The 56,503-nt window shown below is 58.8% G+C and carries 59 protein-coding genes (1 of these 59 cut by a window edge); 23 read left to right on the top strand and 36 right to left on the bottom strand.

All coding sequences use genetic code 11. The features are described 5' to 3' along the window. Window positions 1–219 carry the 3' portion of a DUF2200 domain-containing protein gene (locus Q0X21_RS02860; RefSeq protein WP_259851578.1) on the top strand. 144 nt of this gene lie to the left of the window's left edge, so only the last 219 of its 363 coding nucleotides appear in the window; its start codon lies off the left edge, out of view; its stop codon occupies window positions 217–219. On the opposite strand, the gene Q0X21_RS02855 is transcribed toward Q0X21_RS02860, so the two are convergent. Further along, window positions 216–749: an NADPH-dependent FMN reductase gene (locus Q0X21_RS02855; protein WP_259851577.1), complete on the bottom strand. Its 534-nt coding sequence runs from the start codon at window positions 747–749 to the stop codon at window positions 216–218. The two genes, Q0X21_RS02860 and Q0X21_RS02855, sit on opposite strands and share 4 nt — an antisense overlap. A 140-nt stretch (window positions 750–889) precedes the next feature. On the opposite strand from Q0X21_RS02855, the gene Q0X21_RS02850 reads away from it, so the two are divergent. Beyond that, window positions 890–1,774 (top strand): NAD(P)/FAD-dependent oxidoreductase, encoded by an 885-nt coding sequence (locus Q0X21_RS02850; RefSeq protein ID WP_297850230.1) that lies wholly within the window; start codon window positions 890–892, stop codon window positions 1,772–1,774. A 59-nt stretch (window positions 1,775–1,833) separates the two neighbouring features. Further along, window positions 1,834–3,477, top strand: coding sequence for a peptide chain release factor 3 (locus tag Q0X21_RS02845; RefSeq protein WP_297850229.1), 1,644 nt, complete (start codon window positions 1,834–1,836; stop codon window positions 3,475–3,477). A gap of 12 nt (window positions 3,478–3,489) precedes the next feature. Here Q0X21_RS02845 and Q0X21_RS02840 read toward each other — a convergent pair whose 3' ends face one another. The 5 genes from Q0X21_RS02840 to Q0X21_RS02820 all read right to left on the bottom strand — a co-directional run bounded on the left by Q0X21_RS02840 (window position 3,490) and on the right by Q0X21_RS02820 (window position 7,417). After that, window positions 3,490–3,624 (bottom strand): hypothetical protein, encoded by a 135-nt coding sequence (locus tag Q0X21_RS02840; protein WP_297850228.1) that lies wholly within the window; start codon window positions 3,622–3,624, stop codon window positions 3,490–3,492. Between the two features lie 98 nt (window positions 3,625–3,722). Then, window positions 3,723–4,250, bottom strand: coding sequence for an LppP/LprE family lipoprotein (locus Q0X21_RS02835; RefSeq protein ID WP_297850227.1), 528 nt, complete (start codon window positions 4,248–4,250; stop codon window positions 3,723–3,725). A gap of 241 nt (window positions 4,251–4,491) precedes the next feature. Continuing rightward, complete coding sequence (locus Q0X21_RS02830; protein ID WP_297850226.1) at window positions 4,492–5,361, bottom strand: patatin family protein; 870 nt, start codon at window positions 5,359–5,361, stop codon at window positions 4,492–4,494. 27 nt (window positions 5,362–5,388) lie between these two features. Then, a complete protein-coding gene (locus tag Q0X21_RS02825; RefSeq protein WP_297850225.1) occupies window positions 5,389–6,255 on the bottom strand; it encodes a patatin family protein in 867 nt (288 codons plus the stop codon). Window positions 6,256–6,280: 25 nt separating this feature from the next. Continuing rightward, entirely contained in the window at window positions 6,281–7,417 is a 1,137-nt protein-coding gene (locus tag Q0X21_RS02820) for a YihY/virulence factor BrkB family protein (protein WP_297850224.1), read from the bottom strand. Between the two features lie 49 nt (window positions 7,418–7,466). Here Q0X21_RS02820 and Q0X21_RS02815 point away from each other — a divergent pair, with 49 nt between their 5' ends. Further along, window positions 7,467–7,925, top strand: coding sequence for a hypothetical protein (locus Q0X21_RS02815; RefSeq protein WP_297850223.1), 459 nt, complete (start codon window positions 7,467–7,469; stop codon window positions 7,923–7,925). Here the strand turns inward: Q0X21_RS02815 and Q0X21_RS02810 are convergent. After that, window positions 7,922–9,115, bottom strand: a complete 1,194-nt coding sequence (locus Q0X21_RS02810) for an MFS transporter (RefSeq protein ID WP_297850222.1) — start codon at window positions 9,113–9,115, stop codon at window positions 7,922–7,924. The two genes, Q0X21_RS02815 and Q0X21_RS02810, sit on opposite strands and share 4 nt — an antisense overlap. A gap of 73 nt (window positions 9,116–9,188) precedes the next feature. On the opposite strand from Q0X21_RS02810, the gene Q0X21_RS02805 reads away from it, so the two are divergent. Beyond that, window positions 9,189–10,412 (top strand): D-serine ammonia-lyase, encoded by a 1,224-nt coding sequence (locus Q0X21_RS02805; RefSeq protein ID WP_297850221.1) that lies wholly within the window; start codon window positions 9,189–9,191, stop codon window positions 10,410–10,412. Between the two features lie 11 nt (window positions 10,413–10,423). Here the strand turns inward: Q0X21_RS02805 and Q0X21_RS02800 are convergent, their stop codons facing one another. Then, entirely contained in the window at window positions 10,424–12,085 is a 1,662-nt protein-coding gene (locus tag Q0X21_RS02800; RefSeq protein ID WP_297850220.1) for an FAD-binding dehydrogenase, read from the bottom strand. A gap of 113 nt (window positions 12,086–12,198) precedes the next feature. Here Q0X21_RS02800 and Q0X21_RS02795 point away from each other — a divergent pair, with 113 nt between their 5' ends. Further along, the gene (locus Q0X21_RS02795; protein ID WP_297850219.1) at window positions 12,199–13,389 is read left to right on the top strand and encodes an NAD-dependent epimerase/dehydratase family protein; all 1,191 of its coding nucleotides are present in this window, start codon (window positions 12,199–12,201) and stop codon (window positions 13,387–13,389) included. 1 nt (window position 13,390) lies between these two features. Next, entirely contained in the window at window positions 13,391–14,545 is a 1,155-nt protein-coding gene (locus Q0X21_RS02790) for a glycosyltransferase family 1 protein (RefSeq protein WP_297850218.1), read from the top strand. Here Q0X21_RS02790 and manA read toward each other — a convergent pair. The 3 genes from manA to Q0X21_RS02775 all read right to left on the bottom strand — a co-directional run bounded on the left by manA (window position 14,514) and on the right by Q0X21_RS02775 (window position 18,198). Continuing rightward, window positions 14,514–15,662 (bottom strand): mannose-6-phosphate isomerase, class I, encoded by a 1,149-nt coding sequence (gene manA / locus Q0X21_RS02785; protein WP_297850217.1) that lies wholly within the window; start codon window positions 15,660–15,662, stop codon window positions 14,514–14,516. The two genes, Q0X21_RS02790 and manA, sit on opposite strands and share 32 nt — an antisense overlap. A gap of 14 nt (window positions 15,663–15,676) precedes the next feature. Further along, window positions 15,677–17,116, bottom strand: coding sequence for a glyceraldehyde-3-phosphate dehydrogenase (locus Q0X21_RS02780; RefSeq protein WP_297850252.1), 1,440 nt, complete (start codon window positions 17,114–17,116; stop codon window positions 15,677–15,679). A gap of 83 nt (window positions 17,117–17,199) precedes the next feature. Next, window positions 17,200–18,198, bottom strand: a complete 999-nt coding sequence (locus Q0X21_RS02775; protein ID WP_297850216.1) for a 3-hydroxyisobutyryl-CoA hydrolase — start codon at window positions 18,196–18,198, stop codon at window positions 17,200–17,202. 34 nt (window positions 18,199–18,232) lie between these two features. Between Q0X21_RS02775 and Q0X21_RS02770 the strand changes: the two genes are divergently transcribed. Beyond that, window positions 18,233–19,039: an HAD family hydrolase gene (locus Q0X21_RS02770; RefSeq protein WP_297850215.1), complete on the top strand. Its 807-nt coding sequence runs from the start codon at window positions 18,233–18,235 to the stop codon at window positions 19,037–19,039. Between the two features lie 163 nt (window positions 19,040–19,202). After that, on the top strand, window positions 19,203–19,868 hold the full coding sequence (locus Q0X21_RS02765; RefSeq protein WP_297850214.1) for a heme oxygenase (biliverdin-producing): 666 nt from the start codon (window positions 19,203–19,205) through the stop codon (window positions 19,866–19,868). Here Q0X21_RS02765 and Q0X21_RS02760 read toward each other — a convergent pair. Further along, entirely contained in the window at window positions 19,865–20,320 is a 456-nt protein-coding gene (locus Q0X21_RS02760) for a hypothetical protein (RefSeq protein WP_297850213.1), read from the bottom strand. The two genes, Q0X21_RS02765 and Q0X21_RS02760, sit on opposite strands and share 4 nt — an antisense overlap. A gap of 92 nt (window positions 20,321–20,412) precedes the next feature. On the opposite strand from Q0X21_RS02760, the gene Q0X21_RS02755 reads away from it, so the two are divergent. The 7 genes from Q0X21_RS02755 (at window position 20,413) to Q0X21_RS02725 (ending at window position 27,911) form a co-directional block, all read left to right on the top strand. Next, the gene (locus tag Q0X21_RS02755; RefSeq protein ID WP_297850212.1) at window positions 20,413–22,389 is read left to right on the top strand and encodes an HtaA domain-containing protein; all 1,977 of its coding nucleotides are present in this window, start codon (window positions 20,413–20,415) and stop codon (window positions 22,387–22,389) included. A 63-nt stretch (window positions 22,390–22,452) separates the two neighbouring features. Next, window positions 22,453–23,481, top strand: a complete 1,029-nt coding sequence (locus tag Q0X21_RS02750; protein ID WP_297850251.1) for a hemin ABC transporter substrate-binding protein — start codon at window positions 22,453–22,455, stop codon at window positions 23,479–23,481. Next, window positions 23,481–24,545: an iron ABC transporter permease gene (locus Q0X21_RS02745; RefSeq protein WP_297850211.1), complete on the top strand. Its 1,065-nt coding sequence runs from the start codon at window positions 23,481–23,483 to the stop codon at window positions 24,543–24,545. Before Q0X21_RS02750 ends, Q0X21_RS02745 begins: the two co-directional genes overlap by 1 nt. Continuing rightward, window positions 24,542–25,351, top strand: a complete 810-nt coding sequence (locus Q0X21_RS02740; protein WP_297850210.1) for a heme ABC transporter ATP-binding protein — start codon at window positions 24,542–24,544, stop codon at window positions 25,349–25,351. The genes Q0X21_RS02745 and Q0X21_RS02740 overlap by 4 nt, the downstream gene beginning before the upstream one ends. 109 nt (window positions 25,352–25,460) lie before the next feature. Further along, a complete protein-coding gene (locus Q0X21_RS02735) occupies window positions 25,461–26,249 on the top strand; it encodes an HtaA domain-containing protein (protein WP_297850209.1) in 789 nt (262 codons plus the stop codon). A gap of 98 nt (window positions 26,250–26,347) precedes the next feature. After that, window positions 26,348–27,241, top strand: coding sequence for an HtaA domain-containing protein (locus Q0X21_RS02730; RefSeq protein ID WP_297850208.1), 894 nt, complete (start codon window positions 26,348–26,350; stop codon window positions 27,239–27,241). Window positions 27,242–27,353: 112 nt separating this feature from the next. Next, window positions 27,354–27,911 carry a DNA-3-methyladenine glycosylase gene (locus Q0X21_RS02725; RefSeq protein WP_297850207.1) on the top strand — a complete coding sequence of 186 codons (558 nt, stop codon included), beginning with the start codon at window positions 27,354–27,356 and terminating at the stop codon, window positions 27,909–27,911. Window positions 27,912–27,914: 3 nt separating this feature from the next. On the opposite strand, the gene ppk2 is transcribed toward Q0X21_RS02725, so the two are convergent. The 10 genes from ppk2 to Q0X21_RS02680 form a co-directional block, all read right to left on the bottom strand. After that, window positions 27,915–28,781, bottom strand: a complete 867-nt coding sequence (gene ppk2 / locus Q0X21_RS02720; RefSeq protein WP_297850206.1) for a polyphosphate kinase 2 — start codon at window positions 28,779–28,781, stop codon at window positions 27,915–27,917. Window positions 28,782–28,803: 22 nt separating this feature from the next. After that, a complete protein-coding gene (locus tag Q0X21_RS02715) occupies window positions 28,804–29,127 on the bottom strand; it encodes a putative quinol monooxygenase (protein ID WP_297850204.1) in 324 nt (107 codons plus the stop codon). A 28-nt stretch (window positions 29,128–29,155) separates the two neighbouring features. Continuing rightward, on the bottom strand, window positions 29,156–31,174 hold the full coding sequence (locus Q0X21_RS02710) for a neutral/alkaline non-lysosomal ceramidase N-terminal domain-containing protein (protein ID WP_297850202.1): 2,019 nt from the start codon (window positions 31,172–31,174) through the stop codon (window positions 29,156–29,158). A 74-nt stretch (window positions 31,175–31,248) separates the two neighbouring features. Next, window positions 31,249–33,048, bottom strand: coding sequence for an ABC-F family ATP-binding cassette domain-containing protein (locus tag Q0X21_RS02705; protein WP_297850201.1), 1,800 nt, complete (start codon window positions 33,046–33,048; stop codon window positions 31,249–31,251). A gap of 12 nt (window positions 33,049–33,060) precedes the next feature. Then, on the bottom strand, window positions 33,061–33,414 hold the full coding sequence (locus tag Q0X21_RS10340) for a type II toxin-antitoxin system PemK/MazF family toxin (RefSeq protein WP_367172658.1): 354 nt from the start codon (window positions 33,412–33,414) through the stop codon (window positions 33,061–33,063). Beyond that, on the bottom strand, window positions 33,411–33,641 hold the full coding sequence (locus Q0X21_RS02700; RefSeq protein ID WP_297850199.1) for a hypothetical protein: 231 nt from the start codon (window positions 33,639–33,641) through the stop codon (window positions 33,411–33,413). The genes Q0X21_RS10340 and Q0X21_RS02700 overlap by 4 nt, the downstream gene beginning before the upstream one ends. 39 nt (window positions 33,642–33,680) lie before the next feature. Then, window positions 33,681–34,616 carry a 4-(cytidine 5'-diphospho)-2-C-methyl-D-erythritol kinase gene (locus Q0X21_RS02695; RefSeq protein WP_297850197.1) on the bottom strand — a complete coding sequence of 312 codons (936 nt, stop codon included), beginning with the start codon at window positions 34,614–34,616 and terminating at the stop codon, window positions 33,681–33,683. Beyond that, entirely contained in the window at window positions 34,613–35,470 is an 858-nt protein-coding gene (rsmA, locus tag Q0X21_RS02690) for a 16S rRNA (adenine(1518)-N(6)/adenine(1519)-N(6))-dimethyltransferase RsmA (protein WP_297850195.1), read from the bottom strand. The genes Q0X21_RS02695 and rsmA overlap by 4 nt, the downstream gene beginning before the upstream one ends. Window positions 35,471–35,481: 11 nt before the next feature. Continuing rightward, entirely contained in the window at window positions 35,482–36,606 is a 1,125-nt protein-coding gene (locus Q0X21_RS02685) for a resuscitation-promoting factor (protein WP_297850193.1), read from the bottom strand. Window positions 36,607–36,783: 177 nt separating this feature from the next. After that, a complete protein-coding gene (locus tag Q0X21_RS02680) occupies window positions 36,784–37,620 on the bottom strand; it encodes a TatD family hydrolase (protein ID WP_297850191.1) in 837 nt (278 codons plus the stop codon). 24 nt (window positions 37,621–37,644) lie between these two features. Here Q0X21_RS02680 and Q0X21_RS02675 point away from each other — a divergent pair, with 24 nt between their 5' ends. Beyond that, complete coding sequence (locus tag Q0X21_RS02675; protein WP_297850190.1) at window positions 37,645–38,037, top strand: DUF3806 domain-containing protein; 393 nt, start codon at window positions 37,645–37,647, stop codon at window positions 38,035–38,037. A gap of 206 nt (window positions 38,038–38,243) precedes the next feature. Beyond that, window positions 38,244–39,608, top strand: coding sequence for an HNH endonuclease signature motif containing protein (locus Q0X21_RS02670; RefSeq protein ID WP_297850188.1), 1,365 nt, complete (start codon window positions 38,244–38,246; stop codon window positions 39,606–39,608). On the opposite strand, the gene metG is transcribed toward Q0X21_RS02670, so the two are convergent. The 3 genes from metG to rsmI all read right to left on the bottom strand — a co-directional run bounded on the left by metG (window position 39,602) and on the right by rsmI (window position 44,200). Continuing rightward, on the bottom strand, window positions 39,602–41,455 hold the full coding sequence (gene metG / locus Q0X21_RS02665; RefSeq protein WP_297850186.1) for a methionine--tRNA ligase: 1,854 nt from the start codon (window positions 41,453–41,455) through the stop codon (window positions 39,602–39,604). The genes Q0X21_RS02670 and metG overlap by 7 nt on opposite strands. Window positions 41,456–41,473: 18 nt before the next feature. Continuing rightward, a complete protein-coding gene (locus tag Q0X21_RS02660; RefSeq protein WP_297850250.1) occupies window positions 41,474–43,153 on the bottom strand; it encodes a BCCT family transporter in 1,680 nt (559 codons plus the stop codon). A gap of 201 nt (window positions 43,154–43,354) precedes the next feature. Beyond that, entirely contained in the window at window positions 43,355–44,200 is an 846-nt protein-coding gene (gene rsmI, locus Q0X21_RS02655) for a 16S rRNA (cytidine(1402)-2'-O)-methyltransferase (protein WP_297850184.1), read from the bottom strand. A gap of 51 nt (window positions 44,201–44,251) precedes the next feature. On the opposite strand from rsmI, the gene Q0X21_RS02650 reads away from it, so the two are divergent. Further along, window positions 44,252–45,772: a dolichyl-phosphate-mannose--protein mannosyltransferase gene (locus Q0X21_RS02650; RefSeq protein WP_297850248.1), complete on the top strand. Its 1,521-nt coding sequence runs from the start codon at window positions 44,252–44,254 to the stop codon at window positions 45,770–45,772. Here Q0X21_RS02650 and Q0X21_RS02645 read toward each other — a convergent pair whose 3' ends face one another. Continuing rightward, the gene (locus Q0X21_RS02645; protein WP_297850182.1) at window positions 45,773–46,387 is read right to left on the bottom strand and encodes a zf-HC2 domain-containing protein; all 615 of its coding nucleotides are present in this window, start codon (window positions 46,385–46,387) and stop codon (window positions 45,773–45,775) included. It lies immediately after the preceding gene. After that, the gene (locus Q0X21_RS02640; protein WP_297850180.1) at window positions 46,380–46,787 is read right to left on the bottom strand and encodes a DoxX family protein; all 408 of its coding nucleotides are present in this window, start codon (window positions 46,785–46,787) and stop codon (window positions 46,380–46,382) included. Before Q0X21_RS02640 ends, Q0X21_RS02645 begins: the two co-directional genes overlap by 8 nt. 34 nt (window positions 46,788–46,821) lie before the next feature. On the opposite strand from Q0X21_RS02640, the gene Q0X21_RS02635 reads away from it, so the two are divergent. Beyond that, window positions 46,822–47,289, top strand: a complete 468-nt coding sequence (locus Q0X21_RS02635) for a DNA-3-methyladenine glycosylase I (protein ID WP_297850179.1) — start codon at window positions 46,822–46,824, stop codon at window positions 47,287–47,289. Here Q0X21_RS02635 and Q0X21_RS02630 read toward each other — a convergent pair. From Q0X21_RS02630 to Q0X21_RS02610, 5 genes are all read right to left on the bottom strand, one after another. Next, window positions 47,270–47,785, bottom strand: coding sequence for a hotdog fold domain-containing protein (locus tag Q0X21_RS02630; RefSeq protein ID WP_297850177.1), 516 nt, complete (start codon window positions 47,783–47,785; stop codon window positions 47,270–47,272). The two genes, Q0X21_RS02635 and Q0X21_RS02630, sit on opposite strands and share 20 nt — an antisense overlap. 46 nt (window positions 47,786–47,831) lie before the next feature. Next, a complete protein-coding gene (gene glpR / locus Q0X21_RS02625) occupies window positions 47,832–48,881 on the bottom strand; it encodes a gephyrin-like molybdotransferase receptor GlpR (RefSeq protein WP_297850175.1) in 1,050 nt (349 codons plus the stop codon). A 102-nt stretch (window positions 48,882–48,983) separates the two neighbouring features. Continuing rightward, window positions 48,984–49,637, bottom strand: coding sequence for a GNAT family N-acetyltransferase (locus Q0X21_RS02620; protein WP_297850174.1), 654 nt, complete (start codon window positions 49,635–49,637; stop codon window positions 48,984–48,986). Between the two features lie 2 nt (window positions 49,638–49,639). Further along, complete coding sequence (gene glp / locus Q0X21_RS02615) at window positions 49,640–50,899, bottom strand: gephyrin-like molybdotransferase Glp (protein WP_297850172.1); 1,260 nt, start codon at window positions 50,897–50,899, stop codon at window positions 49,640–49,642. 9 nt (window positions 50,900–50,908) lie between these two features. Then, window positions 50,909–51,859, bottom strand: coding sequence for a UTP--glucose-1-phosphate uridylyltransferase (locus Q0X21_RS02610; RefSeq protein ID WP_297850170.1), 951 nt, complete (start codon window positions 51,857–51,859; stop codon window positions 50,909–50,911). A 28-nt stretch (window positions 51,860–51,887) separates the two neighbouring features. On the opposite strand from Q0X21_RS02610, the gene Q0X21_RS02605 reads away from it, so the two are divergent. The 3 genes from Q0X21_RS02605 (at window position 51,888) to mscL (ending at window position 53,670) form a co-directional block, all read left to right on the top strand. Further along, on the top strand, window positions 51,888–52,478 hold the full coding sequence (locus tag Q0X21_RS02605) for a 5-formyltetrahydrofolate cyclo-ligase (RefSeq protein WP_297850169.1): 591 nt from the start codon (window positions 51,888–51,890) through the stop codon (window positions 52,476–52,478). Window positions 52,479–52,494: 16 nt separating this feature from the next. Further along, complete coding sequence (locus tag Q0X21_RS02600) at window positions 52,495–53,130, top strand: SAF domain-containing protein (RefSeq protein WP_297850167.1); 636 nt, start codon at window positions 52,495–52,497, stop codon at window positions 53,128–53,130. 126 nt (window positions 53,131–53,256) lie between these two features. Further along, complete coding sequence (mscL, locus tag Q0X21_RS02595) at window positions 53,257–53,670, top strand: large-conductance mechanosensitive channel protein MscL (RefSeq protein WP_297850165.1); 414 nt, start codon at window positions 53,257–53,259, stop codon at window positions 53,668–53,670. Here the strand turns inward: mscL and Q0X21_RS02590 are convergent. The 4 genes from Q0X21_RS02590 to Q0X21_RS02575 all read right to left on the bottom strand — a co-directional run. Then, entirely contained in the window at window positions 53,667–53,864 is a 198-nt protein-coding gene (locus tag Q0X21_RS02590; RefSeq protein ID WP_297850163.1) for a hypothetical protein, read from the bottom strand. The genes mscL and Q0X21_RS02590 overlap by 4 nt on opposite strands. Window positions 53,865–53,869: 5 nt before the next feature. Continuing rightward, window positions 53,870–54,436 carry a molybdenum cofactor biosynthesis protein B gene (locus Q0X21_RS02585; protein WP_297850161.1) on the bottom strand — a complete coding sequence of 189 codons (567 nt, stop codon included), beginning with the start codon at window positions 54,434–54,436 and terminating at the stop codon, window positions 53,870–53,872. 52 nt (window positions 54,437–54,488) lie between these two features. Beyond that, window positions 54,489–55,682 carry a S1C family serine protease gene (locus Q0X21_RS02580; protein WP_297850159.1) on the bottom strand — a complete coding sequence of 398 codons (1,194 nt, stop codon included), beginning with the start codon at window positions 55,680–55,682 and terminating at the stop codon, window positions 54,489–54,491. Between the two features lie 89 nt (window positions 55,683–55,771). Then, the coding region (locus Q0X21_RS02575; protein ID WP_297850157.1) for a sensor histidine kinase KdpD at window positions 55,772–56,503 on the bottom strand (732 nt) is incomplete at its 5' end.

Here is a 56,503-nt window from a genome sequence, read left to right as displayed (position 1 = left end):
GACGAGCTCCATGCCCAGGCGGAATCAGGTGCCACGCTGCGCGATTTCTTTGAGCACGTCACGCTCGACCCCGGCGCGGAGCTCATCACCGGCAGCGTGTGCGGTGTGCGGGTCGAGGACGTCGAGGACCCGCTCATGCAAAAGATCCGCATGATGGACAAGATCGTCGACGAGCTGGCACGCGGCAAGGCCGTCGACAAAATCATCCGCAGTAATTAGCGGGCGGCAGCCTCGAGGCGGTCGCACATCGCGGCGAGCTCCTTGGCGCGGTTCGGCATCGGATTGAAGCCGTCTCGCATCTCCATCGCCTGGATGAAGCCGAGCTGCTCGCGGATGTCGTGCATGTGGAAATTCGCGGCGATCTGGCGCCAGTGCTCGATCGCGCGGATCGCTCCGACACCGCCGTAGCCGACGAATGCGATGGGCTTGCCCACCCACTCCGGGCCGAGGGTGTCCACCGCGTTCTTCAACGCAGCCGGCACCGAGTGGTTGTACTCGGGCGTGATGAAGATAAACGCATCGCACGCGTCGATCGCCTTCGACCAGCGGGTGACCTCATCATTGTCGTACTGCTTATTCATGAGCATGGGCAGCCCGGCGCCGTCGTAAAGCGGAAGGTCGTAATCCGCGAGGTCGATGAACTCGTACTCGGCTCCCTCCCGCTCGCCGATATTCTCCTTCATCCAGTCAGCCACCTTTATTGCGGTGCGGCTCTTGCGGATGGAACCGACGATCACGCCGATCTTCATTGTGTCTCCTCTCGTTTGCGTACAAGTCACCTATCTCGGCCCCACTCTAACGAAGGCCAACAGGGCCTCCCGCGACGGAGCTCGAGCAACTAGTGTCTTCAACGCGAGAACCGGTTGAAAGAATTCCAGGGGGCTAGAACATGGATGTCACGATCATCGGCGGAGGCTTCGCCGGAACCGCCGCGGCGATCAACTTGGCGCGGGCGAATCGTTCCGTCTGCTTGATTGACGAGGGCCGTCCGCGCAACCGATTCAGCGAGCACGCCCACGGCATCTTGGGAATGGACGGAGTCAAGCCAACCGAACTGTTGGAAAAGGGCCACGCTGAATTCGAGTCGTTCGGCGGCACGATCGTGAGGGACCGCGCAGAGAATCTAACGAGAGTGGATGACCAGTGGTCTGTGACTCTCGGCAGCGGCAAGGCCATTGAGTCACCGCATCTCCTCGTCGCCACCGGAATCACCGACGTCTTGCCCGACGTGGACGGATTGCCTGCGCTGTGGGGAACGCGGGTCTTCCACTGCCCCTACTGCCACGGATATGAGGTGAACGGAACTGACCTCGCGGTCATCGGCGGGGAGAACCCCGGCTTCACGTTCCACATTTCCAAGCTGCTCACCAAGTGGGCGAAGACCGTCACGTTCTTGCCGAACGGCCTCGAGCTTCCCGACGAGGAGAGGGCTCTTTTCGAATCGCTCGGCATCACGATCATCGACGAACCCGTCTTGGAAGTAGGCCCAGCAGAGGGCGACCGAGTTGCGGTTCGCTCGACAGGCCACCAATTCGTGTTCGAATCCTGCTTCACTGGCCCGCGTTTCGAACCGAACGACGCGCTGTTGCGCGAGGCCGGATGCGACGTCGTCGATGGATGGGTCCGCACAGAACGCGGCCTGACCTCGCAGCCGGGCCTGTGGGCAGCGGGAAATGTGGTCAGCTCCCCTGACCAGGTGTCGCAGGCGGCAGGCGCGGGTGCAGCCGTCGGGATCGCTATCGACCAGGCACTTTTCTTCGAAACGCTGCCCTGATTGTGCTGCATGGCGCTGGTTAGCCCTGACCTTGCTGTAGCGACTACCCTCTACAGGTCATGAGCACCGTTTCCGAGGCCGCCCGCCGCCGCACATTCGCCGTCATCGCACACCCGGACGCTGGTAAGTCGACGTTGACGGAGGCATTGGCACTGCACGCGCACGTCATTTCGGAGGCCGGCGCGGTGCATGGCAAGGGCAACCGTAAGTCGACGGTGTCTGACTGGATGGACATGGAAAAAGACCGTGGCATCTCAATCGCGTCGTCGGCGCTGCAGTTCGAGTACGCGCCGGAGGGCCACGACGGCGAGCCGTACGTGATCAACCTGGTGGACACCCCGGGCCACGCGGATTTCTCTGAGGATACCTACCGCGTGCTCTCCGCCGTTGATGCTGCAGTCATGCTTATCGACGCCGCCAAGGGCCTCGAGCCGCAGACCCTCAAGCTCTTCCGCGTCTGCAAGGCCCGTGGCCTGCCTATCGTCACGGTGATCAACAAGTGGGACCGTGTCGGACGTGAGCCCCTTGAGCTTGTCGACGAGATCGTCACCGAAATCGACCTCCAGCCCACTCCCCTGTACTGGCCCGTAGGCGAGGCTGGTGACTTCCGTGGTCTCGCGCACGTCAACGACGACGGCGAGGCTGATAAATACATCCACTTCATCCGTACCGCTGGTGGTTCCACCATCGCACCGGAAGAGGAATACACCCCGGACCAGGCACTTGAACGCGAAGAAGACGCCTGGGAGACCGCCGTTGAGGAAGCCGAGCTGCTCGCTGCTGACGGCGCTGTGCACAACCAGGAACTCTTCGAGCAGTGCGTGACTTCGCCTTTGATCTTCGCCTCCGCGATGCTGAACTTCGGTGTGCACCAGATTCTGGACACCCTCTGCGCCATCGCACCTGCACCGGAGGGCCGCGAGTCTGATCCGAAGGCTATCGAACAGGCAGAATCCGGCGGTGGTCAGGCCATCGATCCTGAGCGTGAGGTTGGCGATGAATTCTCCGGCGTGGTGTTCAAGGTCCAGGCCGGTATGGATAAGAATCACCGCGATACCCTCGCATTCATGCGCGTGGTCTCCGGCGAATTCGACCGTGGTATGCAGGTCACGCACGCCCAATCGGGCCGCAGCTTCTCCACCAAGTACGCACTGACAGTTTTCGGTCGTAACCGCGACACCGTCGAAACAGCATTCCCCGGCGACATCATCGGCCTGGTCAATGCCGGCGCTCTTGCTCCGGGAGATACGATCTACGCTGGCAAGAAGGTCCAGTTCCCGCCGATGCCACAGTTCGCGCCGGAACACTTCCGCACCCTGCGCGCCAAATCGCTGGGTAAGTACAAGCAGTTCCGCAAGGCACTTGAGCAGCTGGATGCCGAGGGTGTCGTGCAGATTCTGCGTAACGACGCCCGCGGCGATGCTGCCCCCGTCATGGCCGCCGTCGGCCCCATGCAGTTCGAGGTCATGCAGGCCCGCATGGAAAACGAGTACAACGTCGAGACCGTCACCGAGCCGATTCCCTACTCCGTTGCCCGCCGCACTGACGAAGAATCAGCACCGGAATTGGGCCGCCAGCGCGGCGTGGAAATCTTCACCCGCACCGACGGCGAACTCATCGCCCTCTTCGGTGACAAATGGAAGCTCGCGTTCATTGAGAAGGAGCACCCGGAGCTCACCATGGAGCCACTCGTCGCCGACTAGAGCCCTCGCGCTCTAGAGGTTCGTGTTCGGAATCCGGCCCTCGTGCGCGACCTTGCTTCCGTCCCAGTAATAGGTCACCGTGCTGTGGGACAGCGCAGCGAGAATTCTCTTTGCAGTTGACCACGACAATCGACGGTGCTGAGACATTGGTACCTTCCAATTCCTTTTAGAGGTCTACGCCTAAGATACGCAAGAACCGCCACTGCGAGGTGTGCAATGGCGGTTAGCGTCCGCGGCGGGGTTGTTTAGAACTCCGGAAGCGACTCGTTCGGAATCGTGCCGTGGTGGCCGACCTTGTCGCCATCCCAGAAGTAGGTCACCTCCGAAACAAATTTGTCGGCATCAGCATTCGGTGCGCCAGCTTCCATCTGTGCTTCGGTGTCACGGTAGACAACCGTGAACGTGCCGTCGTCGTTTGGTGTGATGCGCTCGATGGTCTGCGGGTGGTTCGAGTCAATGCCGATGTACTGGCCCTTGTGGAACAACAACAGAACATTGGTCTCTGCACCATTGCCCTGGCCACCCTGCTTAGTGATGGCGTAGCTCAGATCAGCACACGGGCTGAAATTAGAGCCACCGGCATACGTCCACCCACCGCGATCAGTCTGGTGTTCGCGGTTGAGTTGGGCGTTCGCCTCAGAGATTTCGTGGGCGCTCGGATTCGGCGCGCACTCATTGGCCGGGGTTGTTTCTGCAGTCGCAGTGGCTGGCAATGTCAACAATGCGGCGAAAGCGACTGTCGCGGTTGCGGTTGCTCGTTTCTGGATCTGCATGGGTATCACACGCTTTCTGTCTTCAAAAAAGACTTCGTGAGATTTCAAACTCTTCGAGATTTTCGATTGAGATTTTCGATTGGACTACCGCGGTGGAACTCACGCTACGCCGGATAAACACGAGCACAAGACCTGAACTCATCCAAACCGGAAGGTTCAACATTCCCTGAACTTATAACCTGCGCTTTCATCGGAAAATGCTTCTACCTCAAAATTGCATAGGCATCCGGTCACAGGCGGATCACCCAGCGAGAAACTCCATCCAGTCATCCCACTCGTTATCCATCTGCACCTTGCCTAGCAGGTAATTCGCGTTGAGCTTGGTCACGTTGCGCTCGGAAGCATCAACGGTCATGTGCTCAGGGAAGAAGACCTTGGCACGACCTTGTTTTTCAAACTCGAGGATCTTCTCCTTCGACGCGTTGTATCGCGGCGGTCGCGCAATCAACGCTTCAGCGACCGCTGGGTGTTTAGGGAACAGCCGGCGCGTCGCCGTAGGACGGTTATTGTCCGGACGGACATAGTCACGAGGTTTCGTGGCCAGGACGAGGAATTTCTTAAAACCGGCGGCCTCGGCTGCGTCGATAAGCAAGCCTCCTGAAACCCCGAGCGCACCGTCGACATACGGGACACCGTCGATGGTGCCCATAGGCATGACTTTCGGCAATGTTGAGGAAGCACGCGTGACTTGCCCGATCATCTCTATTGAAGACAGATTTTCACGGTTCCACGTCACCGTATGTCCGGTGTCCGCGCGAACCGCTTCGATGTGAACCTGGGTTTCGCGCGTCGAATCGAAGGTCTCCAAATCAAAAGGCAGAACATCATTCGAACCCTCGTAAATGAATTCTGCGTTGAAATATCCGGTGCCACGCGCCAGTGAGACCCACCCACCGAATTTCTCGTGTCCGACGAAATTGGTGAAGGATTCCCGCGCACGATACGCATCCCGCGATGCATAATTCACCGCATGCACAGAACCTGCTGAGACCCCTCCCACCCAGCCAAAACGCACATCTTCCTTGATGAATCGGGCGATCGCGGGCGCGGTATAGGAATTGCGCATTCCGCCACCTTCAATAACTAAGGCAGTGTCGGTGGCATCAATCATGCGCACGATTCTAAAACGAATTCGCGGCTATTTCTCCAGGAATTCCTTAATCGCATCCCACTCGCGGTCGAACTGTTCCTTGCCGGCTGCGAAATTCTTCTGCAGTTTAGGCACCTTGAATTCTGCGTTTTCTACCATCATCTTTTCCGGGTAGAAGACGTAAGCATTGCCCTGGGCCGCCATTTCGTCGATACGCGCCTTGGCATTGTTGTACTCATCCGGACGGTCGATGGTGCGACGCGCGACCTCGGGGTACTTCGGGAACATGCGACGAATCATTCCCGGGCGGTTCACTGGCTCGCGCACATAGTCCCGCGGCTTGGTGGCCAGAACGAGCAGCTTGCTGAATCCGGCGCGCTCAGCTGCGCCCACGAGCAGACCACCGTCGTCACCGAGTGCGCCATCAACGTGTGGGACCCCATCAATGTGCGCCATCGGCATCAGCATCGGCATGGTGGAGGAAGCACGCATGACCAGGTTGATCGTGTCCTCATCCTGCAGGTCCGCATTGTTCCACGCGACGGATTCACCAGTATCTGCACGCACTGCCTCAATGTGGATCGGCGTCTCATTCGCCAAAAATGCGTCCAGGTTGAATGGCAGTTCCCCACCGCGATCCTGGAACATGAACTCGGCATTCATCAGCCCACGGCCAAGCGCGAGCGAGCGCAATCCTCCGATTTTCGGGTGGCCCATAAAGGTCGTGAAAGCTTCCTCAGTGCGCTCCGCATCCCCGGAGAGGAAATTGATAGCGTGAATAGCCCCGGCGGAAACACCGCCCACCCAGCCGAATTGCACATCTTCTTCGATGAGTTTCATGATCGCTGGGGCTGTGTAAGAGTTGCGGGTTCCTCCGCCCTCAATCACCAAGGCAGTATCGCGTGCATCAATCATGGTTCAACAGTGTAGGTGCCAGAAACTATTCGTGGTGCTTCAACGCTGATTCTTCTTTGACGTCTTGTGCGAGACGGTTCAACCACCGGTGCACCTTGTACTGCCACAGCACGCCATCGTGGGAGCGTGGCGGCGATTGGATGAGCATCTCCGAGTCATACCCAGCCTGCAGTTCTTTAGCGCGGAGGATCTCTGCATCAAGCTTCACACCGATCAGCAGCACGATATTCATGCCCCACACCGCGACCAGCACAGCGAGCACAGTTCCGAAAGCACCGTATGCGCTACGCACGCCGAAGGTGGAGAGGTACCAGCCGAACAGTGCCCATTCCGCACCGATGACGAGCATCGCGAACACAGCGCCGACGGTGAGCAACCGATAGCGCCCGGGGCGGATATTCGGCGCGAAATAGTACAGACACGAAACCAGAACGATCGCCGCGATGACTACGGCTGGGTACCGCGCCCACTCCCACACCGGCAGCAAGATGTGGTTGAGATAGTTCAGCGCCCCGGTCAGCCCAAGTGGCTCGGCGATGGGACCCAGAAGTGCGTTGATGATGGATTCACGCAATACCAATGCGGCAACAACCACGATGAGCCCGAGGACGAGCAAGAACGTGATGCCCCACATGGTGAGCCAAGTTCTGGGAAGTCCACGTCCTTCGGTGCGGCCGTAGATCGCATTCGTCGAGCGCGAAAAAGCCCGCACATATGCCGAAGCGGACAACAGCGAGACCGCAATAGATATGACCAGCGCGATCGTGCTTTGTGCAGGAGTACCAACGACTGTCAGGAACAATTCGAAAGCCTGGGCCCGCAATGCTTCAGGCACCGTCTGATCAATCAGCCCACCGACCATGTCATGCAGCGCAGTCTCATCAGTGGGAAACAGCAAAGTCACGGTGGAATAGAACGCCAGCAGCATCGGCGCGAAGGCCGTCACACTGAAGTAAGTCATGGTCGCGCCACGGTCAGTGATTGCCAGCGGCCCTAAATCCATTACCGTGCGCGCAAGAACAAGCTTCCAAGCCTTCCAGGACAACCAGTTTCCGCGTCGCAGGGGCTCTTGGTGTGCGTAGCCAGGTTCGAGGATCTTGATCTCGCCGGGCCCGTAGGGTTGCACGAATTCAGCTGCGTGCGCGACGGGTTCCTGACTCATGTATCACACATTATCTGGCCTCCTCCCCTTCCCGTTGTAGGGTTGGGCCATGTCATGGGCACAAAATACTGATCTCGGTTTTGCTACGAGCATCTGGGAGCCGATCCTCATCCTCGTGATCATCTTCATGTTGATCGCTATCCCCGCGATCGTGATCGCTTTGAGCATTGCACGCAAGCGAAACCGCATCACGGTCTATCATGCAGACACCCTCGAGGTGCACACCGCGAATGTGAGCCCAGATTCTGATGACATCATCGTGATCATCACCCTCGACCAAGGCGCATTCCAGCATCTTTCGCTTATCGACGCACCGTTACGCCTCTCTACCCCCAACTCCCGTCCCGTAACCTTCCAACCAGGTCCTGGTGGTGCCCCAGTCCTCGATCCGAATGAAGGCTGGATCATCCCCATCTCGAAGGAAACACGGGCGGAATTGCGTGGCCTACCAGCAGGCAACGAGCACGAGCTGACCACAACAAATGTGGCCATCATCGTAAAAAACTAGCCGCGGCGCAGGTATCCGGAGCGAATCTGCGCCGTACGGATAAGTGCGGAGCACAGCGCGAGCGCAGCCAAGACCCAGTACGGCCAGGACGGTCCGACAAATCCAGACAGCCATTCGATCAGCGGCGGGTAACCAAAGCCGATATAAGTGGCCACGTAGTAGACACCAATAACAGCACCGCGTTTTTCAGGCGGGCTGAAAGTCTCCACATCGAGCAGGCCTTCGCGCAAGCACAGGCCGTACGCGAGCCCAAGGAACACGGAGGCCACGACGAACATGAGCATCGACGGTGCTGCCCCGCCGATCGCCGCAAGCGTCATACCAACGGCCGAGCACACCGCCCCCACCACGCCAGATACGGGACCAAATTCAAAGCGGCGACCAAGTGCCTGAATGACCAGGCCGGAACCAAAGGCCGTGACCGCAGCAACACCTGGCAGGAAAGCACTGGATTCGAAGTGCTGGCCCACGCGCCCGGAGAGCACCACGATCGCACTCGTCATCGACGCGAATACCCACAGCCCCATCGGGAATGCAGTGACCAAAGCCTTCTTCGCTGAGCGCTCAGAAACGACAACAGTCTCGTTGGGCCGCTCCTTCTCCACAATCACTTCACGTGTATTCGGGGCATCCCCCACTATGAAGGAGAATGCCACCGCAGCGAAAGACAGAATGATCGAGGCGATGTATGGGATATAGATCGCATTATGCACGCTGACCAGGTGCGCGATGATGCCGGAGGCGATCGGACCCAGCATGAAACCAGACGTCAAGAAAATACCGGCGAGTGTCGTACCCGCTGCCCCGCGGAGGCGTCCTGCCCACGCCGTACCGGCACTGACCACCAGCCCGACGCCGAGACCGATCACGAATCGCGCAATCAGCAGAACTGCGGGAATTTCCTGCCAGAACATCAAGGCGATATTGCCCAATGCGGCGACCACAGAACCTACGATCACTGCGGGCCGTGACCCGAATCTGTCAGCGACAAGACCACCGGCGATCAGGCATGGAAACAGGCCGAGTGCGTAAATGCCATAAGCACTATTGACCAAAAGCGTGGACATATCCTGGTGTTCACGCAGCACCACGAGCACGGAGGCAAAGTGGTTCGCTGACCAACCAGCAGTAATCAGGAAGGCGACTACGCTTGCGAAAATCAGCTGCGGTTGAGACTGTTTCGTACTCATCTTATGTCTCCCTCCTTGCATACGATGTGACCCACGTAACTGTACACCCGAGCGTTCCTTACAATGGGCAATCATGATCATGCCTTGGGATCGCCCAGCTCAGCCCGCACCGTCACAGCCGCAACCGCTCTCGCTAATCGACGGGCTCACCCACACCCAGGAGATCTCCTGGGCTCGCACCCCGGATACCGCTGAGTTCGATCCGGATATTTCCGCTGCTATCGAAGAAGCCGCCGCACGCTTCGGGCGCTTCGCCCCTTGGGTCGCCGAGCACTTCCCGGAAACAGAAAACGGCATCATCGAATCCGCAATCCAGCACGTGCCCGAGACAAAGGATTATGTCGCCGAATTAATGGAGCGTGACCTCGCCGGCGAACTGTGGGTCAAACGCGATGACGCACTCCCGATCAGCGGTTCCATCAAATCCCGCGGTGGAGTCCACGAGGTCTTCCGGCTCGCGGAGGAACAGCAGTATGAGAAACTCTCTGTCGCATCGACGGGCAATCTCGCCCTATCAATCGGCACCGTCGGACCTCTGCTCGGCTTCGGCACGGAAGTCCATGTCTCCACCGATGCGAAGCAGTGGAAGAAGGACCTCCTGCGCTCCCGCGGCGCCCACGTCGTTGAACACGATGGACTCTTCTCAGACACCGTCACTGCAGCCCGCGAAGCAGCGGGCGATGCTTTCTTCATCGATGACGAGAATTCTCTCGGACTCTTCGCCGGATACGCCGTCGCAGGCCAGCGCCTTAAAGAGCAATTCGACGCGATCGGCAAGCACTTCACTCCAGAAAATCCCCTGTACGTTTATCTCCCCTGTGGCGTTGGCGGCGGACCAGCTGGCGTGACCTTCGGTCTCAAGCAAGCCTTCGGCGATGCTGTTTTCTGCCACTTCATCGAGCCGACCGCCAGCCCGTGCATGACGCTCGGCGTGCTCACTGGAAATTCAACAGTCCGTTGCTCCGATTACGGGCTCTCTGGCCGCACCATCGCTGATGGATTGGCAGTGCAAAGCCCTTCCCCGCTCGCCATGGAACAGGCGGAGAAACTCGTCAGCGGCTTCCACACCTTGGATGACATCACTTTCCTGGCTGCCGTGAATTGGCTCGAGCGTAGCGCCGGAATCATCGCGGAGCCTTCCGCAACCGCTGGGCTCACCATTCCGTGGCGTTTGCCCGATATCCCGGAAACAGTCACTCACCTGGTCTGGCTCACCGGCGGATCAATGATCCCCCTGCAAGACAAAGACCGCCTGCGGGGGCAGGCGGCCACAGCCTCACTTCACTGGCAGCGGTAATTGTTCAAACATCACTCACGCGCGGCGTGCTCGCCCACTCGCTTACCGGAGTGGATGCAGCCTCCGAGGAAGGTTCCTTCCAGAGCGTTCTTGCCGTGCATGCCGCCGCCACCGAAACCGGCGGCCTCACCGCAGGCATAGAGGCCGGGGAACACAGAGCCATCGGCAAGCAGCGCGCGACCACCCAGGTCCGTTTCGATTCCGCCGAGCGTCTTACGCGTCAAAATGTGCAGCTTCACTGCGATCAATGGGCCCTTCTTCGGATCCAGCAGACGGTGCGGTTCCGCACAACGCACAATCTTGTCGCCCAAGAAATTACGGGCAGTGCGGATGTAATTGACCTGGGCGTCCTTGGAGTAGTTATTGGTCAGCTGCGCATCGCGTTCAACCAACTGCTTACGCACCAGGTCCCCATCAACTTCGACCTCGCCGAGCTCATTCATCTTGGCCACGAGATCTTCGACCGTATCGGCAGTCACCCAGTCGACGCCGTTGTCCATGAACGCCTTCACAGCCGGGTGCGTGCCCGGCCCGATTTTGCCGGCCAGCTTCTTGAGCGACTTATCAGTCAGATCCGGGTTCTGCTCCGATCCGGAGAAGATGAATTCCTTGTCAGCAATGTGCTGGTTGAGAATGAACCAGGAATAGCCGTGCCCAGTCCTGCCAATGTGTGCAAGGGCCGCAATATTGTCCGAGCCAGGGAACAAATTGGTTGGCAGGCGCTTACCAGTCGCGTCCAACCACATAGAACTCGGCCCCGGAATGATGCGGATGCCATGGCCTGGCCAGATCGGATCCCAGTTGATCATGCCTTCCGGGTAGTGCCACATGCGGTCGGTATTGACCAGGTTCGCACCAGCATTCGCAGCAATATCAATACCGCGTCCATCAACATGCTCCGGCACACCAGTCACCATGTCCTCCGGGCATGGGCCCCAGCGATCTTCCGGCCACATCTGACGGACCTTGTCCAAATTACCGCCGATACCACCGGTAGCGATCACCACTGCCGCGCCGCGCACCTCAAAAGGTTCTGCCTCTTCGCTATTCGACGCCACACCGCGGGACCCCGCATCGTCGATAAGCCGGACGCCCCGCACTCCCACCGCGCGACCATCTTCCACAATGATGTCGTCGACGCGGTGACGGAATTTGAATTCGACCTTGCCTGCCTTTTCCGCGCGCTCAACTGGTTCGCGGAAGACTCGCACAACCTCCGGGCCAGTACCCCATGTGAGGTGGAAACGTGGAACGGAATTTCCGTGGCCGGATGCATCGCCCGAGCCGCGTTCTGCCCAACCGACGGTAGGTAGCACTCGAAGACCGAGCTCCTTCAAATAGCCCTGCATCTCATTCGAAGCGAAGCGCACGTACTCGCGACCCCATTCACGCGGCCACTTGTCATAGTCCTCATCGTCATAGTCAGCCGAGTTCTCCCAGTCCATCCAGGCGAGATCCTCAAAGTCCTTAGCCCCCATGAGCTTCTGCTCAGGCGTGCCCACCATGAACAGACCACCCAGCGACCAGAAGGCTTGGCCGCCGAGGTTCGCCCTGCTTTCTTGTTCCACAAACACAACACGACGCCCAGCCTTGACTGCCTCGTGCGCGGCAACCAGACCAGCCAGTCCGGCGCCGACAATGATGATGTCTCCCGAATTCCCGATTTGTTTCATGCCCAAAACATACATGGATCGAACGCTCGTGTATTCGTTTTCAACTCACCGGGCAGAAACTCGCATTCACGGGTAACGTGACCGAGAAGCGTTCGTACAAGAAAGGTGAATATATGAAGATCGCAGTTCTCGGTGGCGACGGCTTTTGTGGTTGGCCAGCATCCTTGCACCTTTCGGACATCGGGCACGACGTGATCATCGTGGATAACCTGTCCCGCCGTCGCATCGACGAGGAACTCGGCGCAGAATCCCTCACCCCGATCGCCTCTATTGACGAGCGCATCGCGGCCTGGAAAGAAGTCTCCGGCAAGGAAATCGCCTTCCGCAATCTCGATGTTGCGCAAGACTATGAGGGCCTGTCAGACTTCATCAACACCGAACGCCCTGATGCGATCATTCACTTCGCTGAGCAGCGCGCCGCACCTTATTCGATGAAGAATCCGGTGACCAAGCGCTACACGGTGGATAACAACGTCAATGCCACCCACAACCTGCTCGTCGCTGTTGTGGAGTCCGGCCTGGACATCCACATCGTGCACCTGGGCACCATGGGTGTGTACGGCTACGGCACCGCCGGCATGAAGATTCCGGAAGGCTACCTGGACATCAAGGTCGATAACGGCGAAGAGCTGGTTGACCAGCAGATCCTCTACCCCACTAACCCGGGCTCGGTTTACCACCTGACCAAGGTTCTGGACCAAAACCTCTTTGCGTACTACGCCAAGAACGACGAGCTGCGCATCACTGACTTGCACCAGGGCATCATCTGGGGCACCCACACCCCGCAGACCGAGCGTGATGAGCGTCTGATCAACCGCTTCGACTACGACGGTGACTATGGCACGGTGCTCAACCGCTTCCTCATGCAGGCAGCGATCGGTTACCCGCTCACCGTTCACGGCACCGGCGGACAAACCCGTGCATTCATTCATATCCGAGACATGGTCAAGTGCATCCAGCTCGCATTGGAAAATCCGCCCGCAGCCGGTGACCGTGTAAAGATCTTCAACCAGATGACCGAGACCCACCGGGTGCGCGACTTGGCGGAACTGGTGGCAAAGATCTCTGGCACGGAATACGCACTCGTGCCGAATCCACGTAAGGAATCGGCAGAAAACGAGCTGCACGTCTCCAATGACGCATTCTTGAACCTGGGGCTTGAGCCAACCAAGCTCGCAGAAGGTCTGCTCCAGGAAGTTGAGGACGTGGCCAAGAAGTACGCGGATCGTGCTGATCGCAGCAAGATCCCGGCACGCTCGCTGTGGACCCGCAACCAATCTGAGGGCGTTCCGGAGAACGCATAGGATGCGGATCGCGATTTTCACGGAGGTCTTCCTCCCCAAGATCGACGGTGTGGTCACGCGTGTGATCCGCACCGTTGATCAGCTCGCGGAAATGGGCCATGAGGTGATGATCTTCGCCACCGGCGACGCACCAGACACGTACGCCGGTTTTCCGGTCGTACGGGCACCGAGCTTCTCCTTCCACTACATCTACCCCGAGATCAAAGTCGGTCTGCCTGCTCCTTCTGTGGCCAAGCAGCTCAAAGATTTCAATCCGGACATCGTTCATGCCGTCAATCCGGTCTTCTTCGCCGGATACGGCGCGCTGTTAGCCAAGCGATACAAGATTCCACTGCTTGCGTCTTTCCACACCGATGTGCCTGCCTATACCGAGGCACTCAAGATCGGCCTAGTGAAGAAGCCGGCCACGGCGATCATCCGCGCTCTACACAACCGGGCACAGAAAAACCTGGTCACTTCTGATCCAATGCTGGAAACCGCGAAAGGTTATGGCTTCCGCGATCTGGCTGTCTGGCCAAAAGCAGTCGATACCGTCGGCTACCACCCCGACAATTACTCAACTGACATGCGCAGCACCCTCACCGATGGCAACCCCGACGCCCCCTTACTCATCTATGTCGGTCGCATGAGTGCAGAGAAAAACCTGAATATCCTCAACGAGGTCATGCCGCTGCTGCGCGAGCAGGTCCCCGGTGTCCGTCTCGCCATGGTCGGCGCGGGCCCACAGCTCGAGCAAATGAAGAAGACTTTCGACCCCGCCTACACGGTCTTCACCGGCTACATGTCCGGCACACCTCTCGCGCAAGCTTTTGCCTCTGCCGATGTCTTCGCTTTCCCATCGCTGACCGAGACGCTCGGGCTTGTGGCTCTCGAGTCTTTCGCCTCTGGCGTTCCCGTCGTCGGGGCACGCGCCGGTGGCATTCCATTCGTCATCGACGATGGGAAGACCGGCACACTAGTGAGCAAACAGGCCTCCCCACAGCAGTGGGCGGACGCATTCGCGAGCATGCTTATCGACGAAACATCCCGCCACTGTTTTTCCACTGCCGCCCGCGCGGAAGCCGAGCGTTGGTCGTGGCGCGCAGCCACCGAGAAACTCGTCGAGTACTACGAAGAGTGCATCACTAGCCAGGGCGAACTACAAAGAAATCTGTAGCAGAATCAGCCGCCCTGAACTCAGCGGTAACTTCTCCATCTTCCGCTGCGATGAAGGCAGCCTCACCAGGACCAATCCCGAGTGAATCACCCAGGGCGACTCGTCCCGCAACCGCGAGAATGATTGCCGGGCCTTCCAACGGAACGCTGCCTTCACCCGAGTACCTGGTGACTGAAAAATCCGGCACCGGAATCGGGAATTCCGCACAACGCACACCGTCATCCGCTTCCTCGTCAGGCACCAGAATCGGGTCAGTGATCGGCTCGAAGACCACGATGTCTTCCAATTCTGCGATGTCGATGTGTTTCTCGGTCAAGCCACCGCGCAGGACATTATCGGAATTGGCCATCACTTCCACGCCAAATCCTTCAAGGTAAGCGTGCATGTTTCCAGCGGGCAAGAACAAGGCTTGGCCAGGCTCCAATTCCACATGGTTGAGGAGCAGAGCCGCCAGCACGCCAACGTCACCGGGGAATGCTTCACCGATGAACACCAGGTTCCGAGCAACGAAAGAATCGAGCTCCGCCGCACGGTCGAGCACAGAATTCACAATCGGTGTGGGATCATCCAGCTCTAGCCATTCGGAAAGCACGAGGCGGAGACGTTGATGTGCGCCCACCGAATCGTCGGCAAGCATTTGCCTCGCTTTGTCCAACTCCGGCACTGCGAGTTCGTCGAGCAGCTCAACGGTCTGCTCTACCGGGCGGAACCCCGCCATCGCTTTGAACGGGGTCAGCGCGATGAGGATCTCCGGCTTATGGTTGTCATCCTTGTAGTTTCGGTGCGCGGCGTCCAACGGAATGCCAGCACCATTCTCGCGGGCGAAGCCCTCGCGAGCCTGCGCGATAGACGGATGCGCCTGAATAGACAGCGGACGCGCCGCTGCCAGCAGCTTCACCAGGAACGGCAATGTTCCTGGCTCGCCCAAAGCACTCACAGGATCGGCCGCGATGACACCGTCAAGTGGACCGATTTCAGTGGCAGAAGGCGCAGACGGGTGCGCCCCGAACCACACCTCTGCCTCCGGACGCCCTGACGGCGTCCGGCCCTGCAAGGTAGCGATGCTGCTGGTATCGCCCCAGGCATAGTCCTGAACCTTGCCCGTGAGTTTGAGCACTACGGAACTCCCCTTTAGCGGATCTCCTGCGGAGCCTTGCGTGTCGGAAGAATCTTCGGGCGCACGCCAGCGATCTCCTCGACAATGCGGATCACCTGGTTGGAATAACCGAACTCGTTGTCGTACCAGACGTAGAGCACCAGGTGGTTACCAGACGCAATCGTGGCCAGACCATCGACAATGCCCGCGTGGGTGGTGCCCACGAAGTCGGTGGAAACGATATCCGGCGACTGGATGTAGTCAATCTGCTGGCGCAAATCCGAGTCGGTGGAGACGCGACGCAGGTAGTTGTTCACATCCTCACGGTCGACTTCGTTTTCCAGGTCGAGGTTCAGGACCGCCATGGAGACATCCGGGGTAGGTACGCGAATCGCGTTACCGGTCAGCTTGCCCTCAAATTCAGGCAGAGCCTTAGAAACTGCCTTCGCTGCACCCGTCTCAGTCAGGACCATGTTCAGGCCAGCTGCACGACCACGGCGTGCTCCCTTGTGGAAGTTATCGGCCAAGTTTTGGTCATTGGTGTAGGAGTGAACCGTTTCCACGTGCCCGTGCTTGACACCCCAGCGGTCGCCGACGACCTTGAGCACCGGCGTGATCGCGTTGGTGGTGCACGATGCTGCGGACAGAACGCGGTCCTGCTCCGAATCATCAATATCACGGTGGTTGATGCCGTAGACGATATTCTTCACATCGCCCTTACCCGGCGCGGTCAGCAGTGCGCGTGCAACGCCCTTGGACTGCAGGTGCTGGGACAGGCCAGCACGGTCGCGCCAGCGACCGGTGTTGTCCACCACGATCGCATCGTTGATGCCGTAGGCGGTGTAGTCGATCGAAGCTGGGTCGTCGGAGTAGATCATCTGGATCGGGGTGCCGTTAGCCCAGATGACTTCCTTTTCACGGTCAACGGTGATGGTGCCGTTGAACGGGCCGTGGACAGAATCGCGGCGCAGCAGGGATGCACGCTTGATCACATCGTCATCGCCCTTCTTGCGCACGACGACAGCGCGCAAACGCACACCACCGTACTGGGCCTCACGTGCAAGGAGGATGCGGGCAAGCAGGCGACCAATGCGACCGAAGCCGTACAGGACGACATCGCGCGGAATACGGTGACAATCGGCACCGATGACCTCAGCCAGTTCCTCCTCTAGGAAGGAACGCAATTCGGTCCCTTCAGTTCGGGAATAGTTCTTTGCCAGTCGACCCAGGTCGATCGAAGCGGTACCCAGGTTCATGGTGGTCAGCTCGCGCAGAATTGGCAGGGTGTCATCCAGCGGGAGTTCGCGGGCGACAACGCGGCGCGCGTAGCGGTGCGCCTTGATGATCTCGATGTCCGTCATGCCCACCAGCAGACGACCATAGATCGAAGTGACCACGTTGTTCTCGCGGTGGAGTTTGCTGATCAGTGGCAGCATCTCCTGTGCCAACTGCAGCTTGTGGTTCCAATCATCCATTGGGTTGTCGTGCGGGTTCGGGTTCACCGGGCTCTCAGCGTTCACGCTGCGTCCTTTCACGTCTCGTGTTGCTCAAACGGTTTTTATTCTAGTACGTCACGGTATTTTTCCGGCCCAGGCTCCGGTTCGAAGCGGGCGTCGTTGCTTTTGTCTACCAATACCGCGCGGACTCCTTCGAGGAAATCCGTTTCCTGGCGCAATTTCTTGCCGAGTCGAATCTCATTTTCCAAACTTCCCGCGAGATCGTGCTTTGAGTTGGCCAGCATCAGTTCTGCCGACGCTACCAGCGAGGATGGCGATGCATGTGCGATAAGGGGCTCGACAATCTCCGCCAATTCCGGAACGGATTCGATGTTCTGTTTGATCTGTGACCAGGGGGCGCTGAACGCTCCGCGAATAAGCGGGTAGAGCTTTTCTAACTCTGACTCCCCCGGCTCGATGGCTACCTCCTCGAGTACCCCCGGTCCTTCCGCAATGATGCGATCGGCAAGCCCGTCGAGCGATTCCACAAGGTGGGTTGCCAGTCCCGTCGCCATCATGTCATTAGCCTTCAGGCGGTAACCGGAAAGCGCTAGAAACATGCCCAGGTCCAGCGAAGGCTGCTTCGGTAGATTCTGTAGCCGGTGGCTCATACCCACATCGGTGAAGAAGCCGATATTCATCTCCGGCATGGAGGCAAATGCATCCGGCGTAATCACGATGTGACTGCCGTGAGCCGACAAACCAAGCCCGCCGCCCATGACCACACCGGAAATCAACGAAATATACGGCTTCGGGTACTGCGAGATCATCAGGTTCATCTCGTACTCACGGGCGAAGAATTCATCGGCTTCCGCATGGTTGCCCGCCAAGACTTGTTCACGGACCCTGCGCACGTCGCCACCAGCACAAAAATGCTTGCCAGAAGACTTAACGACGACCTGTTCCACCCCATCATCGTCCCGCCATTTCTCCAGCGCTTCGATGACTGGGTAGAGAATTTCCGGGTTGATGGAGTTCAACGCCTCGGGCCTGTCCAGAGTGATCACTCCGGTAGACTTCCGGACGGCAATATGTACTGGTCCAGTGGTGCTTTCTACCATGAAGCCAGTGTTCCACAGCGTGTAAAGGACTGCTATGACTTTTCCCCGCATTGTCGCCCTGGATATGGACGGAACCCTCGTTGACCCAGCTGGAAATATCCCCGATGAGTTCTGGCCCGTCCTTGAAGATGCAAAGCGCAAAGGCATGGTCATCGCCCCCGCATCCGGCCGCCAACTAGCCACGCTTCAGGATATGTTCGACGGAAGAGGACTGGAAACCTTTATCGCGGAAAACGGCAGCGCGGTCTGGCACAAGGGCGAAATCGTCTCCACCAAGCCGATGGATGAAGACGTCGTACGCACCGTGCTCACCGCCGCTGCCGAATCGGACGCGCCGATTCACCCGGTGTTGTGCAAACCGGAATATGCGTTGATCGCTTCTGACCTTCCGGATGCGGTCTTCAGCGAAATCAGCAAGTATTACCACTCGCGTCGCCCCGTTTCTTCCCTGCTTGAGGCGGCGAAAACCTCTGAGGATCCCACCATCAAGGTGTCCTTCTTCGTCGAAACCAATGCGGAAGAAGATGGCCTGCCAGTCGCCCAAACCGCAGTGGGCCAAAACATCGCGGTCTCGGGCGCGAACTGGGTCGACATCATGTCGCCGGAGACGAACAAGGGATTCGCTTTGCGCGCCCTTGCAGACACCCTCCACGTCGACATCGCCGACACCGCGGCCATCGGCGATTATCTGAACGACTACGAAATGCTTCAGACCGCCGGCACCGCTGTTGCCATGGCAAACGGCCACGACAAACTCAAGGCGATCGCGGACATCATCGCAGCATCCAATGCCGAGCACGGCGCGCTAAAAATGATCCGCGAGTGGCTCGACCAGGGTTAGTTGATTTAAGTCACACTAACGTTTCATAAATAAACGAAAGTGCTAAACCTTTCGGTTGAATTTTCCGCCCTCCTGCGCTCGAAGCTTGCTTATTAGGTAAGCCTTACTGTAGTTAAGTTAGGGAACCCTAAATTGCATCACAGACATCTACAGGAGGAACGCGGTGACCGCTGCCACCACTTCTATTTCCGAGACCCTCAAGACTCAGACCGCCGCTGCGCACACTGAGGCCGAGACCACCGCCTTCATGGCTAGCCTTGCCAAAGGGGAGCTCTCCCGCCAGGACGCAGTCAACCTCACCGCACAGTACTACTTCATCTACTCCGCCCTCGAAGAGGCCGCCCGCCGCGGCCGTGAGACTAGCGACGCCGTCGCTTCCATTGCCGACGCCCGCCTCGAGCGCGTCCCCGCTCTCGAGCAGGACCTCGCCTCCATGATCGGACCGAACTGGCGCGAAGAAATCGAGCCGCTTCCAGCCACCCGTGGTTACATTGCGAAACTCGAGAACCTCTCCCCCGAAGACGCTCCAGCCATCATCGCGCACCACTACGTCCGCTACCTCGGCGACATCGCTGGCGGCCAGGTCATCGCACGCACGCTCGCCAACCACTACGGCTTCACCGAGGAGGCGCTGACGTTCTACGACTTCTCCGCCGTGGGCAAGATCCCACCGTTCCGCGCCGCCTACAAGCAGGCCCTCGACGAGCTCTCCTTCAACGAGGCCGAGCGCGCTACCCTCGTCGACCACGCCAAGCAGGCCTTCACGCTCAACAGTGCCGTCTTCGCCGACCTCGCCGGCATCAGCCCAGTTCTGGTGAAGCAGCTCTAGCGGTCCACGATGAGCAGCGCCGCCATGACAATCGCGGCGCTGACCCCCGCCGCGATCACGCCGCCGGTGAGCGCGTAACCATTCGGAAAGAAGAACAGGATCGTCCCCACAACCACCATGACGCAGAACCAGGCAACACCCAGAACGATGCCCGCTCCGGTCCGGTTATGGTCCTCGATCCATTCGTACTCCGGGTGCTTCTCCCTCTCCGCCCGGCGGGCTTTGCGGTCCGGCATCTGGGACATGGCCACAATCACCACGAGGAGCCCCACGGCCCCTACCAGCGTGACAACCGTGTTGCCGGCGGCCCCACCGAAAGCGAGGACCGCCGTGGCCAATGTGACCGCACCGCGTTCCCAGGCCTCAAACTTCAACCGTCTAGACGGGTCCTTCACCGGATCGTCATGAACTCGGCTGAACGTCTGGGTCACGCCGTAAGGATTCGCGTTCACAATCAACCTTTCGCTTGATCTTTTGGGAATCTAAGGTTAGCCTACCCTTGGTCAACGCACAAACTTGAAGCCCATACCCGAAGGAAAACTCCATGGTCAAGAACAAAATCGTAGCCCTTTTTGCCGCGTCCTCCATTTCGGTTCTTGGAGCCGGCGCACCAGCGTTGGTATTCGGGTTCGGGCCTGCTCCGCTGGCTCAGGCACAGACCGACACCACCGCAGCCACTACCAGTCACCGGGCCGTGTATTCCGGTCAGATGAAGTGGGGCGTGAAGGAATCTTTCCGCAACTACATCACGGGGAACATCGCCAAAGGCAGCATCCGCGGCACCGCACCGCTTTCCGGTGGACAGTTCACGTTTACCGCCAAGCAGTCCAGCATGAGCGGAAAGGCCTCCGGTGTCATCGCGTTTGACGGTGAGGTGCAGTTCGTCGGCCACAACGACATCCTCAACCTCACCCTCAAGAACATCCGTCTAAAGGTCAAGGGAAACCAGGCACAGGTGTACGCGGACGCGTACGGGCGAGAGTTCATCGACACGAAGACAAAGGGCAACTTCAAGGACTGGAAGAACGTGCCCTTGGCCACGATGACCTTGACATCCGCACCCGACTTCACGCAAGACACCGTGCGCATCCAAAGCGCCCCCAACCAATCCGTGCTGCCCAACAATCCTCAAGCCCTCGAGGTATTCGGTAAAACGTTCTACAAACCCGGCGCACCCATGGACGGCATCGACGTCGAAGTTTCTCTCCGCGACGAATCGGGCCCCGCCCCCTCTCTCGGACTCGGGAGCGAAGGCGCAGGCGCAGGATCGGGTTCCGGGGACCGCGGCGCTACCCGCTCCAACGCAACTGAAGGTCCCGCCTATCTCCTGGGCACTGTGAACGACACCCTTGTTGAGATCAACGGCCTCATGGTGAACACCGACAATGTGCTCACCAACGCAGAAAAGCTGGCAAACCGCCGCGGCGGAAATTCTGGAACGACGGGTGCCGGCACTTCAGGCGGCACCTCGCCGACACTCACAGCGTCCGAGGTATCCCCGGTCGGCGTCGGCCAGAACCAATCTAAGCTGACGGCCTCACAGAGCACCAGCAACGCCCCTGTCGGCGGCGGCACCGCGGCGGCGACTCCGCGGAACTCCACAGTCAACTCTGGCTCTGGCGGTGCCGCAGCTGCTCCGGCTACCGCAGGCGGCGGGTCCGGCGCAGTCTGCGCTGACAATGGATCCCGCGGCGTGCAGAACGCTCAAGCTGCCTGGGGTGTGCGACAGTCTTTCCGGAACTACATTCGCGGCACCATTGCCAAGGGCAATTGGCAGCTGTCCAAGGTTAGCGATTCAAACGGCACCTTCCAGTGGTCCGGAAACCAAGGTGCCGTCAACGTGCAGAACAAATCTGGTTCGATTCTCTTCCCGGGGGCGACTCGTTTTACCGGACACGATGGAATCCTCGACACACGATTCTCCAACTTGGAAATCCAATTCTCCGGGAATTCCGGGAAACTCATTGTCAACGCCACGTCCAACGACACAGAGGGCAACCCGCATGATTACGGCCGCGTTGCCTTGGCGGACTTGGCATTCAGCGATTTGAACGTGTCCGAGGGTTCGGCATCAGGTACCGCGACCGCAACACTCACTGCGGTCGGCGCTGAAGCTTTCGCCCATTTCTACCCAGTCGGCGATGCCCTCGATCCGATCTCTTTCACTGCCACCCTCGGCGGCAAGCCCAACTGTGCTCAAGGCCAAGGCGACTCTGTTTCGGCATCCGCAACCGGCCAAGGAGGCTCAGCCGATCAGGCTGCGGCGCTACGAGGTGGAAGCGGCACCAACGGCACCGCAGGCACTCTGGACTCCGATACAGCGGACAGCGTCTTCAACGAGGTTGAGGGCGTGGATAGCGTGAGCGAGTCCAAGGGCACCGGAGAGAGCCAGTTCCAAATCAAGAACTCCAAAGAGGATGGGTTCACGTGGGACGACTCGGCCATCGCCCAGATGCTGACCATCCTCGCTTCCTTCGTGACCGCGGGTGGTGTACTCACCCACTTTGTCACTCGAAACTAGACTTTTGGCCGAAAAATCCAAAGAAGGATCCTCCCAGTGAAGAGAACCCTCCTCGGCGCCTGCATGGCTGCCACCCTCGTGTTCGCTACCGGATGCGCCTCGTGGGACAACCCCACCCAGTCGCAGACGCAAGATCTCGCAGACTCACTGCAGGCGGGGCAGGACCCGCACGGGAAATCTGGTGTTGCGGAGGTTAGCAACCTCGGCGAAGTCGAGCCCATCACTTCCGCCCCGAAGCCAGCTCTGCCCGTCGAGCTGACGGATGCGGACGGCCACGATGTTGTCGTCGAAGACACTTCCCGCATTCTCGCGCTCGATCTGTACGGCACATACTCGAAGACTTTGCGGGGTCTGGGATTCACCGACAATATCGTCGGCCGCACGGTCAGTTCCACCGAAGAGTCGCTCAGTCAAGTACCGGTGGTTACTGAAGGCGGCCACACCCTCAACCCTGAAGCAGTGCTCAACCTGAAGCCAACGCTTGTCATCGTCGACCACTCGATCGGCCCACAGGAAGCCATCGACCAGATCCGCGCAGCAGGCGTGACCACTGTCGTCATGCAACCGAAGCGCCAGTTAGACTCCATCGGGCAGGACATCCGCGATCTCGCAGCTGTAATGGGAGTACCCAGCATCGGCGAACAACTCGCTGAGCGCACAGAAAAAGAGCTCGAAGAGGCAAAGGCCGCCATCGCTGAAGTTCTTCCGGCCGAGCCGCTGCGCATGTCTTTCCTTTATGCACGAGGAACGGGTGGCGTGTTCTACCTACTCGGGAGCGAGAACCACACGCAGGACTTGATTTCGGCCCTTGGCGGGGTGGACGTGAACACGGAAAACGGTATCGGCGCACCTTCTCCAGCCAGCCCAGAGGCGCTCGCGGAGGTCAATCCAGAATTGTTCGTCATGATGTCCGGCGGCCTCGAATCGACCGGTGAGATCGAAGGCCTTCTCCAGCGCCCCGGTGTCGCGCAAACTCAGGCCGGACAGAACAAGCGAGTCCTCACACTTCCCGACGGCGACTCCCTCGCTTACGGGCCGCAGACTCCTGAACTGCTACTGCGCGCTGCGCATGCACTTTACGGTGAGGGGTAATGGGAGGCAGCACAATCGTTGAAAAGCGTGCGAACGATACATTTCGTAAACGGGAAACGCGTCGCATCGCGATCTATGTCATCACCACTGCGCTGCTCGCTGTGACGAGTACTGCATCCGTAATCGTCGGGCAATACGACCTGTCTGTGCGCGAGCTCTGGCCGATTCTGATCGCCGGGCCGATGAATGCGACCGATCTCGACTCTTCGGTGATCTGGCAGATCCGTCTCCCCCGTCTCGCCCTCGGGCTCTTCGTCGGCGCGGCGCTCGGTTTAGCCGGAGCACTCATGCAAGCGGTGTTTTCCAACCCCTTGGCTGAGCCATCAATCATCGGCGTAACCAGTGGCGCAGGCGTAGGCGCAGCCGTCGCGATCGTCTTCGGTGGCGGTCTTTTCGGCACGTGGGCCGTGCCGCTTTTCGCATTCATCGCTGGTGTCCTCACCACCGCGGTTGTTTACCAGCTCGCCCGCATGGACGGGAAGGTTCAAGTGATCAACCTCGTTCTGGTGGGCATCGCCGCCAACGCAATTGCTGGCGCGGCAATTTCAATGCTCGTGTTCCTCGCGCCCACAACCGCACGCGAGCAGATCATCTTCTGGCAAATGGGCACTCTCGCGGGCGCGAACTGGGAGCACACAGGCATCGTCGCCATTATTGTGACCATAACGGCGGTGCTTGCGGTCATGCTCGGTCGAAAACTCGATTTGCTTGCACTCGGTGACACGGCGGCCGCACACGTTGGTTTGAACGTGCCACGGTTGCGGATTGCGGCACTCTTCTTATCCACACTGCTCACCGCAGCCGCCGTCTCCTTCGCCGGCCTCATAGCTTTCGTGGGTTTGATCATCCCCCACATCATCCGCACCATAGCCGGCCCCTCCAACCGCGTCCTTCTGCCAGCTTCAGCCCTTGGCGGTGCGCTACTGATCGCAGGTTCAGACATCCTTTCCCGCACGCTCATCCCCTTCGCGGATTTGCCTATCGGCATCTTCACCGCTCTCATTGGCGGGCCCACGTTCTTCTTCCTACTGCGCCAGATGATCCGGAAACGGAGAGCATTGTGACAGTAACTGCATCCGGCATCAATGTTGCCCGCAGCGGCACCAGCATCCTGGAGGATGTCTCAATCGAAGCCCCCGCCGGGAAAATTACCGCGGTCATCGGCCCCAACGGAGCAGGCAAGTCGACTCTCTTATCTGCGATCGCGGGCGATGAGCAACCGGCGTCAGGCACTGTTTCCCTAAGCGGTGTCGACGTTTTCAACGCGACCAAGCTCGAACTCGCCCAGACCCGTTCCGTCATGTTGCAGGACATTTCGGTCGCCTTTTCATTTCTCGTGCGCGACGTCGTAGAAATGGGCCGCACTCCATGGACAAAGCAGTCCACCCGCGAACACGACCGAGTTGTGGTCGACGCGGCTCTCAATGTCGCCGGTGTGGCGCATCTGCAAGACCGAGATGTGACCACCTTGTCCGGCGGTGAACGCGCCCGTGTCGCTTTCGCACGGATCCTCGCTCAGCAAACACCGATTGTCTTCCTCGACGAGCCCACCGCAGCGATGGACATACGCTTCCAGCAGCGCACCCTCGGCACGGTGCGTCAACTAGCCCAGGCTGGCCGCACCGTCGTCGTCGTCCTCCATGACCTACAAGCCGCCGCCGCGTACTGCGACCACTTCGTGTGCTTGAGCCACGGCACAGTTTCCGCCACCGGAAACCTAGACGAGGTCTACACCGACGAGGTGCTCTCCCGAGTTTACGACTGGCCCATCCACGTCGAACGCACGGAACGCGGCGTTTACGTCCGGCCGGAGAAGGAGGAGCGTATCGACGCCGACACCTCGACGCTCTTCGACATCAAATGGCAGTGAATCCCTTTGGGCTCCTCCCCCAAAAGGTGTAATCAACAACCAAAGGTTGCTTAGGTTAGGCAATCCTTAGTATGCTTTCGTGGACCCCAAGCATACCGAAAGGATCTCCATGAACTTCTCCAAATCTCTGGCAACCGCCACCACCGCGGCAGTCGCCGCAACTGCATTGATCATCCCCTCCGCTGCTGCACAGACTGTTCCAGCTGTCGAATCCGGCACCATGGACTGGAAGCTCAAAGAGAGCTTCCTGAGCTACATCGCGAAGCCCTTTGCGAAGGGCGAAATCCACGTGAAGGATGGTGCCAAGAAGGTTCCCGCTGAAGGCAAGACTGAGAGTTTCAACCTTCCGGTGGACGCAGCGAAGACAACGCTCGATGCCCAAGGCAACGGCACGATCGCTCTCGACGGCGCCATCCAGTTCCTTGCACACCCGGGGCTCGGCGAGAACGGCGGCTGGGGCTTGGACCTGACCTACAATGACTTGAAAGTGAAGGTGACCGGCACCAAGGCTGAGTTCATCGCAGACTACAAGATCTTCGGCAGTCTTCCGGGCTCTGGCGCACCAAGTAAACCGACGGGCGATGACGTTGTCATTGCGGAATACGAACTGCCTCAGGCAGTGACTCCAGAGGAGAACTCAACCGTCAAGGTGACTTCCAAGGAAGGCCGCTTGAAGCAGGGTGGTTACGATTCGCTCCTAGCATACAGCGAGGACTACAAACCGGAAGCCGACCCGTTCACGATCGAGCTTAAATTCAAGGACAAGGAAAACCCAGGCAAGGAAGGATCGAGCCTGAGCACCGGAGGCATCATCGGCATCGTCGGTGCGATCCTCGCCCTGCTCGGTGGTATCGGCGCTTTTGTCGGCCCGAAGCTGTTCCCGCAGTTCTTCCGCTAAACCGTCAACCTTCCAACCCGAGTAAACCCCCGTTCGGCGAATCCGCCGCGCGGGGGTCAACCTCTTTCAACCGCAACACAATCAATTGAGTGAGAAACATGATCCCAACCCATCATCGAATTTCGTACGCACTGGCTGCCACGGTTCTGATCGGCACCACTGTGGCCCCGTTTTCTCAGGCCGAAGAGGCACCCCGGCCGACTGGCACAGTGAGTTGGCCGATTAAGGCAACTTTCCTCAACTATGTGCAAGGTCCCATTGCCCGTGGAGTGATCACCGCTGACAACGGCGCGAAGAAGAAAACCAATTCTTCTGGCTCAACCATAGGCTTCGATTTGCCCGTCAACCCAGCCGGCATCACTTTGGACGAGCAGGGCAACGGAACGATTGAACTCGATGGCGCGCTGACGTTCCTCGGGCACAAGGACCACTACAAGGAGGGTGAATGGGGTCTCAACCTCACCTATTCCGACATGAAGGTCGAGATCGTAGACACCACAGCCAAGTTCGTTGCGGACTACGTGGTTGTGGGCGGTCTTCCCGGGTCCGATCCGGATCAGCGTTCAGAGGCTGATGACGCTGTCATCGCAACCTACACCCTCCCCCAAAAGATCACTCCCGGAAAGAACTACAAGGCCACGACTTCAAGAGGCAAACTCGCCGACGGCGGTGTCGCATCTCTTCTCGCGTACGAGCTAGGCAAGGAAATCGAGCCAATTGCACTTGATCTTAAGTACAGCGACTCTGGCGATCCTGCGCCCGCTCAAGACTCTAGTGCGGACACCGAAAAGAGCAGCAAGCCCAGCATCGACTGGAAAAACCTCTCCTCCACCGACGACGATTCTCTCCTGGCTAAACTGACCAACGGTGTCGCTGTCTTACTTGGCATCGCCGGCATCGTTATGGCGGTCGGCGCGTTGATCCAAGGATTTGCGGACATCTTCAATATCCACCCGCCGGAGATCAAGCTCCCTCCTCTGCCGAAGTTCTAAATCCGAGGGCCACCCCCTGCCCTCCCCCAAGCGCAAGGCTCCAGCCCCTGTGCTCTCGGCGGAATCATCCACTGGCTACTCACCAGCGGACTTTTCCGCTAGAAGTTGAGGAATGATCGATTTTTCAGCCCCCGCCAATGTGGTCGCCCCGCAGCTGCTTGGCTGCACCATCACGCACAACGGAGTGACCATCCGCCTCACCGAGGTCGAGGCATACCTGGGAACAGAAGACGAGGCCGCCCACACATACCGCGGGAAAACAAAGCGCAATGCCGCCATGTTCGGCCCACCGGGACGGCTCTACATTTATTTGTCCTACGGGATTCACCTCAACGGCAATATCGTGTGCGCACCCGAAGGCACTGGCCAGGGCTGCCTCATGCGCGGCGGGGAAATCATTGCGGGAGAAGATCTCGCCAGACAGCGTCGACAAGCAAATGGCAAGATCATCCCGTACGAAAACCTCGCACGCGGCCCTGGAAACCTCGGTCGCGCACTCGGCTTTTCGCTAGAAGATAACGGCACCCCGATCGTGCTTGCACCACGCGAAGCCGAACCTGAATGGGTCGCTGGCCCGCGCATCGGTATCAGCAAGAACAAGGGCGCGCCCTACCGTTTCTGGATTCCCAGAAATAAAACGGTGAGCACGCCCCGTGGCTATCCGAAGTAATTACTACTTCTTCTTTTTATTCTTCTTATCCTTGGACTGCTTGCCTTGCTTTCCCTTCTCCAGCTTGGCAGCCACATCCGGAACATAACGGAACTCTTCGCGCGGCGGGCGATCGTAATCGTCCGACTCCGGACGCTCCGGAACCTCCGGCAGATCCGGCTCGATGTGCTCGTACGCGATCGTGGACAGCAGGTGCGCAATCACGTTGATGCGCGAACGCTTCTTGTCCTCAGATTCGACTGTGTACCACGGAGCATTCGGAATGTCAGTGTGGATGAACATCTCGTCCTTCGCGCGGGAGTAATCCTCCCACTTCGTGATGGACTCCAGGTCCATCGGCGAGAGCTTCCACTGACGCAGTGGATCATTACGGCGGGACTGGAAGCGTGCGTGCTGCTCCTCATCAGAGACGGAGAACCAGTACTTGCGCAGGTGAATCCCGTCCTCCACCAGGAGACGCTCAAAGATCGGCGCCTGGTGCAGGAAGCGACGGTATTCCTCCGTGGTGCAAAAGCCCATGACGCGTTCCACGCCAGCGCGGTTGTACCAGGAGCGGTCAAAGATGACGATCTCTCCAGCAGCAGGCAGCTTTTCGACGTAACGCTGGAAGTACCACTGCGTCTGCTCACGCTCGGTCGGCTTCGGCAGTGCCTCAATGCGGCACACACGCGGATTCAGGTACTGGGTGATGCGCTTGATCGCAGAGCCCTTACCTGCCGCATCGCGGCCTTCCATGACAATGACAATGCGTGCGCCAGTGGCTACAACCCACTGCTGCATCTTCACCAATTCAGCCTGGAGGCGGAGCAGCTCCTCCTCGTAGGCCTTCTTGGACAGCTTCGGCGGCTTGTTTGTGCTCTCAGTGCTCATACTTATAAAGGTAATACGCCAGCTACTGGACCTTGAATTCAGCCATTTCGTCCCACTCGGTTTTGCCTTCAATAAGGGTGTTGATGATCTCGGGGGTCTCCTCCAAGATCTGCGGGAACAGCTCCTGCGCGGCCTTGAAGTGGTCAGAGTTCACGTGGGCCTCAGCAGCATCGTCCTTGAAGGCCTCAACAAGGATGTACTCGCGCGGATCATCCGTGTTGCGGTACCACTCGAAGAAGAGGTTGCCCTCTTCTGCACGAGATGCCTCCGTGAACTCAGCAATGAGCTCACGGAAGTTCTCGGTGTTCTCAGGCAGGGGACGGAAACGTACGTTGATCAAAATCATGAGCCCCAGTGTACGAGCATCGCGCCTGCTACACGACGCTCACTTCTGCACTGCCCTCAATCACGCTCAACTTGCCGCTGATGTCCCTCGCTTTTCCTTCCACCTTCACGGTGTACGTCCCCGGACTGATCCCTTCGGTGTTCCAGGAGATTCGTGCATTGGTCACTGCTGCTGTCTTCACGAATTCGATGATCGTGTTCGAATCAAAGTCATCAGCAACGATCTCACCTGCCGCATTCGTGATGGTGTGGTAGCCCACGCCGCGGCGCAGATCCGAATTCGGATTCGCAAAAGCAAAGGTCACCGAAGCGGTATCCCCTGCCTTGACCTGCCGGGTTGCGGTGATCACATCACCGAATTTTTGGCCGAATGCTGGACGGTCTGTCATCGGTTTACCAATCAAGGATTCTGGGATCAGCCCGGTCAGATCGCCGGCAGGTTCTCCCGAATCAAGCGGCTTATTATCGCGCAGCGAACGAGCGAGCTCATCGTAGACCTGCGTCATCGCGCACAACTGGTGACGGCCGAAGATGGTGGCGCCACCCTCGTAGTCCTGGTTGTCGTATTCCTCTGGGGTCGTCACGTAGTGGGCGTACCCGCTGGTGTAGCCCTGGCAAACAACTGTCTCCAAAGGAACATCGAGGATCTCCGCGACGTGCTTGCGCATGCGGTAGCCCGCCATGGAGGTCGGCTCCATGGAGTTCGTGATGATGGTCAGACCCGCAATCTGCGTCACCGAATACATCACCACCTGCTGGATCATGCCGTCGATATACCCGAGCGGCAGCAGCATTTCCTTATTGCCATGGATTTCATTCCAGCTATCCGGAACGGTCACATTATTCAGAGCTTTCACCCACGGGGTGCCACCGCGCTCCCCTTCATTGAAGATCGGTACTTCCAAACCACCGCCATCTTCCTGGCTTGAAGCGGCGAATGCGGCACCCAGAATCGCCGGGCCAGTCTTTTGCTCAGTGCCATCAGGAGTGAATTCACCCTTGATGGTGATATCCCGCATATCCACCCACTTGTGGCGGTTGCGCACGCGATTCTCGCCACTGATATCCACCAACTGTCCTTCGGTCGCAGCAATCTGACGATCACCAAGGATCTGTGCGGACTTGGCCTCATCCTCATACCCGGGACCGGATTTCGGCTTCAGCCCAGCGTTTGGGGTGACATCGCCCTGTGGTGCGGCTGCGAAAGCGGCGATGAACGGTGGATTCTCTGCATCACGGTGAATGGTTCCACGCTCTTTTTCCATGCGCCAGGAGGACCAGCCTTTATGGTCGCCGTCGATAAGCGTGTGCTTGTGCCCAAAGCTCGTCGCGTGCAGGCCGTACCAGTTGATCAGGCCGACGTCCTGGCCGCCGCGACTGACAAACAGCGTGAGGCTTTCCGGGTTGACACCATTTGGGAATTGCTGCGTCTCCTCTGCCGGGTTGCGCGAAAAGGCCTGGAATGAACGGTTCGCTCCCGCGTCCTTGACTTCACCGCGCACGAGACGCAGGTTCGACGGTTGCTTATCAGCGTGCGCACGCTCAATAGCTTGAACGATTCCCGCAACGGTCGCTTCGAAGGTGACCGGACGGAAACCCATCGTGGTCAGGTCCACCATCAAGTGGCCTGAAGTGCCACCGGGTCCGACGTGGGTGTGCGTAGCGGTGATGAACACATTCGACTCGTCATATTTACCGCCGAACATTCCACGCAGACGCCGAAGTACCTCGAGCTGGATGGACTGGAACATGAGCCCCATCTCAGCGATGACAAGGACGGTGCTCTCCCCGCCGTCGTCTTCGAAGATGAAAGCGCGGGCGAACTGACGGAACCGAATACCGGTGGTGGACTGTTCCATGACCGCGTACCCGTTCATGCCCGCGCCAAGCGGCTCACCCGTCATGTCAGCCATACCGCGGCCGACGGTGAGGAGCGCTTCCTGGCCATGCGCTCGTGGCACACCCATCGCTGCGGTGGCTGCAACCAGGCTTGCTCCCGCAAGAAATGTGCGGCGCTTGAAACTAAAACCGTTTGTGACAGAGCTCACTAAATTCCCCATGGCGGAAAGCGTACAGAGAACTCTGCTTTATTTTTGGCTTTTGAAATATTTTCTAAGAGAATCTAATTTTCTAGCTGTTCACCGAGGTCCAGCCACTCCATTTCAAGCTCCTCGCGTTGGGCACGAAGCTCCGCCACCTGGCCGGTTTTTACGCCGATCGCCTCAAAATCTGGATTGTCCCCACTCGACATTTCGGTGATTTCCGCTTCGAGAGCCGCCGCCTGTTCATGGAGCTTTTCCATTTTCCGGTCGAGCGATTTCATTTTCTTCATCAGCTCGCGGCGCTCTTGCCCACTGAGACCGTCTGCGGGTTTCTCCTTCGGCGCGGTGTCGCCGAGATCCAGCACGCCGGACTCACTCGACATCGACTTCCTACGCTCCAAGTACTGCTCGATCCCGCCGGGCAGATTAGTCAGGGCGCCGTCCCCGAAGAGCGCATAGGTGACATCGGCAATGCGCTCAATCAAGTAGCGGTCGTGCGAGATCACCACGAGGGTTCCCGGCCACGAATCGAGCAGGTTTTCCAGCTCTTGGAGGGTGTCGATGTCAAGGTCGTTCGTCGGCTCGTCGAGAAGCAAGACATTCGGCTCGCTCATGAGCACGCGCGTCAATTGCAGCCTGCGTCGTTCGCCGCCAGACAAGTCGCCGACGGGCGTGCGCTGTTGCTTTGGACTGAAACCAAGGCGCTCCGCTAGCTGCGATGCCGACATCTCCTTTTTGCCCAGCGTGATGTACGTGGCCACGTCCTCCACCGCATCGATCACGCGACGCGATGGATCCAGGTCATCTAACTCTTGGCGCAACCATCCGATCTTCGTGGTCTGACCTTCGATGCGACGCCCCGCAGCAAGTTCGTAATCCCCCGCAATCGTCCGCAGCAGCGTCGTCTTGCCGGAGCCGTTCACACCGACCAGGCCAATGCGCTCACCTGGCGCCAACCGCCACGTCAGGTGATCCACAAGGGTGCGCCCATCCGGGGCATCAATACGCGCATCCTCCAACTCGACCACCACGCGGCCTTGGCGCTGCTTGGAAAACGCCATAAGCTCCACTGTGTCGCGCGGGGCAGGGACATCAGCGATCAACGCCTCCGCTGCCTCAATGCGATAGCGAGGCTTCGAGGTACGCGCGGGGGCACCGCGACGCAGCCACGCGAGTTCTTTACGCGCAAGATTCTGACGACGCTGCTCGATCGCATCTGCCTGACGGGCACGCTCCGCACGGGCGAACGTCCAGTCGTTATAGCCGCCCTCATAAACATCGACCTTGCCGTCGTGAACCTCCCACGTCAGCGTAGCCACGGTGTCCAGAAACCAGCGGTCGTGCGTGACCACCACGATGGCCAGCTTCCGCTTCAACAGGTGATCAGCAAGCCATTGGACACCCTCTACATCCAGGTGGTTCGTCGGTTCGTCGAGCACGATCAGGTCCAAGTCCCGCACCAGTGCCGCTGCCAGGTTCACCCGGCGACGCTCACCACCGGACAAGCTGCCCACCGGTGTATCCAGGCCGAGTTCAGCAACACCTGTACCAGCGAGCACCTCACGAACCTTGGCATTCGACGCCCACTCAAAAACCTCAAGCCCGAGTGGCTCGACGACTGCTTGCCCCACCGTCATCTCATCCGGCAGAGTAAACCGCTGTGTAACCACCGCCATTCGCAGGTCATTTGTGTGCGACACACGCCCTTCATCCGGCGGCTCAATCCCAGTGAGCACCTCCAACAGCGTCGTCTTACCGCCACCATTAAGACCCACCACGCCAATCCGATCTTCAGATTGAACGCCAAGGGAGACCTTGTCCAACAGGGTCTTCAAACCCCATGACTTGGACACATTTTCCAGATTGATCAGGTTCGCCATGATGTGGCCATTCTAAGCACGAGCAGGATCTGCAATGAATGCCCGCACCCACCACAGCATTTCACTCAGACACTCTTTACTCACCCGGCCGTTGCCACGCTGGATTCTTTCGCGCGCAATTGTCCGGATTTGTTCCGTCATAGCCCAGCTCGCCTTAGGCAAAACCCTCCCAGGTTCGAGCCGAATATGGCTTTCCCACCCACGGTCAGACGAGGTTACAGGAACAACCGAAACCAAGGTCGGTACTGCCTGCAGATGATTCCGTGAGGAGACAACAACGCAAGGCCTTGTCCCCGCTTGTTCATTTCCCTCAATTGGGGCCAGGTTCACCCAGACAAGATCACCGGGCTCCAATCTCCCAGTCACCAGCCGTAGGCTCCGTCCCAGTCCGAAACCTCACGCATATATTCCGCCATTTCTTCCGGCGGGGTATTTCTCACTTGGGAGCGCAGTTTGCGCATGCGGATTTCTTCACGGTAAACCCCGAGCATCTCTTCAATAATGCTCGGCATGCTTTCGCCCCGTTGCGTCGCTAGCGCCTTGATTTCATCACGCAAACCAACGGAGACTTTGATCGTTGTTTGCTCAGCCATACCGAAAGTATACAGAAACGTATACCTCCACGAGTTGCCCTATAGCAGTTCCACGCCACCAACAGGCCCGTGCGCAGCGAAAGCCTCAATATCGCCACGAGCTGCAAGCTTATCGACGACGCCCCGCGCCGTTTCCTCATCCGCACACAACGCGGCAACGGTCGGGCCAGAACCAGAAATCATTGCGCGGATCGCACCGGCATCTTCCGCATCATGAATGAGCTGTTGGAGAGACGGACGCAACGCAATGGCGGCTGCCTCCAGATCGTTGTGCATTGCAGCGCCCACCAACTGCGGATCCCCAGATAGAAGTGCTCGCGACAGTGTGGTTGTATCCATGTGCGGAACCATGGAGGCATAGTTAAAACGCAGGTCATCGAGCTTTTCAAACACACTCTTCGTGGACAGCCCGACCTTCGGATTCAGGAAGGCGAACCAGTATTTGCCGCGCCCCATCATGGGCACGAGCGAATCACCGCGCTCGGTACCCAGCGCGATCCCACCCATCTGCGCGAAGGGCACATCAGCGCCGAGCGATGGCAACACCCGGCCGAAAATCTCCTCAGCCAAGGGTTGATCCACATGCGCAATCAATGCGCTGATCGCCTCCACTGCTGCTGCGGCATCGGCAGAGCCACCGGCCATTCCGCCAGCCACCGGGACTGTCTTATCCACGTCCAATCGCAGCGGTGGCAGATCCCCCGCGTACTCGCGGCAGATCAAATCCACCGCTTTCCACGCCAGATTCTTCGGATTATCCAGATCCTCGTCTGGTTCCTGCACGTGATAGGTGGTGTGCATTTCCTTAACGGCAGTGGACGAAGAAGTTTCCCCCTCCAGCGTCGACAGCGTGACCGTTTCTGGCCGGTCGACCGCCATGAACACTGTTGAGAGGTCGTGGTAGCCATCCCCACGCACCTCCCCCACGCCGAGGTGTAGGTTCACTTTTCCGTTGGCACGAGCGGTGAATTTCACTTCTCACTTACCTCCGCAAGACGCACGAAGTCTTCCACAGCGAGCTTCTCGCCGCGCAGCTGCGGATCAATTCCGGCTGCACGCAAAGCTTCCTCGGCAGCTGCGCCCGACCCGTAGATTCCGCTCAAGCAAGCGCGTAGTGTCTTGCGACGTTGTGCGAACGCGGCGTCGATAAGCGGGAAAACTTCCTCCCTTAAGCTGATTGGCCAGCCTTTATCGCGGACGTCGATACGCACGAGCCCTGACTCAATATTCGGAGCAGGCCAGAAAACATTCTTGCCGATATTTCCCGCCTTGCGCACGTCCCCATAAAACGAGGCTTTGACGCTGGGAACCCCATAAATCTTTGAACCTGGATCCGCTGCTAAACGGTCCGCCACTTCAAGCTGAACCATCACCAGAACTCGGCGGATGCTGGGGAGTTCCTCCAACAGATGCAGCAAGACTGGAACGGCGACGTTGTACGGCAAATTCGCCACCAATGCCGTTGGTTCTGCGATCTGCCCTGCTTGCACCTTGAGTGCATCCTGGTTAAGCACAGACAGGTTTCCCGCTGCACCCGGCGCGAATTCTGCCGCTGTCTGCGGCAGCCTTTCCGCCAAACGCGAATCGATCTCAACGGCCTCAACACGGCAGCCGACCTCGAGCAGGCCAAGCGTCAATGATCCCAAGCCCGGCCCGACCTCGAGCACCGTATCGTCCGCGGAAATATCCGCTGCTGCCACGATGCGACGAACCGTATTCGGATCGTGGACGAAATTCTGCCCGAGTTTCTTCGTCGGGGACACCCCGAGTTCATCAGCGAGCGCCCGGATCTCTACCGGGCCGAGTAACTGGATGTCGGGGCTAGTCATGCCCTCCGAGATTAGCGGATCCCCAGGCTCGCGGTGCAGGCAGGCCATGCGCCCCAGCCCTGCCCCTGCTGAACCTTGGAAGCAACGGCGATCTGCTGCTCGCGGGTTGCCAAGTTCGCGGTCGGTGCGTACTCGGTACCGCCATATGCGGCCCAGGTGGAAGCGGTGAACTGCAGACCACCGTAGAAACCGTTGCCGGTGTTGATGGACCAATCGCCACCAGACTCACACTGCGCGAGGGAATCCCACACCGAGCCGCCAGCGACTGCCGGCGCAGATGCAGATTCCTTCTTGCCACGCGCGATGACCGCAGCTCGGCCCTTACGGGTCTCCTCGCGCTTAACGATCTCGTCGGACTCAAACTCACCGTTGACGGTGACAATACGACGAGTGACCTCACGCTTGCCCTTCTCGCCCTCTTCACGGACCTCTTCTTCGCCTTCAGCGAGGTTCTCGTCTTCGACGTAGCGCGGCTCAACGTCGAATTCCTCGACAGCGGTGCGCTGCTCAACATCAACGCGGTCGATCGTGATGTCCATGTTCTCGGTGACCTGAGTGTCCAAGCCCGGGGTCACACGATCATTCGAGTCCACGAAAACGCCGCGGGAACGGAGCAGCTCCGAAACCGTCTGTGCAGCAGCAGCGGTGTAGGTGGTCTGGCCACCATCGTGAATAGCCACGATCTTCGGGGAGGTCAGATCAATGGTCATATTGTCGGTGACCGGCTGATCCTCCGCATATGCATGGCTAGAGCCACCAACACCTGGAAGTTCCTTCAGGAAGTCAGACACGGTCGCAGCCGTGGTGGTGAATTCCTGAGCATTGCCACCATCGATGGTGACGGCGACCGGCTTCGCGGTGCGCACCGTGACGGTGTCACCGGTATTCAGTGCATCCGAGGGTGCTGGGTAAACCAGGTCATGCTCTCCGACCTCAACACCAGCTGCCTGGAGTGCTCCGTCGACATTGCCGGCGAAGGTCGTCAGCTCAATGGGCTCACCATTGACATCCACGGTCACCGATTTCTGGGCGGCGACAGCGGTGGTTGCCCCGCCAATGGCGAGGGCGCCGACAGCGGTCGAAGCGATGACGGCACGAGTGGTCGAAGTCTTGTTAATGCGACGATGACGCGACATAAAGAGAATTCCTCACTGGGGAAGGGAATGAAGAACTTAAATAACAATACGGTAAAGATCGTTCGGTGACCAGAAAATCGATTGACATGTCACCACAATCACCACACAGGCCACGGCAAACTCTCAAGCCACCGCTTACCTGCGAAATTACAAAGGTGTGCTACCTCACAATTTCGGCTACACCCCGAAAACGCGGCCAAAAGTGTCGTTAACCTCAGCAGCCAGATCCTCCACGGCCATTCCCCGCGCTTCCGCGACCACGTGCGCGGTATGCCCAATCAAGGCAGGCTCATTGCGCGATCCGCGGAACGGCTCCGGCGTCATATACGGCGCATCGGTTTCAATGAGCAGCTGCCCGGCCGGAGCCAGCCCAGCGGCCTGACGAAGCTCGTCGTTACGCTTGAACGTCACGTTGCCTGCGAAAGACAGCACATAACCACGATCGATGGCCTCGCGTGCGACGTCGAGAGGCGAAGAGAAACAGTGCAGCATCACATTCTCCGGCTGCGGCGCATCCGCAAGAATGCGCATCATGTCCTCATCACCCTCACGGTTGTGAATCATGAGCGCCTTGCCCGAATCAACAGCCAGCTGAATATGCCAACGGAATGCTTCTTCCTGCACGTCCAGCGGCGCAGTTCGGTCCGGGTCATGCTTTAGCCAGTAGGTGTCAATGCCGGTCTCCCCGATCGCCACGCACCTCTCGTTCGTCGCCATTTCCGCAAGACGCTTACGTGCAGCCTCATCAAGCTCGCCCGCACGCGTCGGATGGATCGCACACGCGGCAAACACGCGCTCATTAAAATGCGCGGCCTGCAAAGCGAGTTCCGCCTCATCAAGTCCGTCACCGACAGTGCAGATGCGTTCAACGCCAGCACCTACGGCGCGCTCAACAATCGCATCCACCTCATCCTTGGTACGTGCACTAGTGGAGGCGAGGTGCGTGTGGGCGTCGATAAGCCCAGCAATTCGCTCGGCCGGAACGGGCGTGGGGCGTGGTTTCTTCTTCGACATGCATTCCAGCCTATCCTCGGGCGCATGACGTTCCACGACATCGATGCCGCTACCCGCTCACAAATCGACCGCGACCTCGCCGAAGCTGCCGTCGCCGGCATCAACGGATCCATCGACGACATCGTCGCCTCATTCGAAGAGACCTTGAGCGAATACCTCGCCCTGGACCCCGATCTACGCCGCACCTACGCTCGCGGCGACGTCGCCCGCACGTACGGCACCGCACTCGGCGACGCGTTCATCCGCGAGCACGGCTTCGAATGGCAATTGCTTATCGACGACTACGGCACCGACCTTGTGGTCACCTCCCCCGACCGAGGGATGTACACCGCTCCCCTGGTGGTCGTGGACACCCGTTTCGAAGATGAAGAAACCGGGAAGTTGACCGCCTTTATCAAGCAGTTCTTGGGAAACTAGCGCACTGCCCTTCACTGTTCGAACACGTTCTCTGGCGACCTGGCAATTTTCTTAAATTTTCGCCCTTCTGTTCGAATAGACACTTATTTCAGCAGGCATGGTTCACCCTATGTGAAAGACTGTTCGCACAACCAAAACACAGTCTCATTTAGGGGGAATCATGACACTGCTGGAACTGCCGGATCGAGCGCCTGGAGGGAGGGGCCATGACGGATCCGTTTTTCGCCACCGAGAATTCGGACGATCCTGATGCTGTCAATGGCATGGCATTGCGGATGGCGTACCACTCGGTTTTCCGCCTCTACGCCGAGGACGGCGAGGAATTTCTCGGGTCTGTAGACCATGACACTGAAATGGCACGCTTGCGTTCCGCCACTGGCCTCCCGCTTCATGAGGTCAAAGCCGGTGTCTACTCCTACATGACACTGAAGGCGTTGCCTCGTCTCCTCAAGCTCCAGGAAGAAACTGCACGCTTGGACCTCTCAAGGTTAAAAGCGATCGACCGTGGCGTGAACATGCTGGGTAACAATGTCGATCCCGAAAACTACAAGCTCATCGATGACATGCTCATCGAACTGTTCACTCCCACGAGGCAGTTTCAGGAGCTGCCCAGCGCTCACACCATCACGCACCGACTGAACAAGCTCATCGGGGACATCGACTCCTCTCTCGCACATGACAAGCGCAAGAGAAAGCAGCGGGAAAGTGCCCCACCCGGCCAGTGCGACCTAGATTTCCATGCCGGCGGGACCCACGGAACTTCCGGCATGACGCTCACCGCCGACCACGCGACGATGGCCATGATCAAAGAGTTCATCCTGGAAGCCGCCAAGGACGAAGACATCACCCCAGTTGAAGCCGTGGTGAAACTGATCACTGGGGAGATCACTCCCCCGGCGGATGTCACGATCTTCGCGTACGCACCGTTCGATGCAGATGGCACGGTCGACGAATCCGCCTCCGCATATGTTCCAGGTTTCGGCCACACCACTGCTGCCGGAACCAACATGGTTCACGGTTCGGAGTCGACCCTGGTGGACCTGCGTCCCGCGAAGGAACACACCGTGACCGGCTACGTTCCGCCCGCCTCAGTTCGCGCCTATGTGCAGGGGCGTGATGGCACGTGCATCTACCCGGGCTGTGACCACCCGGCGTGGAAGTGCCAGCTCGACCACCGCATTCCTTATGAGGAAGGAGGACAAACGACGGCATCGAACCTCTTCTCACTGTGCCAGCATCACCACAACTGCAAAACCGATCGCACCGCGATGTATGTGCCCGATCCGGTCACTGGCGATATCGTTTGGCTCTTCTCGGATGGCACCTACGCGCTTGTTGATCCGGAGGGACTCTTCGCCCGCCACACCACCCCGACGGCACCGCGTTGGCAGTGCACTCTTGATGATATCCAGCGCATCAAGCGGGACCGCGAACAGTTCTTCGCCAAGGGGCACGCGATCTTGGACACATACGACATCGATGGCGATATCGAGGCCTGCGTAGCCGCCCTCCTCGACCTGGAGCAGGAGTACGGCCTTGAATTCCCCTTCTATCCAGAAAGGAGTTACTGAACCGGCGCCCACTCCGGGCCGGTCTCACCGAGCTCCGGATCGAGCTTGGCAATGAGCGGCTTCGGCTTCTCCAGCTTCGTGCCCGGAACGACATCAACTCGGGACCACACAGCCTGTTGGGAGGCGTAATCACCGGTGATCACCGGGTAGGTCTGCCCCTTCTCCGGAAGACCAGCACCGATCAGCTCGAGATCTTCGTCGTCGGTGACTTCCTCAACACACGGGGATGCAGCCCAAATGCCATCGCGGCCGAGAGTCTCGTGAACCTTCTGAGCGGTATGCGGGATGAACGGGGTCAACAGCGCATTGCAGTCGGAGACCACCTGGAGCGCGGTCCACAGCACGGTGGCCAGGCGTTCACGCTGAGACTCGTCCTTTGCCAGCTTCCACGGCTGCTGGTCCGCGATGTAGGCATTCGCTTCGCCGACGACGTGCATCACCTTAGTGATCGCAGCCTTGAAGTGAGCAAGGCTCAGCTCGTGCCCCGCAGATTCGAAGGTCTGGGAGGCAAGGTCGAGGATCGCGCGGTCGACGTCGAGAAGCTCGCCTGGTTCTGGCACCTCGCCGAAGTTCTTGTGCGCCATGGATACGGTGCGGTTGACCAGGTTGCCCCAGCCATTCGCGAGCTCATTGTTCACGCGACGTACGAACTCATCCCACGTGAAGTCGGTGTCGTTGTTCTCTGGGCCGGCGACGGCAATGAAATAACGCAGCGGATCCGGACCGAATTCGGCGAGGAAGTCCTTGACGTAAATGACGACGCCCTTGGAGGAGGAGAACTTCGAACCGGACATGGTGAGGAACTCAGACGAGACGACCTCGGTAGGCAAGTTGAGCTCGCCGAGCTCGTGAACATTTCCGCCCTTCGAGCCCTTACCGGCATAGCCGAGAAGTTCGCCCGGCCAGATCTGGGAGTGGAAGGTGATGTTGTCCTTGCCCATGAAGTAGAAGCCGCTTGTCGACGGCTCCTGCCAGAACTGCTTCCACGCATCCGGGTTACCGGTGCGTGCTGCCCACTCGATCGAAGCAGACAGGTAGCCGACAACGGCGTCGAACCAGACATAGAGCTTCTTGCCCGGATCGTTTTCCCAGCCTTCGACAGGGACGGGGATACCCCAGTCGATGTCGCGGGTCATGGAGCGCGGACGCATGTCCTCAAGCAGATTGAGAGAGAACTTGAGCACATTCGGGCGCCAGTCTTGGCGGGTCTCGAGCCAGGCCTTCAATGCGTCGTGAAGCGATGGCAAGTCGAGCATGAAGTGCTCGGTCTCAACAAACTCCGGGGTTTCCCCATTGATCTTGGAAACAGGGTTGATCAGATCAACCGGGTCAAGCTGATTACCGCAGTTATCGCACTGGTCGCCACGAGCGTCGTCTGCGCCACAGATCGGGCATGTGCCCTCAATGTAACGGTCCGGAAGAGTGCGTCCCGTGGACGGGGAGATCGCGCCCTTGGTGGTCTCCTTGATCATGTACCCGTTGTTGTACAGGCCCTTGAAGAGCTCCTGCACCACCGCGTAGTGGTTACGGGTGGTGGTGCGGGTGAACAGATCGTAGGACAATCCCAGTCCGGCGAGGTCCTCGACGATCTGTCGGTTGTAGCGGTCCGCCAGCTCCTTGACGGTCACGCCCTCCTTGTCCGCTTGGACGAGGAGCGGGGTGCCGTGCTCATCGGTGCCGGACACCATGAGCACGTTGTTTCCCACCATGCGCTGGTAACGCGCGAACACATCGGACGGGACACCGAAGCCTGCGACGTGGCCGATATGGCGCGGCCCATTCGCGTACGGCCAGGCCACGCACACGAGGACATTTTCGGAAGTGGGATTGTGCGGGGAAACAGTCATGTGCCCCAGCATAAGTGACTAATGCTTCGTACCGAACATGCGCTGCCGTTTACGCGCCTTAGCAATCGCATCGCGGTGCATACGACGCTCGACAGCCAGCTGGTGAGCGAAGCGCTGCTGCTCCTTCATATCCAGGTAAATGGTGTCGTTGCTGACATCCTTCACGATCGCGAACATCAGCAAGATCAGGATGACCAGGAACGGTGTTGCCGCAGCAATGGTGACGCTCTGCAAGGAGTCGAGGGCATCGTCGCCACCCGCGATCAGCAGGGTCAGGCCGACTGCCGCAGTAGCGAGGCCCCATATTCCTGTCAGGAGAGGCTTCGGATCCGTCTTGCCGTTCTGGGACAAAGAGCCCATCACCGTGGACGCGGAGTCAGCAGAGGTAATGAAGAAGGTGCCCAGCAGGACCAGGGCCAAAATGCCCATGATGTAGCCGCCTGGGAAGGACTGCAGCAAGTTGAACAGCTGCGCCTCGGAGCCCCCTTCGCTGTAAATGGACTCGCCGATCTGCTCCAGGTGAATAGCGGTGCCACCGAAAATGCAGAACCAGACGGTGGACAAACCAGCCGGGATCAACGTGACACCAAGGCAGAATTCACGAATCGTGCGGCCGCGGGAGATACGTGCCAGGAATGTACCCACGAACGGGGACCAGGAGATCCACCATGCCCAGTAGAAGATGGTCCAGCTACCCAGCCACTCCCCTGCAGTCGAATCAGCGGATTCGGCGGTGCGGGAAGCCATGATGAAGAACTGATCCAGGTAGGACGCGATCGCGGTCGGCAGCAGATTGAGTTGGGTTAGGGTCGGACCGAAAATGAACACGAATATCGCCAACAGTGCGGCAATGACCAAGTTGAAGTTGGAGACCCACTGAATACCGCGACCCACACCGGACATGGCAGACAGCAGGAATGCAAGGGTGAGGACACTGACGATGCCCACGGTGAGCATTGTCGAAGGCGAATCAACCACACCAGATGCCTCCAGACCAGTAGAGATCTGCAAAGCACCCAGGCCGAGGGAACAAGCGGTGCCGAAGATGGTGGCAAAGATGGCGAGGCCGTCGATAAGCCTGCCCAGCCAACCGTCAGCGCGCTTCTGCCCAATCAGCGGAATAAAGGCGCTGGAAAGCAGCTGCTTGCGCCCAAGACGGAACGTGGAATACGCGATGGCGAGGCCAAGGACCGCATAGACCGCCCATGGGTGGAGGGTCCAGTGGTACATGGTCTGCGCCATGGAAGTACCCACAGCATCAGCACTATCCATGCCGGGGACACCGTCGCGGTAGAAAGTCAACGGCTCGGAAGCACCGAAAAACATCAGACCAATGCCCATGCCGGCCGCGAACATCATCGCAATCCACGACATGGTGGTGAATTCCGGTTGCTCATCGGTGGCCCCTAAACGGATCTTGCCGAATTTCGATGCAGCGATCACCATGATGAAAACAACGAACAGGGTGCCAAAAAAGACATACGCCCAGCCGAGGTTCCCAATGACCCAGCTAAACGACGCCGACGAGAAGGCGCTGAAGCTGTCCTTGAAGGCTAGACCCCACACAACTACCGCGACGACGATCGCGGCGAGGGGCCCGACGATGACCCAATCAATAGAGAGGTTCTCATCCTCTGAAGCGAGTTCAACGGCGTCCTCCGGATCGGAGATCGTCTTTTGATTGCCGTGGTTCCTCACATCAAGAAGATCCTGCAGTTCCGCCGTTGCGGGGCGGTTGTGCGCCTTGATCGGATCTTCTGCGTGCGGTTCCGCATCTGGGTCGTGCGGATCACGAATGTTTTCGTTGCTGGTCACTGAAGCTCCTTTCTCACTCCAAAGACCGTAACGAAGATGTGCACTCAGTGCGCTCCAGGGTTCAAGGAGCTGTTCAGGAGCTGTCTAGGAGCTGCGGGCGGCGATGAAAGCGTCGTAAAGCTCGCTTGCCTTGATGCCAGCTCCCTTCGCGACTTCCTTGACTGCGTCTTTCGCGCGCATGCCGTCGTCAACGCGTTGCTGCACGAGGGCGAGCACATCTTCGGGTTCGGCCGTATCCGTTCCGCCATCAATCACGACGGTGACCTCGCCTTTGACGCCCTCCCGGGACCAGTCAGCGAGCTCAGCAAGTGTGCCTCGCTTGACCTCCTCGAAGGTCTTGGTGAGCTCGCGGCACACGACTGCTCCTCGTTCGCCGAGGATTTCCGCGGCTTCCGCAAGAGTGGTCTCAATGCGGTGTGGCGACTCGAAGAAGCACACAGCACGCTTCTCATTTTTCAGAGATTCAAGCCAACTCCGGCGGGCACCAGTTTTACGCGGGGCGAAGCCATCGAAAATGAAGCGCCCCACCCCGAGGCCGGATAGAGCAAGAGCGGTCGTCACAGCAGACGGACCAGGCAAGCACGTCACCGGGATGTCTGCGTCGTGTGCTGCAGCCACGATTGAATGACCGGGGTCAGAAACTAGAGGCATGCCTGCATCCGTGACCACGAGCACCACGGAGTTGCGGGCATCCGTAATCAGCTCGGCGACCCGTTTGTCCTCGTTGTGGTCAAAATTGGAAATGACCTTGCCGCGGATTTCCACCCCGAGTGCTGAGGCAAGATTTCTCGTACGGCGCGTGTCCTCCGCAGCAATCACATCGGCGTGCTCCAACGCATGAACAAGACGGGGGGATGCATCGCCGATATTGCCCAGGGGCGTTGCGGCAAGCACGATGCCGCGTGACGGGAGATTCTGTGATTCCTCCATGCACCTAGCTTGGCACACCCACCGGCTAAGATCATTGCCGTGATTTCAGCCGTGAATTCAACAGTGTCGCGACGACCTCAACCAACTGCACCGGTGACGGTTCCTTGGTCCCGTCGTGACACTGTAGTGACCGCGATCATTGCCGTGATCGCCTTATTCACACGGTTTGTTCGTTTGGGCGCCGCAGAATCCGACGGCACCCCTGTTTTTGATGAGAAGCACTACGTGCCCCAGGCATGGGATATTGCGCGTTCCTGGTTCAATCCGGTGCTTGGCGGTATTGAATCGAACCCGGGCTATGGCCTCGTCGTGCATCCGCCACTGGCGAAACGGATCGAAGCGCTCGGCGAGATGGTCTTCGGGTACACCCCCCTCGGTTGGCGTTTCATGGCTGCGCTTTTTGGATCCGCGGTCGTCGTGTTCACCATGCTGCTCGCACGACGTGTATCGCAATCATGGCTCATTGCGCTTTTCGCCGGCATTTTCGCGCTTTGCGACGGAGTGTTGCTGGTCATCGGCCGCTTCGGCATGCTCGACGTGTTCATTCTCCTTTTCGTGGTCGCCGCCGCTTGGACGCTGGCTGGCGATATGCGCCAAGTTCACCAGCGCTTCCACGATGCGTATGTGGAAGGTGAGATCAACCCTCGACTGGGTTTTCGGTGGTGGCGTTTCGCCACCGGTGTATTGCTCGGGTGTGCTCTGGCGGTGAAGTGGTCGGGCTTGTACTACATCGCATTCTTCGGACTGCTTTCGTCCTTCTACGACCTGTGGTTGAGAAACCGTTATGGCGTGAAGCACCCAGTGCGAGAAACGCTTTTGAAGGATGTCCCGTCCGCGCTCGCCTCAATCGTGCTGATTCCGGCGTTGCTCTACGTCTGGTCGTGGCGCGCCTGGTTCGCCTCCGAAACAGCTGTCTACCGCCACGCACTTTCCGACGGCACGATTGCCGATTCCGACTGGCCTTGGCTAGCCAAACTGCCTGAGGCCGTCGCGGGGTGGTTCTACTACCACTTCTCAGTCCTTGATTTTCACTCCCAGCTGACGTCTTCTTCAGGGCATTCTCACCCGTGGGATTCCAAGCCCTGGTCCTGGCTCGTCGCCGCCCGCCCGATTCTGTATTTCTCGGCGAACACCGATGATTCTCGTCGCATGATCTACCTGTTCGGCACACCTGCAATCTGGTGGTTAACGGTGCCGATTCTGCTCTGGGCAATCTGGGTGTGGATCACACGCAAGGACCGTCGCGTGATCCTGCCACTCGTCGGTTTCGCCGCTGGATTCTTGCCCTGGCTAGCTGCCTTCGATCGCCAGATGTACTTCTTCTACGCCGCTCCTCTCGTCCCCTTCACCATCGTGCTTTTGGCGATCGCTGTCGGGGAACTGACGAAGCGAGGCAAACCAATCCCGCAGGCGCAAAAGCTCGTCGGGCCACTTACTTCTGGTCAGCTCGCCGCAATCTTTTATGTGGCCGTGGTGATTGGGATGTTCTTGTACTTCTCGCCGATTCTGTACGGCATTTCAATCCCGAACAGCTTCTACAACCAGATGATGTGGTTGCCGAGCTGGAAATAACTAGATCGGCCGGGCGTTGAGCACTCGCAGTGGGTTGCCGTAATCGATCACCCAGGTGCATACGAGAACAGCGCACGTGACCAGCAATGTGGCAAGCTGCGCCCATGGTGCCGCTCCCCCGGAGATGGCCTCCAGCACCCCGAAGCCGAGGCTGAAGCCGAACATTGCACCAACGATGAGCAGGACCCCTGGGATTTGGCTGGGCTTCCACGCAACGAAAAGCAAGGACACCGCAATGCCGACGCGCACGGAAGCTGAACTGATATCAGGGTCCCCGGAGGCGAGCAGACGACCAGCCCACACGACATAGACGAACGCCAGGATCATGAGAAGCACGCGGCAGAAAGACATCAGCACGACACGGCGGGAAGAGACGCGACGGAATTCGTCTTGCACCCCGGCATAGATGGCTTCAGACAGGCCATCTGGCGGCGCCAACGATCCATCAGCTTCCACGTAGCTCAAGGAACGCGACAGCTGCAGGGATTGCTCCCAATATTCTTGGCATTCCGGGCACTCGGCCAGATGGGCATCGACGACGTCGTTGTCGATGCCGGCTTCTTCACCGTCGATACGCGCAGAAAGCGCAGCTTGAACATCGCTATGGTCAACCATCGATCAACACCTTGTCCAAACTGGCACGCCCCGCACCAAAGACCACGACCAGGCCGAGCAGCGATGCAAGCACCAGCGGGTATTCGAAGCCACCATTCTCAGCAAAGAATCCGGCATGAAGATGGATGAAATAGCTAGCCGTGAGTGCCATCAAAGCCAGCATCCCTGCCACGATCGTCGTCAACAGCCCAATGATCAGCAGCGCACCACCGACGAGCTCAAACGAGCCAGCAACGTAAGCGGCCAGACGTGGTTGAGGGATTCCCGCCGCATCAAATTGCTGGGCGGTGCGCGCCATTCCAGTTCCAATCCAGTGCTGGTAGCCCCGCGCGATGAATACGACACCGAGCACGAGACGCGCCACAAGCAGGGCGAAATCGCGGACAGCAGGGCTATTCATGAGTTAAACACTACAACGTGGAACCTTTTGGGCGGTGACAGCAGTCAAAGTAAGTATGGAAACAGCACTAAAGACAACACCAAACACAGCACCGCTTATCGACGACAAACACGCCTTTGAACTGCTCACCCTAGAAGTATTCCTGCCAGGGTTGTCCTGGGGGCTCATAGAGAAAAAGCGCGAAGCACTGCGGGATGCCTTCTGCGACTTCGACCCGGAACTGATCGCCGAGTTTGATGAAGAAGATGTTGAGTATCTACTGAGCAACCCCAAGCTCATCCGTAATCGCCGCAAGATTGAAGCGGTGATCACTAATGCAAAAGCCGCAGTGGCAATGCGGAAAGATCAGTCATTGTCTGAGCTGATCAACTGGTATCTCGAAAACGACGACTTTAAAGACGGGTTGTCTTTAACTGCCTATCTACGGCCGTTGGGCTTTGTGTACATCGGCCCAACGACCATGGATGGGATGATTGCGATGATTACTTCTTCTTCGCAGTGACCCACACGTCGATCTCGGCGGTGATCGGCTCCACGCCGGCATCGTCGACGATCTCGCAATTAATGGTGACCAGCTGGCCGCCGGTCTCGCGTGTGATCGTGTCAAAGTCCGGGAAGTCTGCAGTTGCTGTAATCGTCAGTCCGCCAGTGGACTTCGCCGGGTAATCCGCACGCATGCCACGCGGGATCCAACGGTGAGTATCCGGCACGGTCACCTCACACAGCAGCCCCATCGCTGCCTCTGCACCATTCAGGCCCGCGATGACGTGGAAGGTACCGATGTGGTTCTGCACGCCCCACCACTTGCCCAGGCGAACAACACAGCGACCGGGCTCAGCGAGCTGAACACGCGGCATGACCGTGCGAAAATAAGGAGCCTTAACGGAATAAAACGCGGAGAAGATCAGTCGCTTGAGCTTTGTATCGCTGAATTTCTCCCACAGCTGAGCGGACTTTCCAGGATTATTGTTCACAGAAGTAGAAAAAGAGGTCGTCATACCCGGCGATATTACCGGGCATGACGACCTCTTATTGGCGAAAAAACTAAGCGATTTCGCGGACGCGCTCCGTCTCATGGCGCGGGCTGGTGTACGTGGGCAGGTTGGCAAAGTCCGCGCTTTCATCATCAACCTCAACCACCACGGCACCCGGGCGTCGCATGTGCGGCGGAACCGGCGCATCCTCAGCAGCGGTCACAACACCGAGACGTGCGCGGCGCAGCTGCCGCACGCGACGTGCCTGCAGTGCACGCTCCTGCTTCACTGTGGTGCGCAGCGCGGTGAGGAACCATGCCAGCAGACCTGCTGCCGCTAGCGGCGCCAGCCAAGCCCAGCCACCGGAAACAATTCCGAAGACAAACGAAATACCGAAGACGACTACCAGGCCGAGCAGCGTGCGCTGCCGGCGACGGAAGCGATCCTCGCGGACACGCTTCGCAGTCTCCGGATCCCAACCACCACGGCCACGACGCGAACGAGCAAAAGCGATTTCCTCGTCAGTCGGCTCAGTGTCGGCCTGCTCAGTGTCGGCCTGGTCAGTGTCGACTTCTGCCTCCGGCACTACTTCCGGCTCCGCGTCATCAATGGAGACGATAGTGGAATACCCGTAATCCTCTGGGGAGAGGTAGGACGCATCGAGTTCGTACTCGGTGTCAGAATCGGCGTCAGATTCAGTGTCAGAATCTGCGTCAGAATCAGTGTCGGTTTCTACATCGAGTTCAGTGTCGGTCTCGAGCTCAGCTTCTGCTTCTTCCGGTTCGACGACTTCGCCGTCAATGGGCTCTTTGCGGGTGAAGAGCTTCTTCAGGGAGGTGGAGCCATCGGTGTCGTCGATAAGCACTGCTTCGTCTTCGGCGACGGCGTCCAGCACTTCGTAATCGTCGCTGTCCTCGTCGAAGCTATGAATGTCTGCCTTGGTCACGCGCGGACGGCGACGCGCCTGCAGCAAAGTGTTTCCTTCATGCAGGACACGGGTCTCGTCGTAGCCCTCACCGGAACGACGGATCGGCTTAGAGTCCCCCAGCACCATTGGGGCGAGAACGATCGCCCACACCACCACGATGAGGACGATGATCAGGCTCAGGCTGCCGGACATGTGCCACGACCTTTCTATTTTTCGGGCAAAGTTTCCACGCTGAGGTTATCTACGGAAACGATCGTGATGAGCTACCCACGCCGCGAAAAAACAGGCGATTTTCTAGATCCACAAACGGCCCTGCGCAGCGAGCCTTTCAGCCGCTGACCCAGGCAGGTCATCAATGTTCTGAGCCACGAAATGGTGGTCGCGCCACGCACCGTCGATGTGAAGGTTTTCCCGCAAATATCCCTCAGTGCGAAAGCCTGCGTTGGAAAGAACTTTCCCGGAAGCGGGATTATCCGGCAAATATGTTGCGGTGACACGATGAAGGCCGATCCGGGCAAACGCATGATCAACCCCAAGCGCACATGCCACGGTGGCGATTCCGCGGCCAGCCAAACGCGAATACACCCAATAGCCAATCCAGCACTCCCCGATCGCACCGTGCTGAATATTTCCGAGCGTGACCTGGCCGATGAACCGGCCATCAAGCTCAATCGCGAGTGGCACCACCATGCCGTCGAGGGCGAAACGACGGAGATTCTGCCAATTCAAACGCCACGCGAAAGGCGAATGAGCATCCTCCCATGTGCCGCGAACAGTGGGTTCGACCGGACGGAGAATTGCTTCGTCCTCAATGCGCATGCGGGCCCAGTCTTTGCCGTCCTTTTTAGACAATGGACGCAGGCGGAGCGAATGCCCGCCGGGAATATTCACCGTCGGCGTCGACTCCGGCCAGCCGGGATGATTCGCCCGGCCGAAAAAACTGAACATATTTAGGACCGCTGCTGCAAGAAAATGACGTCGACGATATCGCCGGGACGAACTTCAGAGACGTCCTCCGGAATCCGGATCATCGCATTTGCTTCCGCAAGTCCCGCCAACAGGTGGGCCGGGCTGCCGGAGACGCCACCGATGCCATCGACCAGATAGTCATGGGTTTCCGCATCGCGCATGAGACGTGCACGAATGAAACCAAGACGGCCCGGGATCGACTCGATCCGGCCCAAGGCACGAGCCTTTACTGTCCGGCGGGTAGGCACACGCTTACCCAGCGAGGTCCGGATCGCGGGACGAATCAAGGATTCAAAAACAACGAGTGCACTCACTGGATTCGACGGCAGCAGGAATACCGGAATGCGGTCCTCGCCGATCAAACCGAAGCCCTGCGCAGAACCAGGGTGCATTGCCACGCGGGTGGTATCAATATCGCCCAGATCCCCCAGCGCTTCCTGGATCGGCTTCGCGCTCGAACCACCGACAGCGCCAGTGATGATCATGAATTCGCTCTTCTGCGCCTGGATAGCCAGCTGCTCTTTGAGCTTGCGCGGCTCAGCATTGATGATGCCGACGCGGTTGATATCTGCACCAGCATCCTTCGCCGCGGATGCCACCGCATAGGAACTGACATCGAAGACCTGGCCAAGGCCTGGTTTACGGTCAATATCGACGAGCTCAAGGCCATACGACATGACCGTGACGCGGGGACGCGGGTAAACGAGCACCTTATCGCGCCCGGTCGCAGCCAACAGGCCGATCTGGGCAGGACCCAACACAGCGCCAGCACGAACGGCGATATCTCCCGGCTGAATATCGTCGCCCTCACGGCGGATGAAATCACCCGAACGCACCGGGCGGTGCGGAGTGACGCGCTTGCGACCACGGTCGGACCATTCGAGGGGCAACACAGCGTCGGCAAGCGTTGGCAATGGTGCGCCCGTGGCTACGCGCACGGCTTGGCGCGGCTGAAGGCGCAGTGGCTTCTGCGATCCCGCTGCGACTTCGCCGACGACAGGGAGGGATGCTTCCGGTGCGGGTGATTCTTCCTTGTGCCCAAGACTCTTGCCACCGCCGACATCAACGGCGCGTACGGCATAGCCGTCCACCGCGGCCTGGGGGAAGCCCGGCAACGGCGCAGTCGCCTGCACCTCCTCAGCACACATCAAGCCGAGCGCATCAGTAATGCCAATCCGAATCGGCTCAGGTGTCATCGTGGCATCGATGATCATGGCGAGGTGGTCGTCGACACTGCGCATGGTCCCCTCCTAAAGGATGTCCGGGTTCTCCGCCTCGAAGTCCGCCACAATCTGTTTGATGGCCTTGTACAGCGCCGGGCCGTACTTCTCGTGGTGCAAACCGAAATCGACGTTAGCCGGAATATAACCAGCAGGATTACCAAGGTCATGGCGCTTGCCATTGTGAACAACCACGTGGACCGGATGACCTTCGTTGATCATCAGCTCAATGGCATCGGTGAGCTGAAGCTCGCCCCCCTTGCCCGGCGTGATCCGACGCAGCGCATCGAAAATGTCACGGTCAAGCAAATAGCGGCCGGTAGCGACAAAATTCGACGGGGCATCAGCCGGGTCCGGCTTCTCCACCATCCCCACGACGCGCTTGACGTCATCGCCCTGGCCGTCAACCTCACGGACATCAAACACGCCGTAGTTGAACACCTCTTCCGGGCTGACCTCAAAAGCACACAGCACAGACCCACCGAGTTCAGCGCGAACAGCCGCCATCTTCTCCATCACACCGGTCGGCAAAACCAAGTCATCAGGCAACATGACAGCGACAACATCCTCGTCATCATCGAGGACGGATTCAGCACACCCGACCGCGTGACCAAGCCCCAATGGCTGTTCCTGCACGACAGCTTCAGCAGTGATGATCTCTGCGGCGCGAGCAACCTTCTTCGCTTGTTCGTCCTTGCCGCGCTTCAAGAGAGTGTTGCGCAGCTGATCAAAATTGCCGAAGTGCTCCATGACTTCGCCCTTGCCCGGCGCGGTCACAACAGCAAGGCGTGCAGCACCAAGCTGGGCTGCTTCCTCAGCAATCAGCTCGATGCCTGGGGTGTCAACAACAGGCAGTAGTTCCTTCGGGACGGTTTTCGTCGCCGGCAGGAACCGCGTGCCCATGCCGGCAGCCGGCACGACGACGGTCTTCACAGCTGCGGTCGAATCGGCAGCGTGTTGGCCATGGTCAGAATTCTGCATGAATGTGCAGTTTACCTACAATGAGGCCGTGTTCCGTGTAGCCCACTCCGCAAACAAGCGACCGGTTTCCAAAGCTGAAATACGTACCCTCACTCGTCAGCGAAGAGCAGCAGGTGAGCATGAGCTTATCGACGCTACGTTGATCTCCCATCTCCTTGATTGGCTCGGATCCGCCACCCGTGTGGCCGCGTATTCCCCAATGCCCGGGGAGCCAGGCGGTGCTGATTTGGTTGCATCCCTCGCGGAAAAATATGAGGTGTGGTTGCCAATCACCCCAAAGAAGAGCGAACTGCGTTGGGGGCTTTTTGATGGCGAGCTCCACCAAGGCGCACATTTTGGGATTTGGGAACCAAAGGGCCCAGGCGAAGCTGATTTAAGTTCGCTTGAACTTGATGCGGTGCTTGTTCCCGCACTAGGGATCGACCGCTCAGGAGTGCGACTTGGGCAGGGCGCCGGTTATTACGACCGTGCGCTGGCCAAGGTGACGTGCCCGATCATCGCAGTTGTCTACGACGATGAACTGCACGAAGAATTGCCCAGTGAGCCGCACGACCACCCAGTGGATGGCGTAGTGACCCAATCAGGATTTCAGTGGCTGGGGAACCATAAAGGGCAGTAAGACAGTCCAATAAGGCATGGGCTTTATTGAGAATGCTGCCGAATTTCTTCGCACCCCAGGCTACCGCCGGTCCGTAGTGCTACGCCGCTGCGCGGCAGTCGTACTCGTTATTGCTGCCGGGGGCTATGCGCTGCTTGATCGCGCTGGTGCTGATTCCGGTGTTGTCGTTTTCACTCGTGATGTTTCCCCGGGCGATGTCATTGGCAGTGATGATGTCGCGGTGAAACCCCTGCCGAAAGACATAGTGCCGGATTCCGTGATTCCGTCGATAGCTGATGCCGAGGGACAAGTGATCGCGTCGCATGCCTCTGCCGGCGAAATAGTCACTGCTACTCGGCTGCTCGGCCCAGACCTCGTCTCAGCACTTGTTGGTGATAAAGCTGAGGGCTACACCATGGTGCCGGTGAAACTCGCAGACCCTGATGTGATTCCAATGCTCCACCACGGCAACCACGTTTCCGTGGTGACTGCTGGCGATGGGTCGGCTCAAACGGTCGCGGAATCCGGGATTGTTGTCAGTACTGGTGCAGAGGAAGATGAAAACAACTCAGGCGTGCTACTGCTGCTCAAGCACGAAGATGCAGAAGCTGTCGCTGCTGCCTCGTTGACTTCGCCACTCACCGTGGTGCTTGGAGTGAAAAGCGTCACCTAGCTGATGGAAGATTAGTTCGCTGACATTTCTACAAACTTTGGCGCACAATAATGGCTTTTACCTGCTTGATGTAGTAATTTTTCCCGAGTACTTAGAATCTTAACCCCATTAGGAGGGACCCCTACCATGCTTCAGGGCTTCAAAGACTTCATCATGCGTGGCAACGTCATCGACCTCGCAGTCGGTGTTGTCATCGGTGCTGCGTTCACCGCAATCGTGACTTCGTTCTCCGACAACATCATCAACCCGCTGATCAACTCCATCGGTGGCGCTGATTTCTCCGGCTTTGGCTTCAAGATCATTTCCGGCGACGAGTCCACCTTCATGGACTTCGGTGCACTGCTCACCGCAGTTATCAACTTCCTGCTGATCGCTGCAGTTGTCTACTTCTTCATCGTTGCACCGATGAATAAGCTCGACGAGCAACAGAAGAAGCGCAAGGGAATCTCCCCGGAGGCTCCGGCCCCGACCGAGCAGGAGCTGCTCAGCGAGATCCGCGACCTTCTTGCAGAGGGCAAGAACCCGCAGATCAAGGGTTAAGAACCATGATGGGGTGGTCGCTCTTCTTCATAATTAGCGGCCGCATCTGATTCACCATCATCCGACGGCTCGTCTTCAAAGAGGACAATTCTTTCGCCGTCACCAGCGGACTGTCCAGTATCTGGGCGGTCCGCTTTTCTGTCGTAATCCACGTCGGCGATCCGTGTCGCCCGACGCCGTGCGCGTGCAGCCATATCCCCTACTGCACGCTGTACTTACGAAGTTCGCTGATCAAGTGGGCAACCAGCGGCGCAATGGTGGACATGCCATCACGAATCGCGGCACGAGACGGTGCTAGATTCACAACCACTGTTGAGCCGGAGACACCGCAGATGCCACGCGAGGTGCACGCATCAACCGCACCGCACGCCTGCCCGGAGGAGCGGACGGCCTGACCAACGCCAGGCACCAACTGGTCGATAACAGCACGCGTCGCCTCTGGTGCCTTATCGCGTGGGCCAACACCTGTACCACCGACCGTGACCACCAGGTCGACGCCACCGACGACGGCGGTTTCGATCACCTTGCGGATCTCGGACTTCTTCGACTTCACGCTGACCACACCGTCGACCTTGTAGCCCATTTCCTGCAGCAGCTCGAAGACGAGCTGATCAGTGCCCGGTGCGATTGCGCCACCCCGCTTATGGTCACTGATCAATACAGCGAGCGCACACGGCTGAGCAGGCACCTCCACTTCAGCCTCAGTGGCGAGCAAGAAAGCCTCATCCGGCTCGTGCAGGTCTAGCGCATCAAGGGTGTCAGACATGATCGGGCTCCTGGTGGGCGTGATTGGTGGGAAGTTTTGTCACTTAGAAAATCTACTCGGAACTTAGAGTCACATCTACCGTTCTGGTTTCTTCAGAATCTCGGCTCTGCACCTGCAGCTTCACTGTCTCGCCGAAATCGAAGGAGCGAGTAGCCGCAACGAGCGCGTCAGAGGACTCAATCGGTCGGTCATTGATGCGGGTGACCACATCGCCGGGCTTAAGTCCGCCTTGTTCCGCTGGGCTGCCTGGCTGCACCGAATTGATCAGTGCGCCGCCGCTGGCGTGGCGGATATCCACCTCAACACCCATCAGCGGTTGGCGGGCACTGCCCTCATTGATGAGTTGGTCAGCCACTCGGCGGGCGAAATTAGACGGAATAGCAAAGCCCAAACCGATCGAACCGGCCTCACCTGATGCACCCTGGGACAGGGATGCGATCACGGAGTTCATTCCGATCAAGTGGCCATTCATGTCCACGAGCGGGCCACCAGAATTGCCCGGGTTGATCGCAGCGTCTGTCTGAATGCCATCCATCAGCGAGCTTTCGCCACCGCCTTGCGCAGCACGTACTGGGCGGTTGAGAGCGGAGACAATACCAGTAGTCACGGTGGCAGACAGGCCCAATGGCGAACCAACCGCTACGACCGACTGACCCACAGCCAAGTTGTCTGAATCGCCGAATTGAATCGTGGGCAGGTCTTTTACACCTTCGATCTGGATCACGGCGATATCAGTGTTCACATCGGAGGCGATGAAGGTGGCGGGGTGCTTCGTGCCGTCGTTAAGCGTGACGCTGATCTTTGCCTTGCCATCTGCTGCTTCGCCGACTACGTGGTGGTTGGTGAGCACCTTGCCGTCGGAGCTGATGATCGAGCCTGAGCCTTCTGCCCCACCCGCGAGTGACGCGACCTCGATGGAGACAACAGCCGGGAGGACCGATTCGGCGACCTGCTCGACAGAACCATCTGGTGCCGGTGGCTTCTCTGTCTTGACCGGCGCGTCGAGAGCGTTCTCGTTCTTGCTCACACCGATTTCTGGCTGCTGGGAAGAATCATCGCCCGCAAGGCTCACCGCTGCATACCCACCGCCGATGCCAGCGACGAGCCCCGCAACGAGCGAAAGGGCAATCGCAGTACCTGCCCCGATCCCCTTTTTCGCTGAACGCGCCGGTGGTTGTGCACCGTAATTATGCGGCGGAAATGGCGCTCCGAAACCAGGGTTATTGGGGTACTGAGGATTAGTCATGATCGGTGATTATCCTCTCCATCGCTGTGCCAGTTCTCTTTAGCTTCACCGCTTTATCGTAATGGTTACTGCGTAATCACTGTGAGCTATCACTGTGAGGGCGAGACGGGCCAGCCGGGGAACACGACACGGATGCGAGTACCGCCGTCATCGGAGCTCTCAATAGAGATGGTGGCGCCATGGCGATTGAGCACTTGATGGGCGATCGACAGGCCCAATCCCGAGCCTGGCATCGCGCGCGATTCGGATGAGCGATAGAAGCGCTCAAAAACCTGATCACGTTCTTCGACTGGAATGCCAGGCCCCGAATCATCAATGATGAGCACTGCGCTTCGCTGCGCAGCACGCAACGACACACGCACTACTCCACCGGGTGGCGACCATTTTGCCGCATTGTCAAGGAGATTCACGGGCGCACGTGACAGTGCAGCGCTATCAGCCCGCATCATCCAAGGGTCCGCGTGGAAGCGGAAATACACATCCGGGCGGCGACGCTGCACGCGGTCCAGCGAGTCTGCAAGCAATGTATCCAAACGGACCGGCTCAAATTCTCTGGACACGTCATCTTCACGCGCGAGATCAACCAAATCTCCGATGAGCTCTGAGAGCTCCTCCATCTGCGCGTTCACGTCGTCCTCGAGCTCTTGGAGCTCCTCTTCCGGCAAATGCGCCATCTGCCCTGAACGCTGCAGCATCATCAGCAGTTCAATATTCGTGCGCATCGACGTCAAGGGCGTGCGCAATTCATGTCCGGCATCAGCCACCAATTGGGCCTGGCGCACGCGCGATTCTTTGAGCGAGGCCATCATCGTGTTCAAGGA

The sequence above is a fragment of the uncultured Corynebacterium sp. genome (assembly GCF_947253065.1).
In the GTDB taxonomy this organism is placed as follows: Bacteria; Actinomycetota; Actinomycetes; order Mycobacteriales; family Mycobacteriaceae; genus Corynebacterium.
The sequence above is the reverse complement of the archived record's forward strand: the minus strand, read 5'-3'. Positions and strand labels throughout refer to the sequence as shown.

Coding starts and splice junctions, on each gene's coding strand:
- Q0X21_RS02725 (WP_297850207.1), top strand. CDS start 27,354: ATGATCGATTTTTCAGCCCCCGCCAATGTGGTCGCCCCGCAGCTGCTT.
- Q0X21_RS02800 (WP_297850220.1), bottom strand. CDS start 12,085: ATGAAACAAATCGGGAATTCGGGAGACATCATCATTGTCGGCGCCGGA.
- Q0X21_RS02580 (WP_297850159.1), bottom strand. CDS start 55,682: ATGACTAATCCTCAGTACCCCAATAACCCTGGTTTCGGAGCGCCATTT.
- glp (WP_297850172.1), bottom strand. CDS start 50,899: ATGCGCAGTGTCGACGACCACCTCGCCATGATCATCGATGCCACGATG.
- Q0X21_RS02840 (WP_297850228.1), bottom strand. CDS start 3,624: ATGTCTCAGCACCGTCGATTGTCGTGGTCAACTGCAAAGAGAATTCTC.
- Q0X21_RS02700 (WP_297850199.1), bottom strand. CDS start 33,641: ATGGCTGAGCAAACAACGATCAAAGTCTCCGTTGGTTTGCGTGATGAA.
- Q0X21_RS02790 (WP_297850218.1), top strand. CDS start 13,391: ATGCGGATCGCGATTTTCACGGAGGTCTTCCTCCCCAAGATCGACGGT.
- Q0X21_RS02795 (WP_297850219.1), top strand. CDS start 12,199: ATGAAGATCGCAGTTCTCGGTGGCGACGGCTTTTGTGGTTGGCCAGCA.
- Q0X21_RS02835 (WP_297850227.1), bottom strand. CDS start 4,250: ATGCAGATCCAGAAACGAGCAACCGCAACCGCGACAGTCGCTTTCGCC.
- Q0X21_RS02845 (WP_297850229.1), top strand. CDS start 1,834: ATGAGCACCGTTTCCGAGGCCGCCCGCCGCCGCACATTCGCCGTCATC.
- Q0X21_RS02620 (WP_297850174.1), bottom strand. CDS start 49,637: ATGTTCAGTTTTTTCGGCCGGGCGAATCATCCCGGCTGGCCGGAGTCG.
- ppk2 (WP_297850206.1), bottom strand. CDS start 28,781: ATGAGCACTGAGAGCACAAACAAGCCGCCGAAGCTGTCCAAGAAGGCC.
- glpR (WP_297850175.1), bottom strand. CDS start 48,881: ATGTCCGGCAGCCTGAGCCTGATCATCGTCCTCATCGTGGTGGTGTGG.
- Q0X21_RS02585 (WP_297850161.1), bottom strand. CDS start 54,436: ATGTCTGACACCCTTGATGCGCTAGACCTGCACGAGCCGGATGAGGCT.
- Q0X21_RS02750 (WP_297850251.1), top strand. CDS start 22,453: ATGGCTGCCACCCTCGTGTTCGCTACCGGATGCGCCTCGTGGGACAAC.
- Q0X21_RS02630 (WP_297850177.1), bottom strand. CDS start 47,785: ATGACGACCTCTTTTTCTACTTCTGTGAACAATAATCCTGGAAAGTCC.
- rsmA (WP_297850195.1), bottom strand. CDS start 35,470: ATGACTAGCCCCGACATCCAGTTACTCGGCCCGGTAGAGATCCGGGCG.
- Q0X21_RS02600 (WP_297850167.1), top strand. CDS start 52,495: ATGGGCTTTATTGAGAATGCTGCCGAATTTCTTCGCACCCCAGGCTAC.
- rsmI (WP_297850184.1), bottom strand. CDS start 44,200: ATGGAGGAATCACAGAATCTCCCGTCACGCGGCATCGTGCTTGCCGCA.
- Q0X21_RS02775 (WP_297850216.1), bottom strand. CDS start 18,198: ATGGTAGAAAGCACCACTGGACCAGTACATATTGCCGTCCGGAAGTCT.
- Q0X21_RS02715 (WP_297850204.1), bottom strand. CDS start 29,127: ATGATTTTGATCAACGTACGTTTCCGTCCCCTGCCTGAGAACACCGAG.
- Q0X21_RS02645 (WP_297850182.1), bottom strand. CDS start 46,387: ATGGTTGACCATAGCGATGTTCAAGCTGCGCTTTCTGCGCGTATCGAC.
- Q0X21_RS02830 (WP_297850226.1), bottom strand. CDS start 5,361: ATGATTGATGCCACCGACACTGCCTTAGTTATTGAAGGTGGCGGAATG.
- Q0X21_RS02825 (WP_297850225.1), bottom strand. CDS start 6,255: ATGATTGATGCACGCGATACTGCCTTGGTGATTGAGGGCGGAGGAACC.
- Q0X21_RS02755 (WP_297850212.1), top strand. CDS start 20,413: ATGGTCAAGAACAAAATCGTAGCCCTTTTTGCCGCGTCCTCCATTTCG.
- Q0X21_RS02855 (WP_259851577.1), bottom strand. CDS start 749: ATGAAGATCGGCGTGATCGTCGGTTCCATCCGCAAGAGCCGCACCGCA.
- Q0X21_RS02730 (WP_297850208.1), top strand. CDS start 26,348: ATGATCCCAACCCATCATCGAATTTCGTACGCACTGGCTGCCACGGTT.
- Q0X21_RS02640 (WP_297850180.1), bottom strand. CDS start 46,787: ATGAATAGCCCTGCTGTCCGCGATTTCGCCCTGCTTGTGGCGCGTCTC.
- Q0X21_RS02850 (WP_297850230.1), top strand. CDS start 890: ATGGATGTCACGATCATCGGCGGAGGCTTCGCCGGAACCGCCGCGGCG.
- metG (WP_297850186.1), bottom strand. CDS start 41,455: ATGACTGTTTCCCCGCACAATCCCACTTCCGAAAATGTCCTCGTGTGC.
- Q0X21_RS02770 (WP_297850215.1), top strand. CDS start 18,233: ATGACTTTTCCCCGCATTGTCGCCCTGGATATGGACGGAACCCTCGTT.
- Q0X21_RS02820 (WP_297850224.1), bottom strand. CDS start 7,417: ATGAGTCAGGAACCCGTCGCGCACGCAGCTGAATTCGTGCAACCCTAC.
- Q0X21_RS02780 (WP_297850252.1), bottom strand. CDS start 17,116: ATGGATGATTGGAACCACAAGCTGCAGTTGGCACAGGAGATGCTGCCA.
- Q0X21_RS02670 (WP_297850188.1), top strand. CDS start 38,244: ATGACGGATCCGTTTTTCGCCACCGAGAATTCGGACGATCCTGATGCT.
- Q0X21_RS02745 (WP_297850211.1), top strand. CDS start 23,481: ATGGGAGGCAGCACAATCGTTGAAAAGCGTGCGAACGATACATTTCGT.
- Q0X21_RS02680 (WP_297850191.1), bottom strand. CDS start 37,620: ATGTCGAAGAAGAAACCACGCCCCACGCCCGTTCCGGCCGAGCGAATT.
- Q0X21_RS02735 (WP_297850209.1), top strand. CDS start 25,461: ATGAACTTCTCCAAATCTCTGGCAACCGCCACCACCGCGGCAGTCGCC.
- Q0X21_RS02705 (WP_297850201.1), bottom strand. CDS start 33,048: ATGGCGAACCTGATCAATCTGGAAAATGTGTCCAAGTCATGGGGTTTG.
- Q0X21_RS02610 (WP_297850170.1), bottom strand. CDS start 51,859: ATGCAGAATTCTGACCATGGCCAACACGCTGCCGATTCGACCGCAGCT.
- Q0X21_RS02810 (WP_297850222.1), bottom strand. CDS start 9,115: ATGAGTACGAAACAGTCTCAACCGCAGCTGATTTTCGCAAGCGTAGTC.
- Q0X21_RS02815 (WP_297850223.1), top strand. CDS start 7,467: ATGTCATGGGCACAAAATACTGATCTCGGTTTTGCTACGAGCATCTGG.
- Q0X21_RS02685 (WP_297850193.1), bottom strand. CDS start 36,606: ATGTCGCGTCATCGTCGCATTAACAAGACTTCGACCACTCGTGCCGTC.
- Q0X21_RS02675 (WP_297850190.1), top strand. CDS start 37,645: ATGACGTTCCACGACATCGATGCCGCTACCCGCTCACAAATCGACCGC.
- Q0X21_RS02805 (WP_297850221.1), top strand. CDS start 9,189: ATGATCATGCCTTGGGATCGCCCAGCTCAGCCCGCACCGTCACAGCCG.
- mscL (WP_297850165.1), top strand. CDS start 53,257: ATGCTTCAGGGCTTCAAAGACTTCATCATGCGTGGCAACGTCATCGAC.
- Q0X21_RS02590 (WP_297850163.1), bottom strand. CDS start 53,864: ATGGCTGCACGCGCACGGCGTCGGGCGACACGGATCGCCGACGTGGAT.